The organism is Dyadobacter sp. LHD-138 (genome assembly GCF_030929615.1).
Classification (GTDB): Bacteria; Bacteroidota; Bacteroidia; order Cytophagales; family Spirosomataceae; genus Dyadobacter.
In genome coordinates this window covers 288,358-346,028 of the sequence record NZ_JAVFVU010000003.1, presented here as the reverse complement: position 1 = coordinate 346,028, position 57,671 = coordinate 288,358, and the positions used below count along the sequence as shown (strand labels likewise).

General features: G+C 42.3%; 37 protein-coding genes, 2 pseudogenes and 1 CRISPR repeat array (2 of these 40 only partly in view). Of the genes and pseudogenes, 26 read left to right on the top strand and 13 right to left on the bottom strand.

The features are described from left to right. The 4 genes from RB622_RS02790 to RB622_RS02775 all read left to right on the top strand — a co-directional run. On the top strand, positions 1-823 hold the 3' portion of the coding sequence (locus RB622_RS02790; RefSeq protein ID WP_308044975.1) for a methyltransferase. Its footprint begins 221 nt before the window's first position; 823 of the gene's 1,044 nt are visible here — the last part of the coding sequence; its start codon lies off the left edge, out of view; the stop codon is at positions 821-823. Positions 824-906: 83 nt separating this feature from the next. After that, positions 907-1,710, top strand: coding sequence for a bifunctional 2-polyprenyl-6-hydroxyphenol methylase/3-demethylubiquinol 3-O-methyltransferase UbiG (gene ubiG, locus RB622_RS02785; protein WP_308044974.1), 804 nt, complete (start codon positions 907-909; stop codon positions 1,708-1,710). A 477-nt stretch (positions 1,711-2,187) separates the two neighbouring features. Beyond that, the gene (locus RB622_RS02780) at positions 2,188-4,158 is read left to right on the top strand and encodes a sialate O-acetylesterase (RefSeq protein WP_308044973.1); all 1,971 of its coding nucleotides are present in this window, start codon (positions 2,188-2,190) and stop codon (positions 4,156-4,158) included. 155 nt (positions 4,159-4,313) lie between these two features. After that, positions 4,314-7,088 carry a family 78 glycoside hydrolase catalytic domain gene (locus RB622_RS02775; protein WP_308044972.1) on the top strand — a complete coding sequence of 925 codons (2,775 nt, stop codon included), beginning with the start codon at positions 4,314-4,316 and terminating at the stop codon, positions 7,086-7,088. Positions 7,089-7,781: 693 nt separating this feature from the next. Here RB622_RS02775 and RB622_RS02770 read toward each other — a convergent pair. The 6 genes from RB622_RS02770 to RB622_RS02745 form a co-directional block, all read right to left on the bottom strand. Next, on the bottom strand, positions 7,782-10,052 hold the full coding sequence (locus tag RB622_RS02770; RefSeq protein WP_308044971.1) for a DUF4838 domain-containing protein: 2,271 nt from the start codon (positions 10,050-10,052) through the stop codon (positions 7,782-7,784). Between the two features lie 417 nt (positions 10,053-10,469). Further along, a complete protein-coding gene (locus RB622_RS02765; protein WP_308044970.1) occupies positions 10,470-10,649 on the bottom strand; it encodes a hypothetical protein in 180 nt (59 codons plus the stop codon). Positions 10,650-10,679: 30 nt separating this feature from the next. Continuing rightward, the gene (locus tag RB622_RS02760) at positions 10,680-10,922 is read right to left on the bottom strand and encodes a helix-turn-helix transcriptional regulator (protein ID WP_308044969.1); all 243 of its coding nucleotides are present in this window, start codon (positions 10,920-10,922) and stop codon (positions 10,680-10,682) included. A 3-nt stretch (positions 10,923-10,925) separates the two neighbouring features. Beyond that, on the bottom strand, positions 10,926-11,465 hold the full coding sequence (locus RB622_RS02755) for a DUF2975 domain-containing protein (RefSeq protein WP_308044968.1): 540 nt from the start codon (positions 11,463-11,465) through the stop codon (positions 10,926-10,928). 136 nt (positions 11,466-11,601) lie between these two features. Next, complete coding sequence (locus RB622_RS02750; protein ID WP_308044967.1) at positions 11,602-12,093, bottom strand: hypothetical protein; 492 nt, start codon at positions 12,091-12,093, stop codon at positions 11,602-11,604. Positions 12,094-12,474: 381 nt separating this feature from the next. After that, positions 12,475-13,917: an MBL fold metallo-hydrolase gene (locus RB622_RS02745; protein WP_308044966.1), complete on the bottom strand. Its 1,443-nt coding sequence runs from the start codon at positions 13,915-13,917 to the stop codon at positions 12,475-12,477. A 351-nt stretch (positions 13,918-14,268) separates the two neighbouring features. On the opposite strand from RB622_RS02745, the gene RB622_RS02740 reads away from it, so the two are divergent. The 8 genes and pseudogenes from RB622_RS02740 to RB622_RS02705 all read left to right on the top strand — a co-directional run bounded on the left by RB622_RS02740 (position 14,269) and on the right by RB622_RS02705 (position 27,768). After that, positions 14,269-14,718, top strand: coding sequence for a LuxR C-terminal-related transcriptional regulator (locus RB622_RS02740; protein WP_308044964.1), 450 nt, complete (start codon positions 14,269-14,271; stop codon positions 14,716-14,718). Between the two features lie 88 nt (positions 14,719-14,806). Next, on the top strand, positions 14,807-17,332 hold the full coding sequence (locus tag RB622_RS02735; RefSeq protein WP_308044963.1) for a hypothetical protein: 2,526 nt from the start codon (positions 14,807-14,809) through the stop codon (positions 17,330-17,332). A 23-nt stretch (positions 17,333-17,355) separates the two neighbouring features. Next, a complete protein-coding gene (locus tag RB622_RS02730; protein ID WP_308044962.1) occupies positions 17,356-18,612 on the top strand; it encodes a hypothetical protein in 1,257 nt (418 codons plus the stop codon). Between the two features lie 20 nt (positions 18,613-18,632). Beyond that, positions 18,633-19,025, top strand: coding sequence for a hypothetical protein (locus tag RB622_RS02725; protein ID WP_308044961.1), 393 nt, complete (start codon positions 18,633-18,635; stop codon positions 19,023-19,025). Positions 19,026-19,054: 29 nt separating this feature from the next. Continuing rightward, positions 19,055-20,335: a hypothetical protein gene (locus RB622_RS02720; protein WP_308044960.1), complete on the top strand. Its 1,281-nt coding sequence runs from the start codon at positions 19,055-19,057 to the stop codon at positions 20,333-20,335. A 70-nt stretch (positions 20,336-20,405) separates the two neighbouring features. Then, positions 20,406-23,654, top strand: a complete 3,249-nt coding sequence (locus tag RB622_RS02715) for an OmpA family protein (protein ID WP_308044959.1) — start codon at positions 20,406-20,408, stop codon at positions 23,652-23,654. A gap of 14 nt (positions 23,655-23,668) precedes the next feature. Further along, complete coding sequence (locus RB622_RS02710; protein WP_308044958.1) at positions 23,669-26,056, top strand: hypothetical protein; 2,388 nt, start codon at positions 23,669-23,671, stop codon at positions 26,054-26,056. A gap of 473 nt (positions 26,057-26,529) precedes the next feature. Beyond that, positions 26,530-27,768, top strand: a pseudogene (locus tag RB622_RS02705) (IS3 family transposase). A gap of 395 nt (positions 27,769-28,163) precedes the next feature. Here RB622_RS02705 and RB622_RS02700 read toward each other — a convergent pair. Together RB622_RS02700 and RB622_RS02695 are read right to left on the bottom strand one after the other, a co-directional pair. After that, the gene (locus RB622_RS02700) at positions 28,164-29,696 is read right to left on the bottom strand and encodes a DUF4932 domain-containing protein (RefSeq protein WP_308044957.1); all 1,533 of its coding nucleotides are present in this window, start codon (positions 29,694-29,696) and stop codon (positions 28,164-28,166) included. Positions 29,697-30,127: 431 nt separating this feature from the next. Continuing rightward, positions 30,128-32,506: a hypothetical protein gene (locus tag RB622_RS02695; RefSeq protein ID WP_308044956.1), complete on the bottom strand. Its 2,379-nt coding sequence runs from the start codon at positions 32,504-32,506 to the stop codon at positions 30,128-30,130. Positions 32,507-33,210: 704 nt separating this feature from the next. Here RB622_RS02695 and RB622_RS02690 point away from each other — a divergent pair. Together RB622_RS02690 and RB622_RS02685 are read left to right on the top strand one after the other, a co-directional pair. Then, entirely contained in the window at positions 33,211-33,753 is a 543-nt protein-coding gene (locus RB622_RS02690) for a hypothetical protein (RefSeq protein ID WP_308044954.1), read from the top strand. Positions 33,754-33,766: 13 nt separating this feature from the next. Continuing rightward, positions 33,767-34,186 (top strand): hypothetical protein, encoded by a 420-nt coding sequence (locus RB622_RS02685; protein WP_308044953.1) that lies wholly within the window; start codon positions 33,767-33,769, stop codon positions 34,184-34,186. Between the two features lie 82 nt (positions 34,187-34,268). Here RB622_RS02685 and RB622_RS02680 read toward each other — a convergent pair whose 3' ends face one another. Next, the gene (locus tag RB622_RS02680) at positions 34,269-34,778 is read right to left on the bottom strand and encodes a hypothetical protein (RefSeq protein ID WP_308044952.1); all 510 of its coding nucleotides are present in this window, start codon (positions 34,776-34,778) and stop codon (positions 34,269-34,271) included. A gap of 555 nt (positions 34,779-35,333) precedes the next feature. Between RB622_RS02680 and cas6 the strand changes: the two genes are divergently transcribed. From cas6 to RB622_RS30295, 9 genes and pseudogenes are all read left to right on the top strand, one after another. Next, positions 35,334-36,167: a CRISPR-associated endoribonuclease Cas6 gene (gene cas6 / locus RB622_RS02675; protein WP_308044951.1), complete on the top strand. Its 834-nt coding sequence runs from the start codon at positions 35,334-35,336 to the stop codon at positions 36,165-36,167. A 378-nt stretch (positions 36,168-36,545) separates the two neighbouring features. Beyond that, a complete protein-coding gene (locus tag RB622_RS02670) occupies positions 36,546-38,426 on the top strand; it encodes a hypothetical protein (protein ID WP_308044950.1) in 1,881 nt (626 codons plus the stop codon). Between the two features lie 27 nt (positions 38,427-38,453). After that, the gene (locus RB622_RS02665; protein WP_308044949.1) at positions 38,454-39,386 is read left to right on the top strand and encodes a type I CRISPR-associated protein Cas7; all 933 of its coding nucleotides are present in this window, start codon (positions 38,454-38,456) and stop codon (positions 39,384-39,386) included. Positions 39,387-39,388: 2 nt separating this feature from the next. Then, entirely contained in the window at positions 39,389-40,201 is an 813-nt protein-coding gene (gene cas5 / locus RB622_RS02660) for a CRISPR-associated protein Cas5 (RefSeq protein ID WP_308044948.1), read from the top strand. Further along, entirely contained in the window at positions 40,185-42,956 is a 2,772-nt protein-coding gene (cas3, locus tag RB622_RS02655; protein ID WP_308044947.1) for a CRISPR-associated helicase Cas3', read from the top strand. The genes cas5 and cas3 overlap by 17 nt, the downstream gene beginning before the upstream one ends. Positions 42,957-42,958: 2 nt before the next feature. Continuing rightward, positions 42,959-43,498, top strand: coding sequence for a CRISPR-associated protein Cas4 (cas4, locus tag RB622_RS02650; RefSeq protein WP_308044946.1), 540 nt, complete (start codon positions 42,959-42,961; stop codon positions 43,496-43,498). Between the two features lie 40 nt (positions 43,499-43,538). After that, positions 43,539-44,543, top strand: coding sequence for a type I-B CRISPR-associated endonuclease Cas1b (gene cas1b, locus RB622_RS02645; protein ID WP_308044945.1), 1,005 nt, complete (start codon positions 43,539-43,541; stop codon positions 44,541-44,543). A 95-nt stretch (positions 44,544-44,638) separates the two neighbouring features. Then, positions 44,639-44,902, top strand: a complete 264-nt coding sequence (gene cas2, locus RB622_RS02640; RefSeq protein WP_308044944.1) for a CRISPR-associated endonuclease Cas2 — start codon at positions 44,639-44,641, stop codon at positions 44,900-44,902. Positions 44,903-45,114: 212 nt separating this feature from the next. After that, a CRISPR array of direct repeats spans positions 45,115-49,421; the repeat unit is 30 nt; unit sequence GCTTCAATCGTACCATGTTGGAATTGAAAT. Between the two features lie 184 nt (positions 49,422-49,605). Further along, positions 49,606-50,056 (top strand): annotated as a pseudogene (locus tag RB622_RS30295) (IS982 family transposase); the annotation flags it as partial. A 132-nt stretch (positions 50,057-50,188) separates the two neighbouring features. On the opposite strand, the gene RB622_RS02635 reads toward RB622_RS30295, so the two are convergent. Then, positions 50,189-51,571, bottom strand: coding sequence for a neutral/alkaline non-lysosomal ceramidase N-terminal domain-containing protein (locus RB622_RS02635; RefSeq protein ID WP_308044943.1), 1,383 nt, complete (start codon positions 51,569-51,571; stop codon positions 50,189-50,191). Between the two features lie 276 nt (positions 51,572-51,847). On the opposite strand from RB622_RS02635, the gene RB622_RS02630 reads away from it, so the two are divergent. Beyond that, positions 51,848-52,912, top strand: a complete 1,065-nt coding sequence (locus RB622_RS02630; RefSeq protein WP_308044942.1) for a substrate-binding domain-containing protein — start codon at positions 51,848-51,850, stop codon at positions 52,910-52,912. Positions 52,913-52,951: 39 nt separating this feature from the next. Here RB622_RS02630 and RB622_RS02625 read toward each other — a convergent pair whose 3' ends face one another. Together RB622_RS02625 and RB622_RS02620 are read right to left on the bottom strand one after the other, a co-directional pair. Beyond that, positions 52,952-54,277, bottom strand: a complete 1,326-nt coding sequence (locus RB622_RS02625) for a hypothetical protein (protein ID WP_308044941.1) — start codon at positions 54,275-54,277, stop codon at positions 52,952-52,954. A 53-nt stretch (positions 54,278-54,330) separates the two neighbouring features. After that, positions 54,331-55,683 carry a DegT/DnrJ/EryC1/StrS family aminotransferase gene (locus tag RB622_RS02620; RefSeq protein ID WP_308044940.1) on the bottom strand — a complete coding sequence of 451 codons (1,353 nt, stop codon included), beginning with the start codon at positions 55,681-55,683 and terminating at the stop codon, positions 54,331-54,333. 724 nt (positions 55,684-56,407) lie between these two features. Between RB622_RS02620 and RB622_RS02615 the strand changes: the two genes are divergently transcribed. Continuing rightward, the gene (locus tag RB622_RS02615) at positions 56,408-56,620 is read left to right on the top strand and encodes a RagB/SusD family nutrient uptake outer membrane protein (RefSeq protein WP_308044939.1); all 213 of its coding nucleotides are present in this window, start codon (positions 56,408-56,410) and stop codon (positions 56,618-56,620) included. 38 nt (positions 56,621-56,658) lie between these two features. Beyond that, positions 56,659-56,847 (top strand): hypothetical protein, encoded by a 189-nt coding sequence (locus tag RB622_RS02610; RefSeq protein ID WP_308044938.1) that lies wholly within the window; start codon positions 56,659-56,661, stop codon positions 56,845-56,847. Between the two features lie 171 nt (positions 56,848-57,018). On the opposite strand, the gene RB622_RS02605 is transcribed toward RB622_RS02610, so the two are convergent. Beyond that, on the bottom strand, positions 57,019-57,671 hold the 3' portion of the coding sequence (locus RB622_RS02605; protein WP_308044937.1) for a glucosamine-6-phosphate deaminase. The gene runs 124 nt beyond the window's last position; the window shows 653 of its 777 coding nt (coding positions 125-777); its start codon lies off the right edge, out of view; the stop codon is at positions 57,019-57,021.

Below are 57,671 nucleotides of genomic sequence, written 5' to 3'. Positions count from 1 at the left end.
CTTTTTGAACCGTACGGGCATCCTGGAAACCGCCGCTTATTCCAACACAGCTGATACCGATCTGTTTCTGGACCTGAAAAAACCAACTTATGTCGGGGGAATACTCAAAATGCTTAACAATCGCCTGTACGGTTTTTGGGGAACGTTGGAAGAAGGACTAAGAACCGGTATGCCCCAAAACGAAGCCAAACATGGGGAGAACCTGTTTGATGCAATTTACAAATCACCCGAACAATTGGAAAGCTTTATGAACGCCATGACCGGCATTCAGGTCGGGGCATTTATGGCTTTTGCTCAAAAGTTCGATTTTTCAAAATACAAAACGCTGACCGATGCAGGCGGTTCCAGCGGCATACTTTCCATGGTGGTTGCCAATCATCAGCCACATATGTCCTGCATAAGCATGGACCTACCGGGTGTGACCGCCATTGCGGAGAAAAAAATTGCTAAATCCGGTTTAAATGGCCGGGTCAAGGCGGTATCGGGCGACTTTTTTAACGATGCTTTTCCGACGGCCGATATGGTGGTTATGGGCAACATTCTTCATGACTGGGATGAGCAGCAAAAACTCAGCCTGATGAAGAGTGCGTACGCTGCGCTGCCCAAAGGAGGCGTTTTTGTAGCCATAGAAAATGTCATCGACGACGATAGAAGGGCCAATGTCTTCGGCCTGTTGATGAGTTTAAACATGCTGATCGAAACAGGCACGGGCTTCGACTACACTTTGGCCGACTTTAACCGGTGGGCTCAGCAAGTGGGATTCAGTTCCACTTCATTGCTGCCTCTGGCGGGGCCGACCAGTGCCGCCATTGCCGTTAAGTAATACAGCACCTTTCGTGAAAAAGGCGTCTGGTGTTCCGACGGACGCTTGAAAGACTTTTTTTCCAACTAATCGAAAAAATAATAATGGAAAAGATAGCACCAGAAATTTATAGCCAAATAGACAACGACCTTTACAAGGCAGAAGGCGACCTGTGGTGGAATCCGGAGAATGTTTTGCACATCTTAAAAACGTCTGTAAACCCTTGGCGGGTAGGTGTCGCCACTGATGCTTTAAGGAAGCTGAACTTTGACCCCAAAGGCAAAACAGCCCTTGAAGTGGGCAGCGGCGGTGGAATCCTGACCGAAGAAATTTGCAGGATGGGGTTTATCACGACCGGTATCGATCCCGCAGAGGAGTCGATCCGCACGGCGGCTGGTCATGCCAAAGCCATGGGGCTTGACATCACTTATGATCAGGGAACGGGGGAGCAGCTTCCTTATCCTGACGCGTCGTTCGACTGCGTGTTTTGCTGCGATGTGCTGGAACACGTCGCCGATTTGCCCAAGGTAATTTCTGAAATTTCAAGAGTGCTTAAACCCAATGGTGTTTTCCTTTATGACACACTCAACAGGACATTTATCAGCAAGGTTGTAGCCATTAAGATCTGGCAGGAATGGAAACGATGGGCATTTATGCCGCCTAATCTGCATGTATGGAAGATGTTTATCAAGCCGGAAGAAATCAAAAACCTTTTAGCGAAAAACGGTTTTGACTGGAAAGAACACAGAGGATCCGAACCTAATGTATCGATTCCTAAAATGCTGGGTTATCTTAGAAAGCGGGTTAAAGGGGAATGGACTTTTGTGGAACTTGGACAAAAGTTCCGTTTGGTTGAGAGCAACGACATGAACATACTCTACGCCGGTTACGCGGTGAAGAAGTATTGATAAGCCGGTTGACTTATCTGCCTGTTTTACTGAAATCGTAAAAGAAATTGGAGAAATGAATGCACAATAGATTTTTATCACGCATTATATTATTAAACCGTTTTGCCAATAGCACTACCAAGAAGTCAAAAAAGACGAGAAAATAAATGAAGTGCTTACAGCGATCTCTTAAGATCTACGAACTGCTGCTCCGGATTTCCGGAGCAGCAGTTCGTATTTTCGGAACAATATCCAGGCTAAAAAATAAATGCATTTTTATGAGCCGAATAGGGCCTTTCCTCCAAGGTCACATCATTGGCACAAAGATATGAGGCACGGCGAAAATCCCGGTGTTATGACATCCTGAGCAGACAAACTGTGAAAAGATTTGAATAAAGCAATAGCCGGTGTTGCAGTTCCCAGCGTACTTCCCCTGTGTTTGGCAGGGCATTATTTGAAGAGATAATTTTAACAAAGCATTTCAAAATCATTTCTGGTATGAAACAATCGGCAAGCTTCATTTTCCTCTTGTTTTTAAGTTTTCAAGCTTTGGCGGAAGTAAGACTTCCCAAAATTTTCAGTTCCAATATGGTTTTGCAACGCAGAAAACCTGTTCCGGTTTGGGGATGGGCCGATGCGGGAGAGAAGATAACGCTGCAGCTTTCTATGGGAGGGAAAACTGCGCAAATCAAAACGGGTAAGGCGGGACAGGATGGGAAATGGATGCTTCGTCTGGATGCGCTCGAAGCGGGAGGACCTTATGAACTGAAAGTCGGTGGAAAAAAGAAATCAATAACTTTTACGGATGTATTGATCGGAGAAGTCTGGATATGCTCGGGACAATCGAACATGGAATGGCCTCTGTCGCTGACCAACAATGCCGAAGAGGAAATTAGAAATGCGAATTATCCCGAAATCAGACATTTTGAGGTTCCAAAGGACATGAGCCTTTCTCCACTGGAGGATATTAAGGCCGGAGACTGGAAAGTGACGTCACCCGAAAATGCCCCTCGTTTTACTGCTGTGGGCTATTTTTATGCCCGTGAATTGTACAACAAACTTAAGATTCCCATCGGACTCGTCCATACCTCCTGGGGCGGTACGCAGGTTGAGAGCTGGATTAGTAAAGAAGGGATGAACAGTTTCGATGAGTTTTCGGAAGCCGTAGCGAAGCTGCCGACTACGATAGCGGATTATAATAGTATCAAAAAGAAAAAATTAGATGAACTGATTGTAGAGAAACACGGGGGTTTTCCTGAACCGGCGGAAGTGGCCAAATGGTCGACGGAAACTTTTGATGATCAGTCATGGAAAACCATGGATTTACCCAAAGCCTTTGACCGGGAATTGCTGCCTCATTTTGATGGGACTCTGTGGTTTAGAAGAAATTTTACACTTCCTGCACAGGTTTCGGGAGAGAGTCTCATCCTAAGTCTGGGCGTGATTTATGATGCGGATGTCACGTATATCAATGGGGTGAAAGTGGGATCCAGTAACCTGAAAGGAAAGAATCGTCAGTATATTATTCCCTCCTCTGTACTGAAATCGGGTGAAAATACCATTGCCGTAAAACTCGAAAACAAGAGCGGAGATGGTGGAATCCGGGGAAAGGCGGAACAGATTTATATAGGGAAAGACGATTTTAACCTGGCGTTGGCCGGTCCGTGGAAATACCATATTGAGTCGTCTGTCAATAATAGTCAGTTTGTTGGCCCTAATACTGCCGGGACTTTGCTGTACAACGCAATGATTGCACCGCTCGTGCCTTATGCGATTGCGGGGGCGATCTGGTATCAGGGCGAATCCAATGCCGGAAGGGCGTATCAATACCGCCAGTCTTTTCCATTGATGATAGCAGACTGGCGCAAAAAATGGGGTGGTGGAAATTTCCCTTTTTATTTTGTTCAACTGGCCAGCTTTGAGGACACCAAAGGCAATAGCCAAAAGGGAAGCAGGTGGGCGGAATTGCGGGAGGCGCAAACCATGACTTTGACAACCTCGCCGAATACGGGTATGGCAGTGACGCTGGACATTGGAAATCCCACGGACATTCACCCGCGGAATAAGCAGGATGTAGGCAAAAGGTTGGCTTTGAGTGCTTTGAAAAATACGTATGGCCAAAATGTAGAAGCCAGTGGGCCTGTGTATCAAACGATGCAGACTACGGGGAATAAAGTTACGCTAAGCTTCGGACACGTGGCGGGCGGACTGCATGCCATTGGGGGATATGGGTATCTGACGGGTTTTGAAGTGGCTGGGGAGGACCAGAAATTTCATTTGGCAAAAGGGGAGATCCAGGGCGATAAGGTCATACTTTCCTGCGATCAGGTTGCGCATCCCGTAGCGGTAAGATATGGGTGGGCGGATGATAATGCTGAGGCCAATCTTTTTAATGCGGCGAATCTTCCCGCTGTGCCTTTCCGGACGGATACCTGGAAGGGAATTACCGAAGGCGTGAAATTTAAATAAACCTGGGTAATTATAACAAAGCTATTGAAACGGCTACTGCTATATAAACGAAAAGCGTCGTGAAAAAACACACACGAAAAAAAACACATTTTTACCCCGAGAAGGAAAGTCATACACTTTGAAATACTAAATTATTTTTCGTTCACAACCTCTTTATGCTCGATTTAACACGTTTTTTTGCGCTGGCCATTTTTTCTGCGATTTGTTTGCCTAGAGAAAAGGCACAGGCAGAGATACAACCTGGAAAACTCACTTGTGAGTACCTGGAAAACCCGCTGGGAATAGAAGCAAAAAATCCAGGGCTAAGCTGGACAGTGGTTTCTTCCGAAAGAAATCAAATGCAGACGGCTTACGAGGTTCTTGTCAGTGATAAGCTGAGCGAGCTGGAAGTTTCAAAGGCGAAAATTTGGGAAAGTGGTAAAGTCCAAACGGCCAATAGTCTGCACATCACCTACCATGGAAAAGCGCTCCAGCCATTTACGCGTTACTACTGGCGGGTACGCATCTATGACCAGCATGGAAAGGCATCGGCCTGGAGTAAACCAGCCTGGTTTGAAACGGCGATGACCAGGGAGACAGACTGGCAGGCGAAATGGATCGGGGATGGCAGTAAACAGCGCGAGCGGGACGAGGATTTTTACAAAGAAGATGCAATGCCTTTGTTTCGAAAGAATTTCAAAGCGGGGAAAAGGGTGAGCAGTGCCCGACTTTATATCAGTGGACTGGGTTATTATGAGGCCTATTTTAATGGAAAAAAAGTAGGTGACCACATTTTGGATCCCGGCTGGACAACGTTTGAAAAACAGGTACTCTATACGGTATACGATGTTTCTGATCTGATCAGACAGGGAGATAATACGGCTGGAATTATGCTGGGCAATGGCTGGTATAATCCACTGCCACTCCGGTTTTTCGGGAAGTTCAATTTGCGTGACGTATTAAAGAACGGAAGACCTTGTGTGAAAGCCCAGATTCTGATTCAGTATGGGGATGGAACCCGGGAATGGATCAATACAGATGAATCCTGGGACACGGCGCCCGGACCGGTGGTCTTAAATAATGTGTACTTGGGAGAACATTACGATGCGCGTCTGGAAAAAACGGGTTGGAATGTTGCGGGTAAGGCTTCGGGTAGCTGGAAAAAGGCGGTGTCCGTGCAAGGCCCAGCCGGTACATTAACCGTACAAATGCAGCCGCCGGTACGGGTTACAAAAATCGTTAGACCGGTACGGATCACTAAACCTAAACCGGGTACTTTTATCTTTGACATGGGACAAAACTTTGCAGGAATCGCGCGGATCAAAGTAAAAGGGGAGTCAGGACGAAAAATTACCCTTCGTTACGGGGAAGAACTAAATCCTGACGGATCACTTAATGTCCTGACAACGGTAGCGGGGCAGATCAAACAAAAAGGAATAGGAGGGCCTGGGGCACCCGAAGTGGCCTGGCAGGAGGATAGTTATACGTTAAAAGGGAGCGGGGTTGAAGTCTGGTCGCCCCGTTTTACTTTCCATGGATTTCGCTATGTAGAGGTTTCCGGCTGGCCTGGAGAGCCCGCCTTAAATGCCTTGGAAGGACTTCGCCTGAGTGCGGACCTGCCAGAATCGGGTGATTTTTCCTGTTCGAATGAAATGTTCAACAAGGTGAATGAAATGAGCAAATGGACATTTTTGAGCAATGTGTTCAGCGTTCAGTCGGACTGTGCGGCCCGGGAGAAATTTGGCTATGGCGGTGATATCGTTGGCACGGCGGAATCATTTATTTACAGCTATGACATGGCTAATTTTTACAGAAAGGCCGTTCATGATTTTGCCAATGATCAGCGGGAAGAAGGCGGATTGACTGAAACCGCTCCATACATCGGTATTGCGGATCGGGGCCAGGGGGATGGAACGGGACCGCTGGGCTGGCAGTTGGCCTATCCTTATCTGATGAAACAACTGTATGATTTTTATGGAGATAAGCGTATTCTGGAAGAAAATTATGCACAGTTTCAGAAACAGATTGAATTCCTGAGGAAAAAAGCGGACAGTCATCTTTTTTATCGGGACATCAGCGATCATGAATCGCTGGATACCAAACCGGAAGCGCTTACGGCTTCTTCATTTTACCATCACCACCTGAAACTGATGGGGGAATTTGCAGGAGTATTGGGAAAATCTGATGATTCTCTGAAATATTCACGTTTGGCGGACCGCGTGGAAAAGGCGATTCTGGAAAAATTCTATGTTCCCAAAACAGGGAGGTTTGACAATGCGACTCAGGCTGCCCAAATATTTGGTTTATGGTATGATTTTCCACCGGTTGGAGAGAAAAAGGCAGCATTTGAGATATTGGAAAGAGAGTTTGATCGCAAAGACGGACATCTGGCAACGGGCATTTTTTCAACGAAAATGATGTTTGATGTGCTGCGTAATGAAAATCGCAATGACCTTGCTTACAGTATTGCAAACAAAAGGGATTTTCCGGGATGGGGATATATGGTGGAAAAAGGCGCGACTACGATCTGGGAAACCTGGGCTTATTCCGACGGGGTTTTCTCCCAAAACCATCCCATGTTCGGATCGGTCATCGAATGGTTTTATCGTTCTTTGCTGGGAATTAATGCGTTAAAGCCTGGTTTTGAGCGGGTGCAGATCAAACCGCAGCCAGCCGGTGATTTAACCTGGGCAAAAGGCAGCTATAATTCCATCCGGGGGAGTATCGGAAGCAACTGGCGTATTGAGCAATATCAGTTCAGACTGGATGTCAGTATTCCGGCCAATACAGTTGCAGAAGTATGGCTTCCATCCATGGATACCAGCCATATTCAGGAAGGCGGCAGGCCGATAGCCGATGTGGCTGGTATTCGTTGGCTGAGGGCAGAAAACGGAGCATCGGTGTATGCCGTAGGTTCCGGCCACTATTCCTTTACGACGAGCTGGCACTAACCAGTGATTTCTTACGAATAAGTTTTTAAATGAATTTAGTTGGTCTTTAATTTGGTCACATCACCCTTTCAGGGTTTGGGTCAAAGATGGTTGATTGGTTTTCTACAATACTTTCATTCCTTCGGGATTGTTGTTAATGGGTAGAGATTATTGCCTATCATGATCGTATTCATTTTCAAAACGATCAGCCACCAAAATAGACGCTGGCTTAACAATCCCGAAGGGATGATAGTATTATAGCCAAAGGCCGATCCCAAAAAACGATTAACCTCGAAGAGGTGACACCAATAATGCCTGGTAATAATAATTCAGTGCCTGAATATATTTAATATTGGTTTAACTTCTTGAAATTAAGTAAATTAATCACTTTAATTCTATCAAATATTTTCATTCACATACTTAAAACCTTCGGTCGTCCAAACAGAAAATAGTAGTGGAATTCGAGAAGGAAGTTTATTGCAGGTTCTTTGACCTCGTTGGCAGTCTTTTCCATTGTGCCCCGGCATGCATTGGGTTAAAGGGTTTATACCACCCAGTGATCAGTTGACAAAAGGGATTATAGGGTCGGGGGCGTATGTTTGTAGACGACGAAGGGGCAAACCGGCTGATTGATCAGCCGGTTTGCCCCTGGACGTTGTAGTAAGTCAACCCTGCCAGACCTTTTACAGATCTGGCAGGGACGATTTTACTTGCTTAAATCCCCGCTTGCTCTGTCAGGTAAAATCCCCACCCGCGTTTCAGCTGATCTACCTTAACCAGAATCGTGTTTTCCCCCTTGTTCATAGGAGCCGTGACCATATCCTGATTGGGTTCGGCCTTGCGGGAAACAGGCCGGTTCAAAACAAGCTTTCCGTTAATCCATACCTTTATTCCGTCATTACTGCCTATCCCAAATTTCATGGTTTTGGCTTCGGGAAGATGAATGGTTCTGCGGGCATAAGCTACCACATTTTCGGAGGGTGTAAACAACTTGCTGAAATCGACATAGCCCGAAGTCTTGTCTTCATGTTTTCGCCAGGCCACTTTACTGCCTCCTTTTCCGATAAACGACTGACTGGCATTAAATGCATTCTCGGGACCGTATATTGTCCCCAATCCTTTTTGATCCTCATTGTCGAAGGGGCCCGTAATCAACCAGTCATTATAAAATGTGAATGTTGTGGCGGCCTCTATTTTTTCAAGAAACTTGTCCAGATTTCCATAGGTTTGGGGCACGTCGCCAATCGCCTTGATCTGGTGTTTTTTGATGATCCTGTTAAAACGGGCAAATGCTTCCGGCATATCTTTTCCGGTTAAATAAGCCGTTCCGCCGATGGAGTAGAAATAAAGTTTGGAGTATAAAACGGGCAAATAGGCCAGCTCCACACGTGCCGCCGTGGCCATGTCTTTGGAGGTAGCCTGGATAGCCTGGGCAAAGAGGCTGTCTGCCTGATGTATCGTTTCCGGGTTTAGATAATTGACCTCTGTCGGTTGTGACCAGATGCTGAAATAAACACTATCGGGCTTTACCTGGTCATGTAACAATTTGATGTATGCGCCAATATATTTCCCTCCGTCTCCGTAAACCTGATTTACAAATTCGTCAATCAGTACTTGTCCGTCCTGATCCGGATTCCACATCAATTGTGAAAATACCCACGCCCGTAGTTCCGAAAACTCACCGCCGCCATTGTCGGGTACATTATTTCCCTGCGCGAATAAGCCGATAACGCCCTGATCTGCATAAAATTTAACATCCTGTTTCATCGCCCCGAAGTTTGGGAAAGGCATCAGATAATGTGCAAAATCGGTGAAATAATCCCAGACCGTGATACGTTTGGAAATGGCTTTCCATTGATCCAGCCGATCGCGGAACGGTTTGTGATGATTACAACCTTGAATGGGATGGGCTGAGCAATAATTGTAATGGCATAAACGAATGGTTACATTGTCTGCCGGACGAATGGTTTTAGGTGGAATTTCAGTATAGGCATAGGCCAGTGTCTGTAATTTTATTTCAGGATAAACCTTTCCAACAGTATCGGCGATCTGATTCACGAAAGTGAGCAATGTTCCCGAATGACTTCCCTCCTTATCGTCGATCTCCTTACAGTTTTTACACTCGCAATAACCCTCTCCGTCATTTTGGTCTATGGAGAAAACATTGGCTTCCGGATGCTCTTTGATCCATTGAAAAACCTTTTTTGTCGCCAATTTCAGGACTTCCGCGTTGGTCAGGCAAAGCTGTGAATCTTTTCTTTGTCCGGCAATCTCCGAAAAATACTCGGGGTGCGCGCCAAAATATTCAACAGGTGGCAAGAGATTATTAAAGGTATGAACGAAAGGGTAGGTGATGTAGCTGCCACCGAGTGAGTCGGGTATGGGTTTGGTACTCGGATTCAGACGGTTGTGGAGTGCCCATTGAGTGTCATAGGCTTCGTGGTACCAGGCTTCACGATATTCAAAAGCCGGTTTTTGACGGTCTTCTATTTTGCTTAGCGTGATGGTGGTCTGTTCGGGTGTTTTGACTACGTCACGCGTGTACCAGCGACACCCGAGATAATCAGACAAATAACCCAGTACACCATACAGGGTACCCCTGGTTCCGCCACCGGCAATGAATAGGTTGTTGCCATCCGAACGGATGATGTATTCTTCTTTTCCAAAACCGGCAGGTTTCAGATCTTTCAAAAGTGATTCCGGAGCCCCGCTAAAACCAATGTAGATCAGCTTATCTCCGGGTTTGGTTTCATGGACGATTTCCATGGTATAACCACTGATTTTATGAAAGTATTTTTGTAATTCAGCCGCCGCGTAGTGCTCCGGCTGCAAAGCGCTGCTGGAAATAAATATTTTGTAATCGCTCTTCCCGTTTTTAATCAGCGCATTTTCTGTGGAACAGCTATGCAATAGGAGCAGGATCGCTAGGCCGGATAGTAACCCACAGCATCGGGTAAGCAGTTTATGCATTAAAGTGTTATTCATTGGTGATCAGGTTTAGTGTATTTTTTGTTGTTTTGGGCAACGAGATTAGTGCATGACTATATTGCCGGAAGTGTTGTCGTTAAATGCTTTCCATTTCCTCTGTGTACCGTTGATTTCGGTATAAATCTTTGTGGAATAAAATCCAGTTTCCGGCCCTATGGTCAAAAGCACATTGATGAGGAACGGAAGGAAAAGTAAAAGAACGTATGGCTTTAGTACGCCGGAAAGGATGAACGGCCTATTCTTTTTTGAATAAATTATTGGATCTGAGGTGTGTCACGCCAGAAGAGAAGGAAACGGCTGATAGAATTCCAAACCAATTTTTTGGCATATTCCGGATACCTGGCGCGAAAATGCTTAGAGAAAAAAGCAAAGGATTTTAAGAAAGTGTTTTATTTAACACCATTGCAGGCTTTTTTAGACAGTAAAGCAATTGCTAAAAGCAAAAACATCAATGAGCTTTTCGGTAAAAGTGATCACTTTAAATTGCCTGGTAAAGCGGAAACGAGCTCTGATGGAGAGCAACTTGTCAGGAATAGCCAGGTCGACGGAAATGAAAAAGGGGCTGAGAATCTCCCGGCCCCTTCTCAAATTCATTTTTTGAGTAATACCTAAAAAACTCAACTGTCAGATCAAACCCTTGTAACGGGTCGTTGTTTTTTGTTCGTCATTAACATACTCTAAAATGTCACCTGGTTGGCATTCTAATACATTACAAATTGTTTCCAAAGTGCTAAATCTAATTGCCTTTGCTTTTCCTGTCTTTAATATGGAAAGGTTCGATAAAGTCAATCCAACTTTGTCGGAAAGTTCATTAAGTGACATTTTTCGTTTAGCCATTACAACGTCTAAATTTACTACAATTGCCATAGCCTAAACAGTTAAATCGTTTTCGTTTTGAATATCTACTCCTTTTTTGAAAATAGTCGCAATAATATATATTACAGCCCCCATCAGAATAAATGCTTGGCTGTCTGCCCAAAATTGGTCTAAGTTGTCGGTAACCAAACCGTGATGCGTTAAATTTTTAGCCAACTGTCTGGCAATGTAACTTAACAATCCAATTGAAAGGGTGTAATAACTAATTTGTGAAATTTGTCTCGCAACAAAAGTGTTGAATGGTTTTGACAAATCCATTGTGTGCATTAGTCTGATAACTATGTAAAATAGGCAAGCTTTTAAAATTGAAATGGTTAGAATAAAGCTATAGACACCGAAAAAAGCTAATCTACTGTCTTGATGCATTTCAGTTAAGTCCAACTTTTGATAAAGATTTTGGACAAATTCAGGATTATACAGACTGAAAAAGAAATTTACTATTAAGCCTCCTGCTTCAATGCTCAGGCCGACAAAAATGAGCCAGGCCACAATATATAAGCCCCAAAATATGAAGTTGTTTGTTTTTGACATCATTGTTCAAATTTATGTTGATGTGCCAAAGATATCAAATTTTATTGATAAACAATAAAAATAAATTTTTAATCAAAAAATATTCGTCGAATTTAAAAAGTGCTTTGTGATAATTTTCTGATTATTTTACGTTTTGTCATTAATTAAAATAGGTCTGCATAAGCAGGTGGGTTTTGTTTTGTGGGTAATTTGTCAGAGTTGCGGTGTCCTTTACAATGCCCGCTATGGTGGCGTCAAGGCGCACGATTTTACGGCCGTTGATGATAGTAAGGGGCTGGAGCTCCTGCCAATGGCTGTTTTTGGAAGTAAAATCCTCTCCAAGAAGCATGCTTCCGTCCCTGCCAGTGTCAAAAAGAAACCAGAAGCTGTAGTTTTTGCCGTTGTGCGTTATATCTGCCTTGAACTTGGGACGGTTTTGCTCGTAGAAGACAGGCAGCTTGGTGTAGGTTGCTGCTTTGGCAGGTACCTTTTTGTGTGCGATAAATTCCTTTTTGTCATAGTCTATCTCTATAACAGGGTTCCTGAAAAAGCCGTTTTCTATGATGAAGTCTTCGTAGGGTTGCATGTTTCCGACCTCGGTAAGTGGAACGCCACTCCAGTTGATGACGCCGGTGTTTAGCCGGTTGCCCATACTTTTCCTCTCTTTGTTTACTCCGTCTGTTTTGCTGACGATGGTGTATGTCCGGAGAATTCCAGGTCCAGTTTTTCAGAAGCGTTTCTGTTGACAAGGCTAGTTCCTGCGCCCAGGTCGAATGATTAAATCAAAATAAACGCACATTTAAATCAATCTGATCTATTCAAAATGGAGTAAAGAAAGTTGTATTCAGGTAAGGGAGGTAGGTGTAAACCCAACTGCCAGATTTAGTGTTGTCTATTGTAACTAATTATAAATTAATAAGTTAAGTGCTTTTGTTTAATCCCTCTCTTCGGGATGTTTGATGTCAAAGCAGCGTCAGAACAATAAACAATTATCCATTGATTTGTTAGTTCATTGTGGCTGCGGTGATTTACCTCAAAACCGCGCTTTGAATGTTCGAACTTGCCATTCAGCACTATTCTCATTCAACGTTGCGCAAATGACCTTCTTCCCATCGGTCCGAACATTAACTAAACCATAAACAATTCCGCCCACTACATATAGCTTATTTGCAGTTCTTGATTTACGGGCTGCATTCAGAGCACCGGCGGAAACCTCATTGTAATTGATCCTTACATCATGCATATTTTGGATGGTTGTCTCTACGCCGTTATGTTCTGTTACAATCTCAACGGGTTTCCCAAGCTTGTAGCTTCTCGAAATTTCGGTAGAATAAACCAGTGGGGTGATCAATTTGTCATTCTTGGTTTCCAAGAATCCGGTTAACGCTGAAGCCGCAACAATAGCTGGGCGCGGATGATCGTGACTTTCCGAATCTCCGCTACTAATCACTGTGGCTCCGGCCTGAATGTGCTGCAAAAATTCTAACGAACAATCATCACTTCCATGATGACAGGCTTTGGTTACATCTGATTGAAATACGGTACCTCTGTGACTCTCCAATAGTAGTTTTTGACTCGCTGCATTGAGGTCGCCAGTCAACAGCAGACGGAAATCGCCGTAGTCAAACCGTAACGCGACAGAATGACCGTTTGTATTCTGACTTGTCCCGGAAAATGCCCTATAGCCTTTCTTCCCATTGTTTTCGAACTGGACCGGCCCCAACACCCTGACTTCCACATTCTGATTAAATCCGGGCAGGAATTTCACGGGTGTTCCATGTTCGTGATAAAGCCGTCTAGTGGGAATTTGGAGACTGTTGACCAGCTTAATAAACGAGCCCCAGTCGCCTTGAAGTTTCCAGCTTGATCCAGGTAATTCTGTTTGGGATATGTGCTGATTGTCTTCCAAAATCGTTGTTAGCAACCCTTGCTCAATATCGCCGATGGTTCTAGCGCCTCCATTTTTTTTCCACCACGATACACCACAATGATAAAACTGCCCAACATTGACTTGTTGCAAATCTAGTTCGTCGATTTCATTCGGGTTGAGCAGGTCCCAAAGCCCGCCATAATGGTCCGCGTCCGGATGCGACGAGATCATCACGTCGATATCGATTGCGGTACGTTTATAATCCTTGGCAAACTTCCAATCCACAAAGTCAGCCGCATTTTTGCCGCTCGGCTGAGAATCTCGTTTGTAGCCTCCATCGACGAGGATATGGCGCCCATCTGGAGTCCTGATCAGCACACCATCGCCCTGGCCAACGTCAATAAAATAGAATTCGAGCAAGGATTCATCACCTAAGTACTTTTCTTCGAGCAGCCCGCGTCGCCCCCTTGCCCAACCCGTAACAAAGCCGTTATCAGGACCGCTTTCAATTTGAAACTGATCGCCCCAAAGTAGCTCCATTTTTACATCTCTGTTACCGTTTTTAACACTGAAAGGGGCAGTTTCACTTTTGATGTATCTGATCATTTGAGTCTATTTAAATCGAGCATGTAATTTCGTAAAAGGCAGCTTGATTCCAATGGATGCAAACATGAACTTACTATACGGTAATTTATTGATTATGAGTGTGATTGGGTGTCTGAAAAGTTGTAAAAGTTAAAGTAATGGTACAGTCGATTACAATTAGGTCGTGCGCAAAATTGTTTTTTTACGGTTAATAAGTTTGCCTTTCCTTTTCATTTTTAGTTCATTACATTTAATGCTGCAACCCACCCGGCATTAAATAATTCTTTTGACAGGACTCACTTATCCTTAAGCATTAATGCACTTTCGTTTATTTATTTTTGGAGTTTTTTTAGAGGAATTTTTCATTGTCAAATGGCAACAACAATCTCTCTTAACGTATGTTCATTTGCCGGAGAAAAAAGCGAGGACATCGTCTTTTTTTCGTCGGAAGGTTTACATGTGGATTCAGAAGAAAAGTTGGTTGCAAAGGTTCGACAAATACTTTCTTTGAGCCGAAATTTCGCGGCATCGTGCAAATTAATTATCAGAGTTCAGACTAGAGATCCAGAGTTCTTCATTCATGCAATTAAAAAACTGACCGTTACAAAATCGGACGTTAGACCGGCAAATCTTAGTATCCGGGAGATTGAAGTCCTTGGGTTGATCATGCAGGGATTAACAAATAACCAGATTGCGGAAAAACTCTTTATAAGCTTCGAAACGGTCAAATCGCACCGAAAGAACATTCTTGAAAAAACCGGTGCGAAAAATACGGCTGCTTTAATCCATCACTATCATCAGACATTTTTTGACAAGGAATAAAATCCCCCTTTTGCGGGATTGATCAAGTCAATTGAACGAAGCAATTTTACAAAGTGATCTTTTTCATTTTATTAAATTGTTTTTCCCTATGGACAGAAATTTAAATGGCTTGGTGAGCCAATATGAAACGCCTTTCTCAGATATTTTCACCAAAGAAGAAGGATATCTTGTTGAAACTGACCTGCGATCTAATAATTATGAATTTAAAATAGACAGCCCTTTTTCACGAACATATGAAGCATCTGAAAAAACTGTTTCCAACCGGTCTGCTGAGGATTATGTGAGTTTATTATCCGAATTAAATGATGCGGAATTTACAGAAACATTGTATGATCTGGGTAATGAACTGGAAGACACCTGGCGCAGCAAAGTTTCCGATGAACTTGCAATGGGAAATAATTATATTCCTTTTGTAACCCGGCAGACGAACGAGTATTTTGATCCCCTGCTGCGAGAAACTCATAGCATGATTGATCGCGTCGCACAGCATTATTCTGGTAATAATCTGGCAGATCACACTCTCACCGAATTCGAAAGCTTTTTTGACCGGCTCGAATTTAATCATGGTAATTTCAGTCCGGTACAAGAGCAGTTTTTTGGCAAGATTTTCAAGAAGGTCAAATCAGTGGTAAGTAAAGGGATAGACCTGGCCAAAAAGGGTATCGCAGCAGTTGGAAAGATAATGCCACTCAACATTGTCCTGGGCAAGATCAAAAGTCTCATCAACCCGTTGTTGCAGAAAGTACTCAAATTCGCTATTGGCAAATTACCGCAAAATCTGCGCCCCTACGCCCAAACGCTGGCTAAGAAATTTCTTAAAATTGACGTCCGGGCAGAAGCCTATCCCGAAGCAGAAGAGGAAGGAACAGAACTTGACAACATTCAGACTGAGCTGGACAACAACATCGCGCAACTCGTCTTTTCGTCCGATGAAATGGAGACTGACCAGATCGTTTCAGAATATGAGTTCTCATTTGAAAATATAGATCGGCTGAGCAGTTATGAAACGGGTGGATATCAGGAGCAGCAACCTTATTATGCAGCCAGGGAACAGTTTATTAATGAATTACAAACACTAGAGCCCGGTGAAAGTCCTGCACCGGCCATTGAAAAATTCCTTCCCGCTGCGTTAATTGCTCTTCAACCAGTAGTGAAAATAGCGCTCGGAATTATCGGACGGCAGAAGGTGATCAATTTTCTGGCCGGTTTGCTTGCCAAGCTGGTCGCCAAATATGTTCCGGCGAATGTGGCCAAACCGCTGGCTGCGAGCATTATTGATGTTGGTATGAGTGCTATCGGCTTTGAAACCAGCGACAACGGACGTACGGATATGGCCTACGAAGCCATCGCGAACACGATCGAAGGTACTATTCAGAACATGACACAATTGCAGGAAGCTTCCCTCAATGACAATGAAGAGCTGACCATGCATTTGCTTGAAGCCTTTGAGCAGGCTGCAGCTGACCATTTTCCACCTCAGTATATCCGTGAAGAATTAAGACCGACAAAACACAAGGCATTATGGGTGTCGTTGCCACTGAAAAATCCGGTGAAGGCATACAAGAAATTTACACATGTTTATGAAATTACGATAGACCCCAAAACAGCGGCTAGCGTACAAACTTATCGCAACCTGCCTCTGGCAAATTTCCTAAAAGACAAATACGGCATTGATGCATCGAAACCGGTAAAGGCGAAAGTGCATGTTTATGAAGTATCGAATGGTGGGAAACTCACGGCAATCAGCCGGTTCGAGAATCTACCCGGACTAAATGCAAGGCAACCAAGAGCATGGGTGCAATTACTGCCACTTACCTTGCAGGCATCGACAATGCTTCTTAAAGAGCCTTCTTTGGGCAAAGATGTGTCTCCCAGGAAAACAGCCACCCGTTTCCGTAAAGCAGAGGGTCAGCGATTCTACTACCTCGAAATCGACGGGGCGAGACTGCGGCTGCCACAAGTAAAACGAACCGACCATCGTACCACAGAAAACGGACAGCCGGCCACCGGGATCGAAAGCCGTTCAGCTGACGTACAGGCAATACTGAATTTTGTCAGGTCCGAGATCAGGCTAAACTATTATTTCAGTGAAGAGGACGCATTAGGAATCGTGGAAAGTTTGAACAAAAGCGATTACCTCGGGGCTGCGATGCATGTTCGCAATGCATTGAAAGTTGTTTTGAAAGATATTTTGAAGAAAAATATCGCGAGTAAGGTGAAGATTGTGCATGAAGCGATGCCGGAACTATATCTCGAAAATATCGGCGACCAGCAGGAACAGTTCGCACCATTGGACGCGCTCGGCAAGATAGCCGGCAAGGAGATCATCAGTAAGATCGTGGAGGCGCTCGTTGAAAAGCTGAGCAGCAAAGCCTACGATGCGGTACTTGCATTTTTCAAGGCACGGGCTACGGAGTTCAAAACTGCTCAGGCGCAACCTCAGGACGGGGTAACGATCAAATTGCTTTGGACCAATGTGCAGGGAATGTCGGCGATCAAAGCGGCCATCAGCGCGATACGGGGAGACTTTTCGATTGGGAGTCTGAAAGATCTCAGCATCCCCGCTATTTCTGCGCCGGATCTGAGCATTGTTGCAGACAAGAAATTTGACTAAACATTTAACTTAAGGATCATTCCATGTACGCTATCGAATCTATTAACAGGTCGTTGACACGGCAGGTAAACCACTGGTTCATGGCCGCAACGAGGCTGTCAGTCATAGAAAATCTGGCGTCCGCTAATGCCTGGCAGGGAATAGACCACGCGATGGAAACGTTGTTGAAAGAGTCGTTCAGGCAAAGTATCGAAGAAGTGCTCGCTTTTGCCACAGCCCTCAAAAATCAGCTTGAAAACGGTGCAGAGCAGGAAAATATGCGGAGTGTGAAACGTGGACTTTTACAGCTGCGCGACAAATATCTGAAAGCAGAAGAAACGATACAGTTTTACACAGTGGCCATCAATTCGAGGACCACTCCGAGATTGGCTGCATTACTGCGTGCCTGTGATATTCTCTGTATCAAAAGTATGCAGGAACTGCTGGAACCACTTGGCAGGAAAGCACCGCTTGTGCTGACATATGTCGATAAAGGGGTTGGGGCATCTATTCTCAAAGCAGGGCTAAAGTTGTGGGATGGCAGGATCAGTCCGGTTGCGGCAATCAAAGTGACACAGCACAATCTTTATCGTCCCACCGCTATCATACATGAAACCGGACATCAGGTCGCACACATGCTCAACTGGAATGAAGAATTGGCTCAGGCATTGCAAACAAAACTGGTAGATTATGGAGACGATGTTTCCAGTGCATTTAGCAGCTGGTCTTCTGAAATGGCTGCGGATGCTTTTGCTTTTGTACATACCGGCTTTGCTGCGGTGGCAGCACTTTCGGACGTGGTCAGCGGTACTCCCGGAGCGGTATTTGCGTACCACGCGCACGATCCTCATCCAATTTCTTACTTGCGTGTATTGATGAACGTTACTATGTGCAGGGAGTTTTATGGCAGTGGTCCGTGGGACGATCTGGCTGAGGCATTCCAGAACGACTACGACCTTGATCTGGTCAGCCATTCATCGATTCCACTTATAAGAAAATGTGTTGCCGCGCTTCCGGACGTGGTCCGGATCCTCCTTAAAATGAACTACCGTGCATTTGATGGAAAAGCTTTGGCAGAGATTATTAATCCGAATCGCGCCGGGCCATTGGAACTGAACAAACTTGAATATCTGGCCGGTCCGGCACTATTTACATCGCATGCCTGGATCTGGAAAGAAAGCCTCCGTTTGCTGGCGTTGAATGGCTACAAAATAGGGCTGGGTACGGGTGATCTCCAATCGCTTTACAAACAGCAGGAGGATTGGATGATTAAGCTCGGGTTTGCAATTGAATTGAATTAGGAACTTAAAATCTTACTATAATGAAAGAGTCTCTCGACACGCTGTTACAGATACAAGCAGCTCAGTTGGCTGTGTTATCGCTGGAAGATAAAAATGCGATCGATGCAATTTATCGGTACGTAACAAAAAAACAATCGCAATATGATAAACTGGAAGGATATCTGGATCAGGATCTGACGTTAGAAAAACTCAATTCTACGCATTCAAATTTGAACAACATCGAAAAGGACATCAACTCGAAAATCGAACAGTGCCGGCTGATTATTGCTAAAAGCAAAGGCGATACAGGCCATTCTGCAGACGATGAGATCGTACAGAAAGCATTATCATTTTCAAGACAAGGTGCTGTTGTTATCAGACCAACCAAAACAGGGAATTACAAAGCGCCTGCTACGAGACAAGTGAAAAAATAACATAAATAACTAAATCGCTAATAATCGAAATGGATATTCTAGATAACATCATATACGCAAATCAAACGAGTCTTTTGCTTCCAAATCCACCGCCAACTCTAATCGTCAGTGATTATATTCCGCCGACGGTCATTGCACCACCCGTTAATATAGGCGGAGCTGTAACACCACTCTACGCATACAGACTTGACGATAAAATGAGCTACTGTGCATACGCTGATCCTACGATTATCGAACGCTCAATTCAGAGGCATTGGTTTGATCTGAATGGTCAGGTTAACTATGACTCGAATGGCGTTGCTGCGATAAATACGCCTGTTGCCGCCGGAGCTATAAGATATTCTTCATTTGAAGAGTCTACCCATTATCATTTGATTTATGCTTACTTTCTGGAAAACACCAGAATTTTGCAAATATTTCAGCGATTTATGGAACGATATCTTTACGACGAGGACTTCGGGATCGCAGATAATTCCGAAGTATTCAACTGGATCCAAAATTCAGAAAGATTATTCTTCAAAAGCGACACTCCACGGACCTCGAACTTGCGAAGCCTAATTAGGCCAAGTGCCGATGCCAGCAGACGTAACGCATATCACAGATTGTTCGGCATGGATCTCGCATTTGGCGATATCAGTACCAACAATTCAGTAGAGTACTACAAGTCAAAATCATCCAATCAGCAATTTATCGTTCTCTTCGAAAAATATTTGTCCGAGATCTGGCAGGGATATATCAATGCAAGAAATGCGACCGGGGCCAATACTTCTGATATTAATATTATCGTCGACCTGGCGCAGGAACTCAGGGAGGTACTCATCGCACGACGTGGAAATGTTACATTAAACTCTTACGCCAATTTGAGCTTGTCGAGAGAAGAATATTCATCTGTCCTGATTACGTCCTGGTTTGCCTTTATCATATCTGACGATACACCTGTCGTGAATTTCCTGAATTGCCAGTCGAGTACAATCGGGGAGAGATTGATTAAAATTGGAAATAAGGTCGGAATATCTGCTCACAGTAAATGCCAGGCATTATTTGAAATGGCAGGCGCAGCATCGACCATTCTCACCACAATTGAAGCAGGGGGTATCCTGGACAATGATGCGAGCATGCAAAACATTATGTCAAGTCTAAATCCTCCGGCGGCACCTTCTATCCAGGCGAACTATATGTCAGATTTTCTCACAATTATCAACAACTGGGAAAAAGCCACGGGTCATAACATCAAAAATCCCCAGGCTAATATCACCGGTACGGTTCGCGTGCAATCTAATGGAACCAAGGTGTCTCAAAGTTTGAATTGATCAAAGGTATTTGAGGATCAGGCGTGACCATCAGGAACATTGATTACTTCTATATCTAAACATTTTAAAAATGGAATCTCCGTTTATCAATACTGTTTCCGTTGAGACTGAGGAATCAGACACCGGTAGTTGGAACTCACCTCCTATCCGACAACCTTTCATTGAAGAAGCAGAAACGAATACGTTCGACTCTTCAAATGATCCGGAACCAGATACGGAGGGGTTTTTGGTAAACTGGCAGTCTTTCCTGACTGAGGTTAAAGTCGGTGATGTCGTATTCAAAAAGGCCGGCGTAGAAATTGAGAATTCAGAAGAATATAAAGAGCCTGTCTTGTCGTATAATGCATTACTGGTCATAGACAAAACAAATCAAGGCTCAAAAATCAGCGCTAATTTTACAGTAAGGGAATTCGCGCGATCGGAATTGACAGGGGAGAAAAGCTGGGCATACGCAAGAATCGATCCGGATTTGGTTGCAAACGTACAGAAATTAAGGAGCTTTTTAAAAAAGCCGGTATCCATTATAGACGGGTACTACTCACCCGGCTATCTGCGGAAATTTTTAAAGCTTTCATCCTCACAAACCAGTGACACATACTTGCGGAATCCACATATTAGAGGACGGGGAGTTAAAATGTCTGTCAGTGATATCCAGTCCAACATTCACGAATTGGCAATAGCTGCCCTGGTTAGTTGCGATGAAAATATCCGGATAGGGATCGGCGCTTCTACGATGACGCTGGATGTTAAGCCTGAAATCAAAACCGGAGCTGGTGCACTTCCAGAAAATGCCCAGAGAATAACATCCTACATTCTTAACAATGAAAGCAACAAGCAAAACGCAATTAATTTTTGTATCAGCTTTAAAAACCTGATATCTGAGCCGGCGTATTCAGATTACGGGAAAGAAATGCACCGCGCCACTGCCGATCTGCTTGGGAATATTATCACCAAATATTATATCAAGAACTTTGGCGTAGATTGGTCGTCTGAACTCGGCACGATCATCTCACTCATGTATAAAAACGCACCGAGCGAACAGGTCATTCTTTATGCGCTGGCTTATTCTACTTATGGATGTCTTGCGCGATTCTATCTTAGAAATATCAATTCCCTGGACAAATTCGTCGATAGAACTAAAATATTGATGGTGCATCCGCAGGAATGGTCGAATATGAATCAGCCGGGGTCATTGTTTTACCTTGAAAAGCAGCCCGACAAACGACCTTTTTTGCAGGCAATGCGGGATAGATATTTTTTTAAGTTTAATGAATATCCAAGACATAAGATCGAGGCGGATACGTATTTCGACTGGAGAGGGAATAAGTCGGAAAAGGTATTTTATGATCAGATGTTGGGAATTATCCGCAGCGTATTTAAGGCGAATGGATACTCGAATACACTGGTTCCGCCGAAGTCACCGCAAGGCGGCACAAATAGAAATTTGACACTTTCGGAGCCGTCACCTGACAGGCCGGTAGCTGATCTGACTGGAAAATATCAGACGCTTCATGCTCAGGACAAAATTGGTGTAGCAGGAGCAAACCTGATCCTGAATCAGTCGGGGAGCTATGTATCAGGCAAATTGTGCTGGGTATTAAATTCAGCAATAGAAAATTATACCCTTCTGGATAAAAAGGTGAGGGATTTGCGGGATACAGTTGTTGGATTCTTCTGTAAAATGGATGCCAATGGCGTTGCTACCGGGTATCTCTATCCCCAAAGAACTGTCAGGATAGCGAAGCGCGGAGGTGGTGGCCAGTTGCAATTATTGATCATAGACAATTCTTCAGCTAATCCTGTCATCATATACCAGGGGATTTTTGAGCTAAGCCGGCAGGTTTCTTCCATTTCTTCGCGAATGATGGGCGCTCTGGCCGATAATTCAGGCTCACTAAAACTACTGCTTCCGCTCGCATGGAGTCATCCGCTCACAAAGAATATCAAGGATTTTATAGGTTCGATCGCTGCGAAGGAAGCTTCAATTGAGAAGGCGCTAACCAATTTTTACAGCGAGGATGAGACGCAACCATCCATCAGAAAGAGCAAGTTATCAGCATACTTTGATTCGTTATTTGCCGCTTCCGACATAAATTATGGTCTTGGCAGGAACACTTATCTGCCTGTCATGTATCAACCGGTATTTGAGTACTACCTCGTCCAATATTTTTCCAAAAAAGCACGTTGGCGGCCTGCATCAGATAAAGAATACGGCTCGAAATTGTATTGGATCAGAAGGATGATGGAAGATTATCGGGACGCGTATGGAACATTACAAAATCAGGCATTTTGTGAACGCTACGGAGTCGAGCCGGTGAAACCACAGGTTCTATACCGGTACAAAATTGAAATAAAACTTTCATCAATAGGCGTGGGACCTTTTTCAAGAAGTTCAGGAACTGCCACGATTACCAACAATACGGATTATTCCAAATATCCATCAGCTACAAAATGGAACTCGGCAACGACAACAAAATCTTTCCCGATCGTGCTCTGGAGCGCTCAGCTTTCTCTGAGTCCTGGCAAATGGGTTCCGAAGATTGGCATGTCGGCGGGATTGGAAGGAGAAGTGGAAAGCTCCATTGGCTACTACGAGACGGACTTTTCTGACGCATTCGTCCAAGTTACCGAAGCAGCTGTTTCTGAACTGCCACTGGCAATATCGCTGGGAAACGGCAACAAGGGAGGGACAAAAGTCGGATTTTTGACCGGGAAGATCATCCTGGTAAAAGGAAAAGGCAAAGGTAAACTGGAATTTTCGGAGTCAAGTCTTTTGGATATGCCCGACAGCATTGATATCTCCCATGATGACGATACTTCGGTAAGTATTTTTGATTTGCTACCCAGCATTACAATGTATACAGGTGAGATTAAGTCACAAACAACAAATGTCGAGGTTGTTGCAGTCCCCATGCCTGAAACATTTTCCAGCCGGTATGAACTGACAGATCTGGCTTATTTTAAACATGACGATGCTGCGTTAACAGCTGGTGGCATAGAAGCGGTCGGGCGGTTATGCTCAGAAGAACTCGCCGCTTTTTCGGATAGGGATAGTAAACTGGAAATTTACGGACATACGGATGCCTCGGGAGATAGCAGCTACAATCTGGCGCTCAGCGCAGCCCGGGCGGCGAACGTAATGCAGGCGATAGAGGACAGGCTTGGGACAAAAATGCAAATTAAGGCGGTGAAAGTTTCCGGGTTGGGAGAGCGTGATGCAAATAAATTATTCGGAGAGTTCACGCAAAAAAATGCCTGGCTCAGAAAAGTTGTCATCATTATCAACGGCAACGTGGTTTTGTCTTTGGGCGAACTTTAAATGATCATATCGACATGGAAAACACTCAGAATAATGGATTTACGCGGTTGTTGCCGGACTTTGAAGAAGAAAATCTTTATCCGTACGATGAGCCGGAATATACTGATCAGTTTGAAACAGAAGAGCATTTTTATGAGGTAGAAAATGAACAAAGCCCCTTCATTTATGAACAATTTGCCGAATCGGAACAACCAGACAGCACGCTGACGGTACTTTCGGTAAAAGTCAATTGGACTGCCACCGGGCGTAATAAGGAGCTCGTGCTGAAATCGGGAATTTCGAATACTGATATTTTGGAAAGGCTGAAAAAGAGTGTCGATCTGAATTTGATAAGAGAACAACTGTTATCCTACAACCGGCAAAATACGAGCTCTCCCTATCCGGTTGACCAGTCCGGAACGACTGTCGACGGAATTTTTACTGAGGCAATTCACCAGTACCAGATCAATCATTATCTGAATGAAAAGGATCAGGATGGGATTATTGGCAGGTCCACGCTGGAGACAATGGGCATTTATAACCACACGCTTAAATCAAAATTGGACAGCAGTACATTTTATGGGCAAAAACATCTCAGCCAGACAGCGATCAGATCTGAGGTGGAGCGGCTGACTAATTCCAGATTCAATGCAGCGAATTGGTTCCAGCATATATTAAAACCCGCGTGGCTGGGCGTCAAGTTTACAGATGGAGTCCACATTCTGCTTCTGGAAAAACTGAAGGAGGCGGAGCAGTGGCTTGTTTCCCAACCTCAGTATTCGGGGATGACACCGGCACAATTGGGGCGTGCGCTTGGATTTGATAGTGCGACGCGGTTTAGCGGAGCCAGGCTGTCATCGGAAAAAGAAGCAATGCACGGTTTCGGACTGGCGGTGGACATTCACGGTTTCGGGAATCCATGGATCGGGGCCGGCTGGACGGCGAGCACAAATAAAGAAAGGACACGTATGTTACAGGCACTTCGCAATGCGTCCCCCGGGCAGTCGCTGCCAGGTCAAACCGTATTTCAGTATTTGAACAACATAGCCCTCACGCAAGGAAAAATTTCCACAGCTGCCTATGATATTTTGAAAAAGAATAATAATGATTTTGTCACATACCTCCGGCAAAACCGCTCCGAATTGTCTTACTGGAGAGCGTCACTGACTTTTGGTGACAGAAATCCCCTGAACGGCTTTTTAAATCTGCACAGAGATCTCGTTTGTGCATTGCGGCAGGTAGCTGGACTTGCGTGGGGGGCGATCGACTTTGGCCCGAATGCGAGCGGAGATATCATGCATTTTGATTATCGAACCATTGGTGTCGGCAAATTCCTGTGTAAAAGTATTGCTGGTTTTGTCCCGGAGGAAGGGCACCCGGCGATTGAAAGAGAATTTGACAATGAGGGAGAAATTTTGGGGTTGAGAGAACGGGAAGAAGAGGAAGCCTATGGGTATGAGCGTCATGAAGCAATTGAAGAAGCGCTCATAGCGGAGGAGGATCCCGTTTTCGAGGCATTCGATCACGAAGATTTATACTTCGACAATCAACTCAGGGACTGGACAAAAGCGATCACTCTGAATCATCGTTATGCAAGCGCACTGGGTTGGGGACAATATTTTGAGCAGATCAACGATCTGCTGCTCCCTTTTTCCGGAGCAGAAAACGTAAGCCTGGGGGATGAAGCGTTCGCGGAGGCTGTTACAGCGTGGCAAACGCGGCAGGGATTCTCTGGAGGCAGCGCCGACGGTGTGATCGGACCTAATACCTGGGCGAGAATAAGGCCGCTGCTCACGGTACAGAATTCCCCGGTAAGTCCTGTTTCGGGCAATTTTCCGCCGATTTCAAAGCCTTTCGATTTCAACCGTTTTCATGCACAAAAAGTCCTGGATACGCTCAGCAACGGGCTGGTCACAGCCAATCCGTCCTTTGGCGCACAACAGCAACTTGAAAAGATTGTCAGGGGCGAAAAAGTTAATAACGTTGATCCGCGAACCTCCATCATTCAGATACTTCCGGTGATGGCCCATATTTGTGATAGTGCGGTAGCCGCGGGGTACGCAGACATTGTAATCGGTAGTTTCATCAGGCCGCCAGTGGCTGAGAAATGTACCGGTCATTGCCTTGGCAGAAGCATCGATATCAACGTGACAGGACGGACGTTTGACGATAGCCGCGCAATTGAAATGGTAAAAAATATACTTACTTCTTTAACGAGTTTGCCGGATGTATATCGGAAAGGAAGGATCGGTTTCGGCCTCCCGCTTCAAAGTGATTTTTTCGGAAGACGTAAAATTGCCAAATTCAAAAGCGTTAGTCCGACACTGATCATAAACCAGCAAATCAAACAACTAATCCCGCAACTCGGATACGTTTTTCCCGATAACGACAACCACCTGCATATTCAGGTGGGCTGGATTTAAAACTAAACGACTATTGGTCAGATATGAAAGGCCGATCTAAATTTCTGTCCGGGTCGAGAGAAAACGGGTTGCCTTTTGTTGATAGTTCAGGTATAAACGTACCAATTTTTCGTTATCACAGCAACTCCTGTAACAAATAGTCCTGTATTCGGAACTACTGACGAAATCGCATTCATACCTTTCGTAATGTTGCGAAAATTGGTAAGCGAATGGCTAATCATTTCGTCGGTTTGAATGATGTATTTCTGAATTTTGGCTCATTTTGGGCAATGTTTTGTCCCCCTGAAGAAAAGAAATTTGAACCCTAGAAAGCGATAAAAAAGGATCAAATTTTGCCATTAAAAGGCAATTTCGTAAATCATGGGAAATATAAGTTATTAACTATTTGTAAATAATTAAGTTACATGTGTATTCTGGACTTGCTACCTTTAAGCGGACACTGAGTTAAGTGAAACTTTTATAACTTAACATTTATGTCTGGAGAAAGAAGAGTATTTGATAAGGAGTTCAAACTGATGAGCGTCGAACTGAGCAATAGCCGCACAGACCTTAGTGCGTCAGCAAAAGAATTAGATGCCCCACCGGCGTGTTATACCGCTGGCGCAGAGAGTTTTCTGCGAAACAAACCGGTAGTTTCCCAGGTAATGGAAAGGTTATTCTGAGCGAAACGGAGTAGGAGTTGGTTCGGCTAAGAAAAGAACTCCGCGACACACAACTTGAACGAGATATATTAAAAAAGGCTGTTGGCGGTCCACCGCGCGGCATTTTCTCCAGGAGCGATGGCAAATATTCGGGTTCATAAAGAATCATCGGAAATTATTTCCCATCGAGAAAATGTGTATGGTTTTTAAGGTGAGCAGAAGCAGATTTTGTACCTGGTTGAGAAATGAATTGTCGGACACAGCCATTGAAAACCAGATCCTTACTGATAAAATCAAGATTGCTTATGGAAATAGTAAACAAACGTACGGGAGTCCCAGAATTACTCAGGAACTGTACAAATTGGATATAAAAGTTTCCCGCCAAGGGTTGCCAGACTAATGAAGAAAGCAAAAATACGGAGCATCGTTAAAAGAAAATTCCGTGTTACAACGGATTCTGAGCACAAATATCCGGTTGTCGAAAATAGGCTCAATAGAGAGTTTAAGGTAGAAAAAACAGCCACTGCCTGGGTATCGGATATTACCTATATTAAAACGACCCAAGGCTGGTTATACCTTACTACTATACTGGATTTGGCTAATAGGAAAATAATTGGATGGGCATTAAGTTCAACAATGAAAGCTATTGATACAGTGATCCCTGCATGGAATATGGCTCAGAATAACCGAAGCATAACGTCTAAATTAATTTTCCATCACACGGGCGACCCCGTCAGATCGAGGAATTCAGTATGCATGCAATGAATTTAAAAGTTTACTGGACAAAAATCCACTGGTAATCAGAAGTATGAACAGAAAAGGAAATTGCCGCGGCGGCGGACCGTTGGGATAACGCTGTCGCAGAGAGTTTTCGCTTCGGCGATCCGATTCAAGACCTTAAAAGTTGAATGTGTTTATCAAAACAGGTTCATTAATAAGCAGCAAGCGGCGATAATTGTTTTTGAATATATCGAAGTATGGTATAATAGAAAAAGACTCCATTCTGCCTTAGGATATTTATCCCCCAAAGAATTTGAAGAACTTTTAAATCAACAAAAAATTGCGGCTTAATCTTTTGTCCTCTTTATTGTTGCAAGTCCAACCCAAACCGGTATAAGCATCCTACAGGAGACTGGTTCCAATAATTCTAGTGGAAAATCCTGGTATTTAAGTGTCTCTTCTTCTAAAGCTGGACTTTTCTAATATCGAATGAGCTTTGACAGCCTCACAAAATATCGGTTTAAACGGTGCAAAGTTGAGACTAATGTAAGTTCAATTTTCGATATCAGAAATGATCCGCTCGATCATTCGCTCCGTCATATTGCAAACGCCATTTATTGCTCCGAAAGCAATACAAAGTGGAAAAATAGTGGGAATAAAAATGAACCATCGTAGTAATCGTGTTACATAATCTACTGTTTTGCGATTGCTATTATGTTCCCGAAATGAGTTTTACATGATTTCTTTCATTTATTCTTAACAAACCACTCCACGATTTGAGGGTATAAATCAGCTACTACTTGGCCCTCTCTCCGTTTTTTATACAATTGAATAAGAAATTGATCAAACTCAGCAAATTTTTTAAAGCCTCTGACCTCTACTTGGTATTTTTCCATCTTTGATATGAGCTTATCATGCTCAATAGGTGGGGCATAGTCTATATATCTTAAGCTTACTAGTGCCCAATTCATGTATTCATCAAAACAAGCACGAGCATTATTATATGCACGTTCAGCTGGGGAGCCTTCTTTTATCCACGCATTTAAATTTACAAAAGCATCTTTGATATTTTTTTGATATTCCTGTTTTTGTATTTCTGGGCCAATGAAGTTATGGTTCAATTCTGTAAACACAATATTTCCGTCTTTAACTTGAAGTGCTTCACTAGAAAATTCCTTTTTTTCTTCCTCATTTCTACGGGGAAAGTTTACATGGGCCTGAACTTCTTTAAATCCATTGTATTCAAACCAATTGGCAGACTGATTGTTACCGACTAAGGGGGAGAAAACAATTTTATAGGAATTGTATTTTGTTTTCGGAAAGTTCTTTCCTAACCATTTTTGCATTTCTGCTATACCTATTGAATCTCTATATGAACTAATTAGTTGATTATAAAAAGGTTGGTATTGCTTAAAAAAAGTCTCAAACTTAGAGTTATCAGAGAAACTCTGCAATTCTTCAAGATATGGCCTAAGGGTATTAACGCTAGTGAGCCTGTCGTAAACCTCATCTGGCACAATTTTCCCATTAGAACTAAACTTAAAAGAGTAGGCATTCATCTTAATAGAAAAATACTCGACGTAACTACTCGATAAAATCGAATCTATTTTCATAATAATGGGTTCTTTGTCATATTTGCTAAACCAACCGATTACTTCTTGGTAGTAGGCCGTATTTTTAACAACTAATCCCTCCTTATTTTTGCCCGTATTGGTTAAGGCAATAACGATATTAACCAATTCATATACAGCAGGTATTTCAACAAAAGTCTTTCCTTCGTGAGATTTTATATAGTCTTTGCTGAAATTAACGGCTGATTTGACAGTCCTTACCTGGGTAAATGCGCTATCTTTTTCATTCACAATAATGACAAAAGGGTATGTTTTGCCCTTTTCAACCCTAAATCGAAGAGAATCAACATCGGTGATAAATGTGACCAGCTTATACTTCTCATTTATTGCAATCGGCGCTTCATAAATATCAGGATTTACTTTTGTGTCTATATTCCATCGGCCTTTTCTGAAATCATCCCCATCCCGTATCGAAATGTTATACGTATGCGATTTCAGTACTGGTATCTTCTGGGCAAGACTATTGAAGGAAATAGTAAAAGGAAGTACTATTAACAAACAAAATTTTATGTCCTTCGTAATTTTTGCGCTTAAAATAAAGTAACGTAAGGTAGTGACTTGGTCGGGCATACTGATGAAAAAAATACCATAGATTTTATGTAACAATATAATCGAAGCAATCCCTTTACACTTGATTTTAAGTACCATATTTGACAATATTTTGTGGTTCGTCTGGTTAAAATTATTATCCTTGCTTACGAAACTAAGAATGATACCCTGACGTGATAACAGTCTTGCGTTCAATTGTGGCTGTTCTTTCTTTTCACTTACCGAAGAAAGACCCTCTAACTAATTCTCATATAAATACTGGACCAAAGCTTTCAATCCTCCAAGATGCGCTAAAAAGGCCTTTTTGTATATTGATATAATACATTCTTTGTCCATTTTTGAACAATACTGTACAGTGACGGACGCTTTGCTACGCAAACCCGCGTACTTTTGCTGCCAATTCAGCAGTTTTAACTTTAATTGACCAAATCTACTGTTTTGCACTTGCCCTTATGTTTGCGTAAGGGGTCGGCTTGCTAATTACGCACTCACTTTTTCAATTTATCCAGTAGTATGGGCGAGTCTATTGATTACTGTTTTAGCAACCAGATATCAGAAATTTTAGAGTTTTTGCGCCAGTTCAGATCCGATTCTTCGGGTCCGTCGAAAGTCACGGAGATTTTTCCGTCCTGCGTCAACGACAACGGGACGATCCATTCCTTAAACGAGTCCTGCTCCTTGTTGTAAAGAACGGGCGAAAGTCTCTTGCCATCCACACGCAACAATGCTTCACCAAAGCCAGCGACGCGGATCATGTAACGTGCATTCGGATCCAGATTTTCATAATCCAGCGCAGGCTCACGTTGAAAAAGCTGCGATGAAAGGCGTTTTCTGCTTTTACCGCTATCCCACCAGGCAACATCCGTAGCGTCGTCCGAAATGGTTTTTACTCTTGGTCCTTTGCTGACGCTCGAAATGTCGTCGTAATAACTGCCTGGTCCCGGATTTTCCCATGAACTGATTTTTTTGAGCTGAGCAAGCTGTTCAATGGGTTCTTTGATTTTTTTAATTTCTTCAAATTTGTCTGCCATCCACCAGCGGTTATTGAGCGGATAGTCAACAAAATCCATTACAGCGCCACGTTCCGGATTTCGGGGCTGATGCTTGGCTGTACTGGTCTGTAAACCAATGGAGATGTACAAGGCGTCGGTCAGATCTTCAATATGTTTTCTGATTGTTTTTGCAATGGGTTGTGTATCTGCTTTGTTGACTGTCGCCAGCGCAGCTTCCATCGATTCGTCGATGGTTTGCAAATCAGCTTTGGCAAGAATTTCGTTGGCCTGTTTTTCTAGCTCCTGTTCATTGATTAACCTTAGCCGAGTGTACTCATCGTAATATGCACGCATCAGAAGCATTTGCCACCGCCAGTTATCTTTCAGTTTTGGATTGGCCGTTTCGAGAGTTTTCCAGAAGGAGAAAGTCGCTTCCACGCCACCGTTTTCAGCCAATGGACCTTTCCAGTTTTGTTCCAGGGCCTCAATTCCGCTAGCCGCTTCCTGATCGATATTTTTGCCAAAGAAAAAAGACGCATACTCTTTCAGGATTTCATGAATGTTTTTTTGCGTATCCCATCCACGCATGCTCCACAATACTTTATTCACATCATCGTGGCTACCATCAGAATAAGAAACAAATCCGTCCGTAAACGGAGCGTATTTTTCATGAATTTTTGCGTAGGCATAGGGACGTGGATTGACGGACTCCCGCCCGAGCGTAAGGGCATACGCCTGATCAAATTTTTCGACAGGGAATTCGCAACGAATCTGGTGCGTGATGTCAGGATACTCTCTGTGCTTGTATTGTTTCGCAAGTCGGTAACGCGTTTCGGCCATAGGAGGGCTGCCAGGGCCCGACACCACGCCTTCCAGCCACAATGGTTTTTCCTTTGCCAGATATTGGTAGAAGTAGTCGATCTGTTCGACGCTGAAACCCTGCAGAGAAATCCACATTTTAGCGTTCGGGTGATATTTGACCAAACGACTTTGTAGTTCTTTGAGGAAAGGCATTACATTCGAAGGATGGTTATCACCAGGGTCACCGCCGGGAAAGAAAATATGATCCAGCCGGGGCGCTTTTTTGTAAAATTCTTCATGCATTTCAAGCTCTGCCTGCCTTTTCTCATTGTTTTTCAGATCAAAGGTTGCTGGCGTCCACACCCAGTAATCCATGTCATATTTCTGACACATTTCGCTCATCCGGATTCGCATTTCTGCTGAGGGAATTTTGAAATGAGGACTTGGCGCTTCACCCTCCTGGAAAGGAATTCCTTCGATGGCGTTTGTGCCGAAAATGGCAAGTTCACGAATGTATTGATCGAATTGGGCCGTTGACCATGCGTCGTAGGTATTGGCTGTTGTACGATAACCTAGTTGATGTCCGCGGATCGGATAAGCAGGCGAGGATGCGAAATCTGCCTTTTCATCGAGTTGAACTGTGCCTGCGGCCATACGCAAATTCCGCAGCAGCCAGCCCGCACCGAAAAGTAAGCCACGTGCATCGGCTCCGATGATCCAGGTAACATTTCCTTTTTCCGAAACGTCAGTCAATATCCGGTAGCCTTCTGTTTTAAATTCGGGACTATTCTGGTCTTTTTTTGCGGGCGTTGGTTTTCCGGATAGATCTGAATCGGAAGACAAAGCCAGGGCAATCACGGGAATTCCGGATTTTGGCCACGCACCAACAATTGGCAGAGCAGAACCTGATCTTTTTGAAATCTCCTCGGAAAGAACTTTAGCTGCCGTTTCCTTCATGGGAGACGTAACATTTGGCGAAACGATAATAACAGCGTTTTTAAAACTCAGGCTCTGGGCTGTGAGTGGATTTAAACCGCCAATAAAAAGGGAAATAAAATACAGCACGGAAAATACTGGAATCGGGGAAGAGCCGGTAACATTATTTTTTTGATTCATGGAGATATACGCTTCGCAGTTAAAAAACAAACTTATCCTATATACTCCGATCGGGACAAATGAGGCCAATGACTAAATTTTGGATTGGCTCGGATCTTGCCAAAGCAGGATTTTTCGTACAAGGGGTACACTAAAAAGCTGTACAAAGAGGTCGGGGGGTACTGAAAAAGTCTTTTAAGCATTAGAAGTTACAAAACGAGGTTCTATCTCCCATGTTGTTCTTTATCGTGGTTCGTGAAAACGGTTGTTTTCGGGTGTTGCGAAAAAACGGACATGAATTGAGTCCATCTTTTATCCATCTTGAGGTGGTAAGACTGTATTGCTACTAAGTGTTTTGTGAGTATTGGAACAACTTTTTCTGGCCATGAATAGGCGGAGACAATCTTCGGAGCATCCTTTTTAAGGATTACTGCAAATAGCAGATTAAAATTTGCGAATTTCGAAATACAGTTTAATAAGTCGAGTAACTCATTATCACAATAATTTCATAGATTGTAATTTAACCCTATGCAGCCCGACCCCCTCTCGGTTGGGCCAGTTCCTGATCCAGGTACTCATCGTTAATAATTGGGATACACCCAAGGTGCGTCCAGCTGAAAATCCGGAAGGCGATTACTTAAAAAAAGGAATTTATTAGTTCATTAAAACGAACGAACATTAGTGAGAAAACGCGGATAATTATGAGAATGCATATTTTTACGTGCGTGGCAATCCTTTTAGTTGGGTCAATCGGGTGTGACCTCAAACAAAAGAGTGATGCTAGAACCACAGAAATTGCTATGCGTGCGGACAGTACAACGTATACAATTCTTAATGAAAGTGAAATACAATCAATTCCTTTCTATGATACGTCTCAATATGCTATTTTCCCGGTGAGCTATGCACGACTGTTTTTAGGAGATGCTCAGCAAGCCACACTCAATGAGAAAGAAATTCTTGTCATTGAGTGTGCGGTAAGGAAATCGGTCACACTTTACAATGACAGAAGAGGAGCTTTTTTAATAGATCTGAAAAAATACAAGCGACAATATTTTCCTGGTATAACGGCCTCCGGTAATCTGGAAGTTTGGGTTAGATGCATTCGTGAAGACGTTATTGAAAATTTCAGCAGGTCCTCTACGCCGTATGATTGGCGAAAAGATAACAAAGTAATACACGATGGCGGTGATGGTGTTTTCTCCCTTAAAGTGAACCTTACTACTCATAAGACCTACGATTTTGTTACAAATGGGAGTGAAACACTTTGATCTGAATTTTTTAATGCCTCAAAAAACAAATATTATGGTTAAAATTATGCTTTTCATCTTACTCGGACTTCCTCATTTTCAATGCAGCAGCAAACGTGAATTTCACCAGAATATATTTCCTAACGCAAAAAACTTCGATTTACGCAATGAAGAACTGATTGAAATTGACAATCTCGTTAAGCTATGTATTCATGAAAATAAAGACCGGCTCTCAATGGACAATGCATCTTATGATAGACAGTACGCGGCAGTAGTAAATCAGCAAAACGAAAAAGAAGTAGGGGTGAATTGTGGGTGGAAGGAAAAATATAGACTGAACGAATATAAATACCGATTGATAGAAGCGAATGATGGTGGGGATTGCTATTTTAGGGTTAAAGTTAATTTAAACAAACATAAATATCATAGCTTATCTGTGAATGGAGAAGCTTGAATATGGCGGTATCCGCTTTGGTAAATCTCGAAAAATGATCGAAGTAAAAATTCCTAACTAACAATTCATTAGATTATTGGGGCTAAAATATGGAACCATTGAAGACGGCTACTTTGCAACTTCTCACCGAAAAGATCCGAGAAAATAGTGAAGCGACTTGCGTAACGGAGAAAAGGGACAAGTTGTATTTAATTGATATAGTCGATAATTCCGGTGCAGCAGATTCAGATTTTAACAGCAGTTGCCCGAACTGTGATTTTAGGTCCAGCTTCCATTGGTTGATATCAATTCCACTCTTCGCCGCCGGCTCATGTGACAGGGTTTGAAGCCATTGGTAGATTTTCAGAATCGTTTCCTGTTTGGCTTCGAAAGCGCTGTAATCCTTTCGGGTGGGTAGCTGCTCGAAGATTGGACGGTTGTTTTCCAGCAGATATAGGACCCGGTTGCGGATCAGGTTGATCTGCTGTCTTTTTGCGGGAGGTAGATACCGAAAGTTTAAAGGTCTTTGAAGGTATCTTTCAAAATCATCCAGGTAGTCCGCCGTGCTGTCATCAATCGAGAAGCTATACCGGTTGTGGTAAAGGACCAGCATCCGGTTCAGACAGGTCAGCTCATTTTGAAAAAAGCTCCCTTGAAATTCCTCGGATAAATACTTGAGTAACGGGTACTTGAAATTAGCAGGTTCGCCCTTCTCGCTGTTTGCGTTTCACATTTGACCTGAACAAAGCCATTTTGACTGACTTTGCGCTGCTAATGTAGAAAAGCAAAATGAGAATTGCTTCACCTATGCAAATTCTAAATAGTCAAACATTTCACTTTCTCTCTACGACTATATTTAGGGTTAGTGCAATCATTATCTTAAAACGATAGTAAAATGCTTCATAGGGACTCTATTGGAGAATTTGGGTACGATGACCAGTGGATTTTGGAGCAGAATGATTACTTTAAAGCGGTATTTTGTTAGCCGTATTTGTTTGTCAATTTTACAGATACGGAAATATTCAGCTACGTTGTTAAATTTTGATGTTACAATCGCATCAATTAATTTTTCGGAGGTTAGAAACACCATAAAATAAAAATTTACTTTTTAATTAAAATAATACAAAATAAAGTTTTAATATGCAGATGTAACCACCTCCATATATAAATGAGATTTCAACTAGTGCTAAAACCTTTAAGGGATCGGCAGCAATTATTGTTTAATTATCAATATCCATTACAAGCATGGATATACAAACTGTTAGACCGTGCTGATTCGGGATATGCCTCTTTTCTTCATGAAAAGGGATATAGTTTGCCAAATGGGCATAAGTTTTTCAAACACTTTACATTTTCTTCTTTGATCATCCCCAACATTAAAAAGCCCAGGCCGGGTGATTCGTGTATGGTGTTACGTTCGTCGGAAATCTCTTTGATTGTTTCGTTTTATATTGATCAGGCTGCGGAAAGTTTTATTGTCGGACTGTTTCAAAATCAGCAGCTAAGTCTTTACAACAAAGATTACCAGGCTGATTTTATTGTAGAGCGTGTAGAAACAATTCCGGTCAATATCCCGGAAGGTATGGCGCCGACAGTTCGGTTACGAACCCTTTCACCAATGGTTATCGCGGAGAAAATAGAGAACCTGGATCAGTATTTACATCCTGAAGATGAAAGATTTGCTATATTTTTAGCACAAAATGTGGTCGATAAATACCTGAGTGTGCAGGAAAACGGCGGTTTGGCTATGGATGCTGTTACTGCGCAACAGCTGGTAAAATTCAGATTGTTACCAGAACAAAAAATCAAACAACGCGGCATGCTGGTAAAAGAAGGCAAGGAAGGAAAACAGACCAAGGTTATTGGTTTTCATAATTTCGAATTTGAACTCACAGCGCCACGTCAGATTCTGGAAGTTGCGATTGCCAGCGGGATAGGGAAGTATTCGAGTACGTTGGGGTGTGGGTGCGTGGAAATCGCCGTCGTCATAAAGCAGCGGTAAATTACTAAAAAGCAGTTGCGCTATTCGCAACTGCTTGAAATCTAAAATGGTACGATTGTGTTGTTGCCAAATAACTATGTACTTATTTCAATTCCTAATTTAGATCACCAAGTAAAAGTAAACATTTTTTAATTTTTTAAGGGTCAAAAAAAGTGAATATTCGAAATTAATAGTAAATTACCATATACTTTGATTAGATTTTATTTTTCCCTTACTTTGTCAAGAACCTAAAACGACTTGTCATGGGAAGGGATGAAAAATTGATTAACAGACCTGCTAGAAAATGCCTGAATTGTTTATTGGATGAAAGTCAAATCGATAGCTGTGGCATTTGTAATGGATTTCATTTTTGGACTAATAGCGATAGCAACAATAAATATGATTAAAGAACTCTCCCAATTCGTTAATTCTCTCGATCCTGACTTTAAGGCGTTGGGCCTAAAACCCAAAGATGGCCTTCATATCTTGCTTCAAATTCAAACTGATGGAGAAACAAGTGTCGTAAATTACGAATCACTTTTAGGTTCGGTTTACACAAAAACCAAAAACCTGGGTTCGGATGAATTGACACTACTGAACCGTTTCGCAACTCTTTCGCAATTGTCCTGGTGTGTGAATACTAACAAATGTTTCGATCTGCCAACGAAGGCTATTCATACGTGTTCTCCATATTGCCTGGCTGTAAAGCGTGAAAATTTGGTAAATGGTGAAAAATATTTGGCTAACGCCTCCGTCGGAAAGTCTCAGGTCTATGAAAGAATTAACACCTATTTTGCCAAAGGATTCGATTTGCTGGATGATGAATCGGATAAGCAACGATTGGAAATTTTCAAATATGCAATCAATAGCGAGGATAAAATGCACGCTTTGCTGGATCGGATTCCGGAGTTCGCAGAAATGAAAGATGCTGAATATGTTATCTTTTATCTTGATGAACCCATCGAAAAGTATCACGCTGCTAACGCTAAATATCTGGCCGACAAATTGTTTAATACGAGTGATTACAATAAAACAATCGGAGATACCACATACGGTACCAGTGACTTTTTTAATGGTTTTCCAACTAAAAAAATCTTTTTAAGTCACCAATCCGCAAGTTTTGACATTTCGGGTAGAATTTCGGGAGAGGATGCAAAATCTCTTTACGAATTTCAGGATTTGATGGGTCGTAATATATTTCCAAGGCCGCTGCCGATTTTTATAAATAATGAAGAATTGAGAAATAAGTCAATCATGCTGTTCAAAGAGAATACTGGTGATGGCGGAAAAATGGGTTATAAGGAGATTATTGAGCGACTGTACGAGAATCACAAATCAGATATTGGAAACTACTATCTTTTGTTCTATCAGATGGGAGAAATAAAAGACTTCGACTTTGTGTCAAAATTCGAATATGAGCTAAAAGATGAAAATGACAATTCATGGAAGGTTGAAGATTTGTTCAATTGTAAATTCTCGCCTAAGGTTCATAACGTGTTTGATTTCCAGTATCTTATTCTGTTGAATATTTTTAATAACGCTCTCATTGTAAAAACAAAAAAAGGAGATTTTCAGCATAAATACTTTGACGACATTGATTCGGCCTACTGCAAATCGGATGTTACATTTCTTCAGGTAATGAAATACAGAAGGGCTTTTTATGATTTTATATTTAAGTCCCAGCGACATTCTGTTACCAAGTTAATGTTTGACGATATTTTACAGACAAGCATTATAGAAGACATGCGTCTCGATGAATTCAAAAACAATAATCACTCGCAATACCACTCCATTCACCAAAAGTTAAATATCTGGTTCAGCTTTTCGGAGAAATTTGATTTAAAAAATAACCAACCTCAATCCATGGCTAGTAAACTGAAAGAACACCGAATCTTTATCCAGCAGCTTACAAAAGGAGAAGCATCTATTGAAACAGATGACCAATATGCTTTTGTAGTAGGGCAGGTAATTGCCTATTTAATGACAAAGAGTAAAACTGCCGATAAGAGCTATCAAAGGTTAGAGCCGTTTCTTCAACAAGTGAAATCGAAAGAGCTAAATAAGGCTATCGCCAGGATGTTTGACACCTACAAGCATGAGAACTTTTCCGGCAATTTTCGATTGCCATTTGCAGAAGTGCTCGCTTATGAAACCACCTCGGTCAGGGGGTTGATTCCGACGATTCTGGCAGGTATTTTTTCTAAGAATGCGCTGTTTAGCGATAAAGAGGTATCCACGCCTGAAATATCCGGAGAGCAAGAAATACAAACTCAGGAATAAACCTTTCACATAAATCATAAATTAATAATGAGCAATTCATTTAAGAACAGGGTATTTGGTTGTGTAATTGTCAAATCAATTAACTCAAATTATAACGCAGATTTTACACATCAACCTAGAACTTTGCCGGATGGAACAGTTTATGCTACGGACAAAGCTTTAAAATATTCTGTCAGAAACTATATAGTAAAAAATTTTCCGGCCGAAAAGGTATTCTACTTTAAAAGTCTTAGCGACACCATGCAACCGCGAGACCTGGATCAGACTTATGTAAAACATTTTAGAGAGTTTCCTAAGATTGATAAAAAGGATGGTTCGAAGGCGCGTAAAGTAATTTTAGAAAAGTTACTGGACTGTATTGATGTAAGACTTTTCGGAGGCACATTCGCAAGTGAGGGTGCAAATTTATCGCTTCATGGAACTGTACAAATTACTCACGGGGTTAATCGCTTCCCTGAAAGCATCATATATTCTGAACAGATTTCTTCTCCATTTAGAAATTCCAACAACAACAGTGCTGATTCCATGCAAACTACACTTGGTACCCAATTCAAATTAAAGGAGGGACACTACGTACATCATTTTTCAATTAATCCCAGAAATTTGGAAGACATGGCTAAGCAGGTAGAAAGCAATGGCTTGAATTCCGATGACATTCCGAAGTTGAAAGAATCTTTGCGCTCTGGGGTAACCTTTTACGATTCAGCTGCCAAGTCAGGAAGCGAGAATGAACTGCTGCTATGGGTGCAATTGAAAGAGGGTTCCAAGCTAGTACTTCCTTCATTCGTAGAATTGATATCAGTAACCGAAAGCCGTGAGATTGACATGAGCAAAGTGTCTGCAATTCTATCGCGATCCAGTGTTGCTGCCGAAATAGAGGCAATTGAGCTCTATTATGACGAAGCTGTAACCACCGTTTTAAACGTTCCTGATGGTGCTAAGAAATTAGAAATGAATTAATTATGGCAAATGGTAATAAGTTAATTTCGTTTGACCTTACGGGAGATTTCGGATTTTTTAAAAAGCCTGATTACAACGATGGAATATTGTTATCCTACAACATGCTTCATAAACCAGCTCTGTTAGGCATCCTGGGTGCAATTATTGGTTTGAAAGGCTATGAACGTAAGGGGGAGTTTCCGGAATATCATCTGCGACTGAAAGATTTGCCTGTTGGGATCGAGCCCTTAGAGAATTCTCACGAAAGAGGAAGTTTTCAGAAAACTACGGTGAAATATAGCAATACGGTCGGATATGCAAATGCTGACGGGAATTTACTGATTGAGGAAGTAATGCTTATCAAGCCTGCATATAGATGTTATCTGTTACTTGATTTGTCAAACCCGGACCATTCGCACTTATACACCAATTTGAAAGAGGGCAAAGCTGAGTATATTCCGTATCTGGGTAAAAACGAGTTTCAAGCATGGTGGCTGGATGAAAACGGAGAATCCACTTTTCAGGAGTATGAGTTTGAAAGAAGAAAGGCTGATTCTGGTAGTTTTCAGGTTAGTACAATGATTAATAAGCGCAAAGTTATTTTGAAAGATGAAATTGTCGATGACGATTTTTGCGACAATTATAATCCCTTTGAAATTACTTTTAAAGCTGACACATTTATGTATTTTGAACGCTTGCCTGTTGGTTTCAATGCCGAATTATTTCAATACGAAATCTGTGATTTTACCTTGTCAAATTTTCCTTTGAAACCCAACACCGCATTAGACAATTTATATTTTCTGGCTGCACTTGATTATTATGTCCAACTCTCTTAATTCAGTAAAATCAATTCTTTCAACCACTCCTAATCTAAAGGAATGGTTGAAAGATGCTGATAAATATCTTGCACACACTTCGCCCGGACGTATCTCAGAAACCCTCGAAGAACATGTCACGTTGGTAGACCGTTACTTTGGGGATATCATACTGGCTCATGGATTAGATCCTGTCATTGATCAATTTATTCACAAATTAGTAGAGGAATGTAGTTTTCAATCAGGAGACCATTATGAGATTGCTACATTTATCAAGAATGCGTTTGTGAAAATTATACATTTTCATGATTTTGGGAAAGTTAATGAAGACTTTCAGGCAAGTTCTTCTAAGATGAATAATCCTTTGTTCAAGTCGGTTGTAAACAATCCGCTTGAATCCAAACATTCCGCTCTCGGTGCATATCTCTTTATTGCCAAACATTTGCAGGAATCAATGTCTTTGCCATTAAATGGAAAAGACATGTGGAAAATTCATTTTGTTGTGATCTTACTGTCATATCCCATTTTTAAACATCACGCGGCTTACCTGTCCAAGCCAATTAATGGAGACATAGAATTTAGGGAGGAGGTGAATGCGATGAAAGGATACCTGAAATTATATCATTTCGAGATACATCAAAGCTTTCAGGATAAAATATATCTGCAAGCCAAAAATGCCTTTTTTGACAGGTGGGAAACCTTTTCGATTTCTTTTTCGCTCTTCACATTAATTAAACTCAATTTCTCGTTGCTGACCGCCTCTGATTACCTCGCAACGCATGAGTACATGAGTGGTGAAAGAACTTCTGACTTTGGAGTTTTTAACAATCGTGAACGGATTGAACAAATTATTTCGAATCTTAGAACGACACATGCTCACAATCGGAATACGTTCTCAAATATTGGAGATTTTGAGTTTCAAGAGGCGAGTCTACGAGAGAAGTCAAAAACTAATCTGAATAAGTTGAGACAGGAAATGGCAGTAGAGCTAGTGCAAACGGTTAGAAAGCATACACAACATTATCTATTTTACATAGAAGCTCCAACTGGTGGAGGAAAAACCAATCTTTCTATGATTGCCCTTACTGAACTAATGGCAGCTAATCCCGAACTGAATAAGGTTTATTACGTTTTTCCTTTTACTACACTGATAACGCAGACTTACAAAGCACTGAAAGAAACACTCCTATTGGAAGATGACGAGTTGGTTGAGCTTCATTCCAAAGCGGGGTTTCACAGTAAGGATTTAAAAGTAGAGGAAAAGAAAGATGGCGAATTTGGGTCAGATAAAAAGGATTTTATTGATAATCTTTTTGCTCTTTATCCTTTAACTGTTCTCTCGCACGTAAGATTTTTTGAGGTACTAAAAACAAACAGAAAGGAAGCAAATTATCTCCTTCATCGACTCGCTAATTCGGTCGTGATCATTGACGAACTGCAAACTTACAATCCTAAGCTATGGGACAAGATGTTGTACTTTATTAATGAATACGCAAGAAGCTTCAATATTCGATTTATATTGATGTCGGCTACTTTACCAAAAATAAGCGATTTGGTTATTCAGGGAATCGTAAAACCGGAATTTATTGAACTGCTTCCCAATGCCCGTAAGTACATTACTAATCCGAATTTTGCGGAACGGGTAAAATTCAATTTCGAGCTTTTTGAACAAAAAGAATTACAATTAGATGAATTGGCAAAGATTGTCGTCGTCAAATCTTTTCAATACGTGGAAATTAATGATGCTGTACACACTATCGTAGAATTCATCTACAAAAAGACCGCATCAGAATTCAAAAATATTATTGATCAGAGTGAGCATATTTTTGACGAGATATTTGTGCTTTCCGGGACAGTCTTAGAACCTCAAAGACGAAAAATAATAACATTTTTAAAGAATGAGGATAATCGAAGATTAAATATCTTGCTGATTACGACCCAGGTAGTGGAGGCTGGTGTGGATATCGATATGGATTTAGGTTTTAAAAATATCTCATTGATTGACAGCGACGAGCAACTCGCCGGACGTGTTAATCGAAACGCTTCGAAGGAGGGGTGTGAGGTATACCTATTCCGTATAGATGATCCCAAACTGCTTTATAAAAACGATGACCGTTTTAAAGTGACTAGCGACAAAATTTCCAGAATAGAGTATGAGAATATCTTAAACAAGAAGAACTTTAAACACTTGTATCAACTGGTTTTTGAACGTCGGGATAAATTCAATGAGAATCTTGGTTGGGCTGATAATTTCCAAAATTCCTTCTTGGATCCGGGAATTAAGAAGCTCAATTACGAGATAGTTGACAAGGAATTCAAGATCATAGATCAGCAAAACGAATCAGTTTTCGTCCCCATTGAATTACCAGTTTTACTTGAAAACGGAGAGTTTATTTTTTCAAGAAGGGATTTGGAGTTTTTAGGAAATTTTGAAATTTATAAGGAAGACGATTTAGTTATCGACGGAAAACAAATTTGGGAGTTATATCAAGCATTAATTTTTCAAGGCAGTCAAAACAGGAAGAAAAAGATTGGATTTGACATGGAGCGCGCCGTTCAATTCAAAACACTACAAAGCATTATGTCAAAATTTACTTTTTCCCTCTTTTCGCATTCAAAAACTGTTGAAAAAATAAAGAGTTTGGGATTTGGCGAGGAAAAATATGGTTTTTTAAATCTAAATGCACGTGACTTAGATCTGAACAGGATTTACACCTTAGAAGGCGGACTGAGTGAGGTAGAACTAAATAATGACAACGAAAACCTTTTCCTTTAATCATGAACATCAACGCCACCCTCATCAATCTCTACCACGTTTGCAAGCGCGAAATGTGGCTCCACGCCCACGCCATCCGCATGGAACATACATCCGACATCGTATATGAAGGAAAGTTAATCGGAGAAACCACCTATCCGCAACGCGCCGAAAGATATACGGAGGTGGAGATTTCGGTCGAACCAACTGTGCAGGATGGAATTGGCTTGGCTGCCAAAATCGATTTTTATGATCCGCATAATGGTGTGGTGCATGAGGTGAAGAAATCGGCGGCGAAGGAGCAGGCACATATTGCACAGGTTCAGTTTTACATGTATGTTCTCAGGCGGAATGGTATCAAAGCTGAATATGGTATAATCGAATATCCAAAACTCCGGCAAACGGAACGGGTTGAGCTGGATAAAGACGGGGAAAATATTTTGGAGGGTTGGATTACAAACGCCAGCAGGATTATAGAATCCGAACAATGTCCGCCATTGTTGGCAAAGCCGAAATGCAAGTCGTGCAGCTATTTCGATTTTTGCTGGTCAGGGGAGGAGTAAAACCGGTTTTTAAGGAGAAAAGTAACTTACAACTTAGATTATGAAAAAATCTTTTTACTTGTTTAATCCCGGACGCCTGTCCCGAAAAGATAACACACTTTGCTTTCAGCCAGTTGATGAGGAAGGAAACGACTTGCAGCCGCGTTATCTGCCGATTGAGACGGTAGACAATCTGTATTGTTTTGGAAGTTTGGATGCCAATAGTGCTTTGTATAATTTTCTTGGTAAAAACCAGGTGGCCGTTCACTTTTTCGACTACTATGAACATTACACCGGATCGTTTATGCCAAAGGAATATTTATTGGCAGGTAAAATGCAAGTGGAACAAACCAGGCATTACCTTTCGGAGAAAAAGAGACAGGTTATCGCCAATAAATTTGTGGAAGGTGCATCGTTCAATATTTCCAAGAATCTGGCTTATTATTCCAATCGGGGAAAAGATGTAAGTCTGTCCATTGCCCGAATCGAAAACTATCATGCCCTGATCGGTCAGACATTGAAAGTCAATGAATTGATGGGTATTGAAGGTAATATTCGCCAGGCTTATTATGATTCTTTTGACGTGATTATCAATGATTTTGAAATGGGAGGACGAAGTAAACAACCTCCTAAAAATGAGATCAACGCGTTGATCTCATTCGGGAATATGCTGTGTTATACGGTATGTCTGGATCAGATTTATCATACTCAGCTAAATCCGACAATCAGTTTTTTGCATGAACCGGGAGCCCGGCGCTTTTCATTGGCATTGGATCTCGCTGAAATTTTCAAACCGTTGTTAGTTGACCGGACCATTTTTAGTATGTTGAACAAGAAACAGATTCAGGCAACAGATTTCCGGCAGGAATTAAACAGATGTGTACTGAAAGAAGGCGCTCGCAAGATGTTTGTAAAAACATTTGAAGAGCGTTTGAAGGAAACGTTTAAACACAGAAGTTTAGGAAGAAGCGTAAGTTATAAACATTTGGTAAAGCTGGAATGCTACAAGTTGCAAAAACATCTTTTGGGAATTGAAGATTACAAGCCTTTTAGGATGATGTGGTAGAGGATGCTTTCGGTAACCGGCTATACGGTCCGGTTGGGTGTCCCCAACTTTGGATTGCGAAGCTTTGATATTTCAAGAGTTAAACATTAGAATCAATGTACGTTATTTTGGTTTATGATATTGGAGAGAAGAGGGTAGGGAAGATGCTGAAACATTGCCGGAAATATTTGAATTGGATCCAGAATTCGGTCTTTGAGGGAGAGATTACAGAAGTCAAATTGAAGGAAATGGTGCAAAGTGCGCGGAGAATTATGGATGAAGATCGGGACAGTCTGATCATATTTAAAAGCCGCGAAGAGCGTTGGCTGGACAAAGAAGTGATTGGCCAGGAGCGAATGTCGACCGATAATTTCCTTTAGAAAATGAGAAGTAAAGTCGTCGAAGTGATTTTTCGATATGTTCTTTGACATGCTGAAATGAATAAAGTAGCCTAGATTAATGTGTAAATCGTTGATAATTAACAGTCGTCGATGCCCAGATAAAATCGTACCATCATGCATCGACGATTTTTTTGCTTGTTTTTGAGCTAAAAATGTTCGTTTATTGTAGAATAAGCTCGTTTTAGCGACGGGCTTCAATCGTACCATGTTGGAATTGAAATATGATTTTAACTCCGACACCCCCACCTAATGCACCCGCTTCAATCGTACCATGTTGGAATTGAAATATGCAACTCATCCATGAAGTGGGACGGCGTATTTCCGCTTCAATCGTACCATGTTGGAATTGAAATGTAACATTCCCGCCCTGCTCAGTGCCGGTGCCACAGCTTCAATCGTACCATGTTGGAATTGAAATTCCACTATTGACCTATCAAAAATGGCAGACAAAGCAGCTTCAATCGTACCATGTTGGAATTGAAATAGAGAACCGCCAACAGTTGGGTTGAATCCTTCGGGAAGCTTCAATCGTACCATGTTGGAATTGAAATTCCGGATATCGTTTTTGAACAAAGCCAAGTTTTAATAGCTTCAATCGTACCATGTTGGAATTGAAATAGCTTTAATTCGGTAAGCTTCTGGATCAATTCCTCTGCTTCAATCGTACCATGTTGGAATTGAAATAAAACAACGGGGTTGCAAATCGCTTTGGATAGCAAAGCTTCAATCGTACCATGTTGGAATTGAAATCTAAAACCAAGGACCTACAAGCGACTGAAAGTAAATGCTTCAATCGTACCATGTTGGAATTGAAATATGAAAAATAAGATTGCAGAGAATTACGAGTTATTGCTTCAATCGTACCATGTTGGAATTGAAATGAGGGTGGTTGAGAGAAAACAAATGTCTGGATTCAGCTTCAATCGTACCATGTTGGAATTGAAATTAATGATTCAAGAAGACGCGGAGCCGGATATTACCTGCTTCAATCGTACCATGTTGGAATTGAAATCATCTAAGGAAACAGGGACCGGGAAAACAGAATTTTGCTTCAATCGTACCATGTTGGAATTGAAATTGAATATATCGAACGGGTTTATAGGCATCGTCACCGGCTTCAATCGTACCATGTTGGAATTGAAATAAACCATACTCACGGTAAGCGCGTAATTAATCATGTGCTTCAATCGTACCATGTTGGAATTGAAATGCGAGTCATTCCAAGAACCCGATCCTGAGGTATTGAGCTTCAATCGTACCATGTTGGAATTGAAATATGTAAACTACAATTCTGTTCAGTCTTGCAAAAAGTGCTTCAATCGTACCATGTTGGAATTGAAATTGTATACCGATTGTTTGGCGATACTGACGGTGTTGAGCTTCAATCGTACCATGTTGGAATTGAAATAGATTTAATTAATGAAAAACGTTACTAAGCCACTTGCTTCAATCGTACCATGTTGGAATTGAAATTAAATTGGGATGTAATCGGCCAACGGGCCAATTTCCGCTTCAATCGTACCATGTTGGAATTGAAATACCTCCATACCGGAAGACAATAGCTCAACGGTACAGCTTCAATCGTACCATGTTGGAATTGAAATTATACATGAGCCGGGAGTATATCCCCACCCACGCCAGCTTCAATCGTACCATGTTGGAATTGAAATTCGCAAGCAGCTCTCTGGCTCTTCGGTCTTGAAGACGCTTCAATCGTACCATGTTGGAATTGAAATGGTTCTGGCTGGCGATTTCTCAGGTGCCGCACAAAGGCTTCAATCGTACCATGTTGGAATTGAAATGAGTCAACTTTAAACCCGGCTACTTTACCAACGGCGGCTTCAATCGTACCATGTTGGAATTGAAATGATGTTGCCCAAACGTATGCGCTATTCGGGCTTAGTGCTTCAATCGTACCATGTTGGAATTGAAATATTATTAGTTACGAACTGACGGTATTTTGTATTAAGCTTCAATCGTACCATGTTGGAATTGAAATATCACTCCGACCTGAGTAACCCCGTTGAAGAACACGCTTCAATCGTACCATGTTGGAATTGAAATTTCCAAAAGACCCACTGCCCGTAACCCCACCGCTCGCTTCAATCGTACCATGTTGGAATTGAAATCAGGCTAGAATAGGATTAATATTTGAAGAGCAATACGGCTTCAATCGTACCATGTTGGAATTGAAATGCAATCCTGATATTCCCATCCACGTAGCTTTGCAAAGCTTCAATCGTACCATGTTGGAATTGAAATGCAGAGCGCGTACGTAGATATTCAACGTTTGGGTAGCTTCAATCGTACCATGTTGGAATTGAAATAAGCCTGTTCCCTGGGCGTGGTACCGAAAGAAGTGGAGCTTCAATCGTACCATGTTGGAATTGAAATTGAATCCCAGCGGATCCGATTAGCTGCGCTATATAGCTTCAATCGTACCATGTTGGAATTGAAATAAGTCAATCACCTTTCCATTGGGTGCAGCATCCAAGCTTCAATCGTACCATGTTGGAATTGAAATCTTACTGAAATTGAAACACCTGGCAAAGACATAAAGCTTCAATCGTACCATGTTGGAATTGAAATAAACAACCCTGTATCTTTGAATTGTCAAGTTAATTATGCTTCAATCGTACCATGTTGGAATTGAAATCTATGAAAAAGGAGGAAACCAAGCAAGATGAACAGGCTTCAATCGTACCATGTTGGAATTGAAATTATTCTAGCCTGGTAGCAACGCAATTATCAGCAAGAGGCTTCAATCGTACCATGTTGGAATTGAAATAAAGAAAAATCAGTTGGGTAGAAAGATAACTTTCAGCTTCAATCGTACCATGTTGGAATTGAAATAACAGGATCCAAATCGGAATATGTTTTCCATTTGGCGCTTCAATCGTACCATGTTGGAATTGAAATAGTAGAACTTCCTGGGTAACGGGCGGTGTTCTCCAGCTTCAATCGTACCATGTTGGAATTGAAATATCCCGAACGCTGACTATAAATGGAACGTCTTACGGCTTCAATCGTACCATGTTGGAATTGAAATATAAAAAGTATGCAGTTGCCATTATATGTTGATGAAGCTTCAATCGTACCATGTTGGAATTGAAATGGCGTTGATCCGGTCACATCGAAATCAAATTCGGTTGCTTCAATCGTACCATGTTGGAATTGAAATGAGTAAAGTAGCGTCGGGGTTAAGAAACCTATCAAAGCTTCAATCGTACCATGTTGGAATTGAAATGCTCAAACTGCGTTTCAATCACGCCAACCTGAGTAAGCTTCAATCGTACCATGTTGGAATTGAAATCAGTATTAAGGTCAGAGACAGAGGTGAACGATGACAGCTTCAATCGTACCATGTTGGAATTGAAATTCAGCACGCCGTCAGATTTTTTTCTTGCCCGGCACTGCTTCAATCGTACCATGTTGGAATTGAAATGTGATAATTTCTCTGTTGAATTTTGCAGTATTCTCGCTTCAATCGTACCATGTTGGAATTGAAATGTGATAATTTCTCTGTTGAATTTTGCAGTATTCTCGCTTCAATCGTACCATGTTGGAATTGAAATAATGAGGCGTTGAAATGGAATACCCCATTTGACCCCGCTTCAATCGTACCATGTTGGAATTGAAATGACATTACCCCCGAATAGTCGAGCCGGTAAGAATCTGCTTCAATCGTACCATGTTGGAATTGAAATCTAGCTTAGATCAACAAACAAAAACCCTCCTAGCGGCTTCAATCGTACCATGTTGGAATTGAAATAAGCAGCTTTAATTCTATCTTGCTGCTCTTTCGAAAGCTTCAATCGTACCATGTTGGAATTGAAATACAGAATTTAGACATCTTGGCGGCGATAGATTTTTAGCTTCAATCGTACCATGTTGGAATTGAAATATGTTGATCGGCGCAAATGCCCCGGCGGTTGTTAACGCTTCAATCGTACCATGTTGGAATTGAAATATCAATACCGCTAATACCCCAAAGGTGAATCTTTTGCTTCAATCGTACCATGTTGGAATTGAAATCAAAACCGGAGCTATTAACAGAATCAAACCTATTGGAGTTTCAATCGTACCATGTTGGAATTGAAATCAAAACCGGAGCTATTAACAGAATCAAACCTATTGGAGTTTCAATCGTACCATGTTGGAATTGAAATCAAATTGTCGGCGGATTCTTTCCGTCCGGCAACGCAGTTTCAATCGTACCATGTTGGAATTGAAATAATTAAATTGGTGCCCGATAAAGAGCCGCCTGGACGTTTCAATCGTACCATGTTGGAATTGAAATGCTCTGGAATCCGATAGTTTCATGTACGCACTATTATGCTTCAATCGTACCATGTTGGAATTGAAATTACCTGACCTGACCTAACCTTACCACGCCTTTCCTAGCTTCAATCGTACCATGTTGGAATTGAAATAGGAATTTGATTACAGCTTCGATTTATCGTTTTCTGCTTCAATCGTACCATGTTGGAATTGAAATTTCCGTAGCGAGTATCTAATGATTTAACCCGTTGGGCGAAATAAAATAGTAAGAAAAAGAAAAGTTCATATTGGGTTAATGTATTGAAATTCAGTACATTGGAGTCGATAAACAGGCCTCAATATGCATGTTAAAATTAGTAAAAAATTACCATAAAATTCTTAAAACTATTGAGTCCTTAGACATTTCGCTTGATATAAGAAAAGTAGAAAGGAAACCTAAGATAACTGATTTACAGATTGTTGCATTGAGCCTAACGGTTGAGTATATGTCACTTGACAGTGAAAATCAGTTGATTCAAAATGATTCCAGAAGGTTCAATCGAAAACATTCTCGAAAGGAGCCAATTTAATAAACGCAGACATAAATTGTTTGGCCTGACCGAATGGATCAGGAGCAATCTAAGTCGCGATTTTGTAGAATTTGAAAACTACTTTGTTGTCGATTCAATGCCGCTTGAAATTTGTAAAATGACAAGAAGCAAAAGGGCTAAAATTTGTAAGGAAACCTTCTGAACAGTACCGGAAAAAGGTTATTATGCATCCCAAAACTCTTGGTGTTACAGGTGGTTCGCCGCGATGTATAAACTACACGGGATTTGCACAAAGACGGGTGTTTTTAGTTCAATTGACATAATGGTAAAATCACGGCCTCGACTTCCATTCAATATATCAACAAATATTATTCAAAAGGAACATCAGCAATATTAAAATTTAAATTACTTAATTTTACCCAACGGGTTATTTAAATATGACTGCGCAGTTGCATTATTTGGTGGTCAGCCCCACAGCATCAGCCGTTTTTGCAACCCCTTTAAGTATAGTAGATTCAATGGATGGGCTCCATTTTCCGGGTTGTCCATAAACCATTTGGGATGAAAAACCCTCGTAACCGCCTTCTTGCAAAATGGTTTCCGTCGGAATATAACCCATTACATCATTGCTATATGCCATTACGAAAGTTTCTTTTCCCAGCATTTTCTTGATCTGGATTGCGTAACCAATTGTCACTTCGCCTCCAAGCGTCACAAGCCCCTGCTTGCCCAATCTCCACACTTGTACAGGGTAGGGGTAAGTAGTTGGAGGCACCTGGGCGGTTGCTGATTTGCCAAGCATGCGGCTCGCCCACTTTTGCATGTAGCTGTCAGAGCTTTGCGCCATTTTTTTTAGTTCGGCCTGCGGAAGCGGAGTAAGGCCCAGGCTGAGTTCATTGTAGGCTGTCTTCAATTCCGGTGTAAGTTCTTCCATCGGCTCTTCCAATACGGCTTTCACAGCATTGGCCAATTCGAGTCCGTATTTTTTGGCTAGGGAAATCTTTTTTCTTGGCAGCGGATTCTGGTCGCCGGCGGCTCCTTGGAAAAACATCGCTGCAACGCCTGGAAAGGATGTTTCAAGTTCGCTTTGCGCATAACCTGGGTAATCGCCAGACCATTCATAGCCGTTCAGCACGGTGGCGTGGCATGCGTAGCCAAACAAAATCGCTTTGGTCTTTTTTTTGAGATCTACCACTTTGAAAACCGGAACTGCATAATCGTTCGGTCCCTTGAGTTCAGTTTGCTCTGCCAGATTGGCTTCCGCATTATTTCTCCGGTTTACCTGAAAGCGACTGACACCTTGCTGGGCGTAAATCCGAACGGGTTCCATTGTTCGGGCTGCTTTCAAAACCGCCTTAACGACTTCTTTTTCTAAATTATCAGTATATTGGTTGATCGCCATCTGTCGTGCCGAATCCAGCGGATAAATATCCTGCAATGCATCACCCAGCACCGGCCCCGAATGGGTATGAGAGCTGTTGAGAATGATCTGAGCCTTTGTCAGCCCCAGTGTGGTTTCGAGTTGCCCGCGTATACGGTCTGATACTTGTTTGGGAAATCCCAATAAATCGGAGGAAACCATTGCTGCTTTATTTCCAGATGCATCCTGAAGAACCAGCACCTTTATCCATAAATCACTCAGTTTTCCCTCTGCGGGATGTGTTCTGCTGGCATAACCGGCCATGAGCAGGGGCTGTTTAGGGGTAATATTCAGTCTGGCCGTCCCAGCCCGCCATGTTTGCTGGGCAATTGTGATGTGAGCTAGCAGCGACTGCATAGCGAATAGCATCAGAACCAGTGCGTACTTGCTTGTTTTCGGAAAGATGGGAATCTTCATATTCAAGGAGTCAAAATGGGAATTGAATCAGGAATAGTCAAAAGTATATAAATACATCGTGTACGTACCCGTAAATTTACATATTTCTCTCTCCAAAATATAGTTTTTTACAACTTAATGGTCAAAGTGGATTCGAATCTGGTGCTGAGGGCTTAGGTGGTCATTTTAAATTAAAAAAAGGTACTGAATAGTTTTACTGTGTAGGTTAACGATTCGCCAAATGACCGTTTTAAGTCATAATTTTTTAACTTGCATTCTATTTAGTTGCATTGAATAATGAGGAACAAAGAACGGGAAGAGTTGGTTGGCATTAAGGAGATTGCGAGACGCGCAAACGTATCCATAGGAACGGTAGACAGGGCGATCCATAATCGGCCCGGCGTGGCGAAGAAAACGAGGGAGCATGTTTTACAGATCGTCAGCGAACTCGACTACCAGCCTAATCTGCTGGCCCAGCGATTGGCTACCCGAAAAACCCTTCGCATTGCAACGCTTATCCCTATTGGTTCGGCGGAAACCAGTTTTTGGCAGGCTCCGCTGCAAGGGATTGAGCAGGCTCGCACTGAACTTAGTCAGCACGGCATTGTTATTGATCCTTATTTTTACGATCAGGATTCTATCGGTTCTTTTGTCGAAAAAACGGGCATTATCTTGCAAAGCGAACCGGATGGCATTCTGCTGGCACCCTCATTTATTGAAGAATCTGTCAGTTTTTCGCGCACTTGTAAACGGTTGAATATCCCTTATGTGCTGATTGACTCTGATTTGCCTAATAACGAAAGTCTCAATTACACGGGCCCTGACCTCTTTGACAGCGGCTATCTTAGCGCGCATTTAGCGAGTTATCTGGTTCAGCCAGAGGATAAAATCCTGATTGTCAATATTTCCAGGGAGATCGACGGTCATCACCATTTATTAAAAAAGGAAGATGGTTTCAGGACCTATTTTGACAAACAGCAGACCGCACCAGCAATAAGAAAAATCGATATCCGGAAAACTGATGTTGAATCCATTGATAATTGCCTTAGTGAGGAATTCCGTGATACGACGGGAATCAAGGTGGTTTTTGTAACGAATTCCCGCGTATCGACCGTTGCAAGATATTTGGAGAAAACAGAAAAAAAGGTTCTGCTGATCGGCTATGATTATATTGCTGAAAATCTGGCTTATCTGAAAAAAGGGATGATCGATTTTCTGATATGTCAGAAACCGGTAGAGCAGGCTTATCGGGGGATCATCGCCCTTTACCAGTATCTCGCTTACGGCATAGTACCTCCCCCAAAGGAGTTTATGCCAATCGACATTGTTACCCGTACCAATTTTCATGTCTACCGCAACTGAACGGCGCCTGCGGGAACCAATCACCGTTCCGGTAGCGGGTTATTGTTCTTTCACAAAAGGATTTGGGATACGGATCAGATCCTGGATCTCACTCCCTTCGTGCGCAAACCGGGCAAGACTATAAACCGCCCTGTCCTTGCTGATCGCAATGGCATTGACATAGGTGGGCCTCGATCCATCTGCATAGAAAACGGGACCGTGGTCCTGATAAGCACCGGTTGCAATGTGGTAGGTTATCAAATGCAGGTTCTCGAGTCCTTTCGCTGCACCTTTGGCAATCTCTGAAGCGCCCTTCACGCGCGCTCCGTTTTCATAAATGGGACCACCTGTCAGGTAGTAAATCGTTTCTTTGTCAGGACCAGGCTGAAAACCAAGATAGCCGTAGCTGAACTGGTCGAACATACCGCTTTTACGTGACGGAAGTGATGTAATCCGATCCAGGAGTGTAACTTCCTGTTTTTTAGTATCAAAACGGAAAAGATAACCTGAATTGCCATGAACGCCATAAGCCGCCGCTTCTCTTTCGTGCCAAAATATTTTACGCCAATTATAACCCATGGAGCCGGGTTTGGTGGGATCATATGTCCCAAAGTAATCGAGACGAAGGTCCACATTTGCAAGCGTTTCAAACGCTTGCATGCCAGGCTGATAACAACAGATATCGCCTTCCGCGGTGGAAAAGTAAACGGTGCCTGACCGAGGATCCACGAACATGGAACGACAAATAACCCGGTAATCGTAGCCCGGAATACCGCCTTCGCCTTTGCCGCAGGTTAGTCCCAGGTTTTTGAGCTGACCCGTTGCCAGATCGAGATCAAGCAGATAGCCGAGGGGCCAGGTGAGTGCGAAAATATGGCCGCGGTCCCCGTCGATGGTCATGGTCAGTATGCCCTCACCCTCAGGCGCAAGAGCCAGATCTTCAAATGTTCCTGTTGTAAGATCATAAGATAAAAAATGTCCACCAGGATAGCGTTCAAAACCGGATAATGGGTCGACTGGCAGGCGTTCCATACCGTCGATCATCTCATAAACCCCCAGATGTGTCCCGAAATATAATTTGCCAGCGTACTCATAAAACCGTACGTGACTTTTGCCTTGGGGAATGGCTTTGCGATTTTGTTCTCCGCAGATTTCTGTAAGGTCTGCCAGAAAAAATGTTTGATCAGTGATCGGATCGTATTGGTACATTTGCCCGCCTGTCTCGTAAGATTCCGAGCACAAAACGTAATAAATCTTTCCATCGCTCGCTGCGGTAATGGCATTATACGTATCATGCGCCAAGGGAAAGCCTGAATAATAGGGGGTTGCCGTCAGATGTTGTTGCGGCTCTGAAATTTCGGAAGCCGGGTTGGTTCGTGTTATCATTCAATATTTTATTTGCAAGAAATGAGCTCCATTTTATTTTGTAGGTGTTCCGTCTATTTTTTGCTGCGCGTTTTAATTTTTTCAGCGTTTTGATAGATCTTTTCAATGGCAGAGGCGATCCTTTCCATGTCATTGCGGGACGCCAGCAGCATGTTTTGAGTAAACCATACGGCTTCCTTGCATAACTGATCGTTTTGGGGGCAATGGTTGTGTTCTTTGTGAGAAGCCAGTAATTCCCTGGAATAGCTGTTTTGATATATCTTCGATTTGAAAGTTTCTGCCAGGAAGGGCTGCGTATTTAGTGTTGTATAACCGGAAGAACACGGAATGTCTTCAGCACGAAGCGCTTCCAGGAAGTCGGCGCGGGACAATCCTTTGAACTGCTGCGTGTCATAACGGAAAGGGAAGAGGTGAAATGCTGCCTTTGTCACGTGATCGTAAAGCCGGTAAGGCCGAATGCCGGGAATGTCTTTAATTTTGGATTTGAGGTAAGCTGCGTTTTCGTTTCGCAGTGTCGTTTGCGCATCCAGGCGTTGTAGTTGTGCCAGACCGATCGCCGCCTGGTATTCGGTCCAACGCAGCTTTGTGCCTTGCATGGTGCTGCCCGTGCTAACCGAGCCGACGGGAGTTCCGTATGGGTTCCCAAAGTTGGTATAGGAATAGCAGCGATCCATGAACGCGTTGTTATTACTTACGATCGCCCCGCCCTCGCCAACCGCCAGGTTTTTAGAGTTTTGGAAACTGAAACATCCGGCATCGCCAATGCTTCCTACCTTCTTGTTCTGATATTCGGCCAAATGTGCCTGGCAGGCGTCCTCGATCACAATCAGGTTATGTTTTTTTGCAATGGCCATGATCGGAGCCATGTCGGCTGGTAAGCCCAGGATATGGACGGGGATGATCGCTTTGGTACGCGGGGTTATTTTTGCTTCAATTTTCGCCGGATCGATCTGGAAGGTTTCCGGGTCGACATCAACAAACACAGGCAAGGCACCATTGCTTAATACGGCCGTTACCGTCGCGATAAAAGTGTAGGGCGGCACGATCACTTCGTCTCCTGCCTGTATATTGAATTGCGCGAGGGCAGTAACCAGCGCATTTGTACCATTTACAAGTGCCAGACAACGCTGAGTTCCCACGGCATTTGCCCATCGTTTCTCAAATTCAGTCACAGCTGTTGCCCGCGACCATATCCCGCTTCTGATAACCGATAGCAACTCTTTTTCGTCCGTTTCCGGATTCCATTGGGGCCATATCGGCCAGCTGCCTTTGTTCCAGGCAGGTTGCCCACCCAAAATGGCTGGCTGTGAGGCATGGTTCGCAATCAGGCTTAAAGGCAATCCCGATGCGAGCCCGGTAAGGGCGTTTCGTTTAATGAATTCCCGTCTGGTTAGCTGTTTTGTCATTTCGGTTATGAATTTAGGCGTTTCTTGTAGCGGTAATTTAGCGTATACTAACTTGAACGAATGCATTTAAAGGCGGAGAAAGATGTATACCTGCTTAGATTTATCGTGTACGTTAACAAAAGCAACAAAGAGCATATTTCTTTTAACTTTTTTAGATTTTTTTTTCGTACCCGTTTCTTAGGTAGTGAAAGCTATTAAGATATATTTTCTATAAAGTTTTTAATTTAGTATTAAATTTCTCTAAATCAGATATTTAATATTTTATTTTGCCAGCATACCCCATTTTTATAGAATCTAGTTCACTCCATTAGACATTCGCGTAAGGAATAGTGCCTGAGCAACAGGTGGGGGCAACAAGAAATGCTCGCAGTTTTTGCTTGAACGATTGATTCAAAAGTGAAAAAAAGTTAATATATTAATCAGTATAATATATTAACTTATGGCCTTAGTTTAGGTTTATTATTTCTTTTATTTCAAATTATTCAGAATAATATAAATATATATCTGGTTTATTTAAAATTTAATTTCTTTTTATATATTTGGCGTTAACGTACACGTTGTTTCGACTTGGCGTGTTATCGCCAAGTCGAAAAACAGTATTCAGGCAAGAAGTGAATTTGTTTTCCGGCAATACTGAATTTTACACTGCTTGTATGAAGGGTACGTAACCGATAGATGATAGGTGACTAGTAGTTTGTTATTTCATTTAACTGACCAATTTGCAATGGTTAAAAATGCCAATACGGTCATTAGTCGTATTGACAATATTACCTGGAAAAACGAGGCGGAGAAAAATCAGATCCTGGCAGAAGCACTGTGGCACCGTTCTTCCTGGTACTATCGGTTGATCGGCAATTACGGGGATCTTCCTTTTGTTCAGGAAGAGGTCAAAGGTGTTAAACTGGATTTTAAAACTCATTCACGCTGGCCATTTTAGATAAAATCCAGGCAGATATCGAGTTTGCAACGTAGTGGATGCCGGTAACAGACACCGCCGGAGTGCCTACCAAAGGTGCCGCGGATCATTTATTGACCAAAATCTATTTGGCTAATATGGAATTCGATAAGGCCGTTTCATTACCACAAACGCAGGGGAGGATCAATCAGAACAAGGGTTATGTGGGAGCAGATCGAAATGCGGTTCCGCTGGAGACAGTAGCATAAGCCTCACAATCAATGACGCTGTCTGGCAACTGTTGTTGTCAGGCAGCGTCATTTCAATTAAAATAGTCAAATATAAAACAGATTTTGTGACACAAATTTAACGGCTAGCTTTCCGATTGAATTATGTTTGTAAACCGTAGGCGTGATTGGAACCAAAAAATTACGTCGTGGTCAGGCTTTACTAAACGACGAAATTTCTCCCAATTTTCCTGAACTATCATTATCAATAAACAAAATGGTATTTGGATGTTTTCTTAAAATCGTCGAGGGAAAGGCTACTTCAATTTCCTCTTTCAAAGTATTATAAACTGCTTGTGCTTTATTCTCCCCCGGTACAATACAATAGGCAAAATTGGCTTTCAGTAAGGCTGGGATCGTGAGCGTAACTGCATCTTCGGGTACTTCATCCAGAGAATCGAAACATTTGTCGTTTACCTGCTGCTGGCGGCTCGCGATGTCAAGTGCCACTTTTTTTACCAGATTCCGGTCATTGAAATCGGCAACATGCGGATCGTTGAACGCAATATGACCGTTTTCTCCGATTCCCATACAAACGATGTCGGTTGGATATTCATTGAGTAACCCTTCGTAACGTTTACATTCCAGGTCTATGTCGGTAGCGTTACCGTCGATGTAGAAAATGGAATTTAACGGGATCTTATCAAACAATTTAACTTTTAGGAAATTGCCGAAATTTTGAGACGCATCAGCAGGCAAACCAACATATTCATCCATGTGGAAAGCATTGATCTGTTTCCAGGAGATACCTTTTTCCTCTGATAAAGCAGCCAGAAATTCGTTCTGAGAAGGAGCAGAGGCGAAAA

Coding starts and splice junctions, on each gene's coding strand:
- RB622_RS02680 (WP_308044952.1), bottom strand. CDS start 34,778: ATGCTGGTCCTTTACCACAACCGGTATAGCTTCTCGATTGATGACAGC.
- RB622_RS02685 (WP_308044953.1), top strand. CDS start 33,767: ATGCCTCAAAAAACAAATATTATGGTTAAAATTATGCTTTTCATCTTA.
- RB622_RS02710 (WP_308044958.1), top strand. CDS start 23,669: ATGGAAAACACTCAGAATAATGGATTTACGCGGTTGTTGCCGGACTTT.
- RB622_RS02775 (WP_308044972.1), top strand. CDS start 4,314: ATGCTCGATTTAACACGTTTTTTTGCGCTGGCCATTTTTTCTGCGATT.
- RB622_RS02695 (WP_308044956.1), bottom strand. CDS start 32,506: ATGAATCAAAAAAATAATGTTACCGGCTCTTCCCCGATTCCAGTATTT.
- RB622_RS02725 (WP_308044961.1), top strand. CDS start 18,633: ATGAAAGAGTCTCTCGACACGCTGTTACAGATACAAGCAGCTCAGTTG.
- RB622_RS02700 (WP_308044957.1), bottom strand. CDS start 29,696: ATGGTACTTAAAATCAAGTGTAAAGGGATTGCTTCGATTATATTGTTA.
- cas1b (WP_308044945.1), top strand. CDS start 43,539: ATGAAAAAATCTTTTTACTTGTTTAATCCCGGACGCCTGTCCCGAAAA.
- cas2 (WP_308044944.1), top strand. CDS start 44,639: ATGTACGTTATTTTGGTTTATGATATTGGAGAGAAGAGGGTAGGGAAG.
- RB622_RS02665 (WP_308044949.1), top strand. CDS start 38,454: ATGAGCAATTCATTTAAGAACAGGGTATTTGGTTGTGTAATTGTCAAA.
- RB622_RS02630 (WP_308044942.1), top strand. CDS start 51,848: ATGAGGAACAAAGAACGGGAAGAGTTGGTTGGCATTAAGGAGATTGCG.
- RB622_RS02735 (WP_308044963.1), top strand. CDS start 14,807: ATGGACAGAAATTTAAATGGCTTGGTGAGCCAATATGAAACGCCTTTC.
- RB622_RS02670 (WP_308044950.1), top strand. CDS start 36,546: ATGATTAAAGAACTCTCCCAATTCGTTAATTCTCTCGATCCTGACTTT.
- RB622_RS02615 (WP_308044939.1), top strand. CDS start 56,408: ATGGTTAAAAATGCCAATACGGTCATTAGTCGTATTGACAATATTACC.
- RB622_RS02745 (WP_308044966.1), bottom strand. CDS start 13,917: ATGATCAGATACATCAAAAGTGAAACTGCCCCTTTCAGTGTTAAAAAC.
- RB622_RS02720 (WP_308044960.1), top strand. CDS start 19,055: ATGGATATTCTAGATAACATCATATACGCAAATCAAACGAGTCTTTTG.
- cas3 (WP_308044947.1), top strand. CDS start 40,185: ATGTCCAACTCTCTTAATTCAGTAAAATCAATTCTTTCAACCACTCCT.
- ubiG (WP_308044974.1), top strand. CDS start 907: ATGGAAAAGATAGCACCAGAAATTTATAGCCAAATAGACAACGACCTT.
- cas6 (WP_308044951.1), top strand. CDS start 35,334: ATGAGATTTCAACTAGTGCTAAAACCTTTAAGGGATCGGCAGCAATTA.
- RB622_RS02770 (WP_308044971.1), bottom strand. CDS start 10,052: ATGAATAACACTTTAATGCATAAACTGCTTACCCGATGCTGTGGGTTA.
- RB622_RS02740 (WP_308044964.1), top strand. CDS start 14,269: ATGGCAACAACAATCTCTCTTAACGTATGTTCATTTGCCGGAGAAAAA.
- RB622_RS02715 (WP_308044959.1), top strand. CDS start 20,406: ATGGAATCTCCGTTTATCAATACTGTTTCCGTTGAGACTGAGGAATCA.
- RB622_RS02750 (WP_308044967.1), bottom strand. CDS start 12,093: ATGGGCAACCGGCTAAACACCGGCGTCATCAACTGGAGTGGCGTTCCA.
- RB622_RS02760 (WP_308044969.1), bottom strand. CDS start 10,922: ATGGCAATTGTAGTAAATTTAGACGTTGTAATGGCTAAACGAAAAATG.
- cas4 (WP_308044946.1), top strand. CDS start 42,959: ATGAACATCAACGCCACCCTCATCAATCTCTACCACGTTTGCAAGCGC.
- cas5 (WP_308044948.1), top strand. CDS start 39,389: ATGGCAAATGGTAATAAGTTAATTTCGTTTGACCTTACGGGAGATTTC.
- RB622_RS02620 (WP_308044940.1), bottom strand. CDS start 55,683: ATGACAAAACAGCTAACCAGACGGGAATTCATTAAACGAAACGCCCTT.
- RB622_RS02780 (WP_308044973.1), top strand. CDS start 2,188: ATGAAACAATCGGCAAGCTTCATTTTCCTCTTGTTTTTAAGTTTTCAA.
- RB622_RS02765 (WP_308044970.1), bottom strand. CDS start 10,649: ATGAATTTGAGAAGGGGCCGGGAGATTCTCAGCCCCTTTTTCATTTCC.
- RB622_RS02610 (WP_308044938.1), top strand. CDS start 56,659: ATGCCGGTAACAGACACCGCCGGAGTGCCTACCAAAGGTGCCGCGGAT.
- RB622_RS02730 (WP_308044962.1), top strand. CDS start 17,356: ATGTACGCTATCGAATCTATTAACAGGTCGTTGACACGGCAGGTAAAC.
- RB622_RS02635 (WP_308044943.1), bottom strand. CDS start 51,571: ATGAAGATTCCCATCTTTCCGAAAACAAGCAAGTACGCACTGGTTCTG.
- RB622_RS02755 (WP_308044968.1), bottom strand. CDS start 11,465: ATGATGTCAAAAACAAACAACTTCATATTTTGGGGCTTATATATTGTG.
- RB622_RS02625 (WP_308044941.1), bottom strand. CDS start 54,277: ATGATAACACGAACCAACCCGGCTTCCGAAATTTCAGAGCCGCAACAA.